Origin of the sequence: Vibrio rotiferianus CAIM 577 = LMG 21460, assembly GCF_002741985.1 — a bacterium.
In the GTDB taxonomy this organism is placed as follows: Bacteria; Pseudomonadota; Gammaproteobacteria; order Enterobacterales; family Vibrionaceae; genus Vibrio; species Vibrio rotiferianus.
Genome location: NZ_APHW01000109.1, coordinates 1 through 57671, shown reverse-complemented (window position 1 = coordinate 57671; position 57671 = coordinate 1). Strand labels below are relative to the sequence as shown.

50 protein-coding genes and 4 pseudogenes (1 of these 54 running past the window's edge) are annotated in these 57671 nt (G+C 44.0%); 45 read left to right on the top strand and 9 right to left on the bottom strand.

Going from position 1 to position 57671, the window contains the following annotated elements; genetic code table 11:
- The 26 genes and pseudogenes from tssH to B853_RS24165 all read left to right on the top strand — a co-directional run.
- On the top strand, positions 1–2002 hold the 3' portion of the coding sequence (gene tssH, locus B853_RS24280; protein WP_038887557.1) for a type VI secretion system ATPase TssH. 608 nt of this gene lie to the left of the window's left edge; the window shows 2002 of its 2610 coding nt (coding positions 609–2610); the start codon falls outside the window, past its left edge; it ends in the stop codon at positions 2000–2002.
- Positions 2003–2004: 2 nt separating this feature from the next.
- Positions 2005–3585: a sigma-54 interaction domain-containing protein gene (locus B853_RS24275; RefSeq protein ID WP_038887556.1), complete on the top strand. Its 1581-nt coding sequence runs from the start codon at positions 2005–2007 to the stop codon at positions 3583–3585.
- Positions 3582–4238 (top strand): type VI secretion system-associated protein VasI, encoded by a 657-nt coding sequence (vasI, locus tag B853_RS24270; protein ID WP_038887554.1) that lies wholly within the window; start codon positions 3582–3584, stop codon positions 4236–4238. The genes B853_RS24275 and vasI overlap by 4 nt, the downstream gene beginning before the upstream one ends.
- An 8-nt stretch (positions 4239–4246) precedes the next feature.
- The gene (tssA, locus tag B853_RS24265; RefSeq protein ID WP_038887552.1) at positions 4247–5668 is read left to right on the top strand and encodes a type VI secretion system protein TssA; all 1422 of its coding nucleotides are present in this window, start codon (positions 4247–4249) and stop codon (positions 5666–5668) included.
- A gap of 15 nt (positions 5669–5683) precedes the next feature.
- Positions 5684–9229 carry a type VI secretion system membrane subunit TssM gene (tssM, locus tag B853_RS24260; protein ID WP_010452433.1) on the top strand — a complete coding sequence of 1182 codons (3546 nt, stop codon included), beginning with the start codon at positions 5684–5686 and terminating at the stop codon, positions 9227–9229.
- A 54-nt stretch (positions 9230–9283) separates the two neighbouring features.
- Complete coding sequence (locus tag B853_RS24255; protein WP_038887550.1) at positions 9284–10549, top strand: type VI secretion system ImpA family N-terminal domain-containing protein; 1266 nt, start codon at positions 9284–9286, stop codon at positions 10547–10549.
- 134 nt (positions 10550–10683) lie between these two features.
- A pseudogene (locus B853_RS24250) lies at positions 10684–11354 on the top strand (GAD-like domain-containing protein).
- Positions 11355–11477: 123 nt separating this feature from the next.
- The gene (locus B853_RS24245; RefSeq protein WP_249027446.1) at positions 11478–12809 is read left to right on the top strand and encodes a hypothetical protein; all 1332 of its coding nucleotides are present in this window, start codon (positions 11478–11480) and stop codon (positions 12807–12809) included.
- Positions 12810–12986: 177 nt separating this feature from the next.
- Positions 12987–13493 carry a hypothetical protein gene (locus B853_RS26635; RefSeq protein WP_249027445.1) on the top strand — a complete coding sequence of 169 codons (507 nt, stop codon included), beginning with the start codon at positions 12987–12989 and terminating at the stop codon, positions 13491–13493.
- Positions 13481–14299, top strand: coding sequence for a hypothetical protein (locus tag B853_RS26630; RefSeq protein WP_249027444.1), 819 nt, complete (start codon positions 13481–13483; stop codon positions 14297–14299). Before B853_RS26635 ends, B853_RS26630 begins: the two co-directional genes overlap by 13 nt.
- Positions 14300–14352: 53 nt before the next feature.
- A pseudogene (locus tag B853_RS24235) lies at positions 14353–15038 on the top strand (GAD-like domain-containing protein).
- Positions 15039–15404: 366 nt separating this feature from the next.
- Positions 15405–15923: a type VI secretion system effector Hcp-2 gene (gene hcp-2, locus B853_RS24230; RefSeq protein ID WP_038887549.1), complete on the top strand. Its 519-nt coding sequence runs from the start codon at positions 15405–15407 to the stop codon at positions 15921–15923.
- A 101-nt stretch (positions 15924–16024) separates the two neighbouring features.
- The gene (gene tssI / locus B853_RS24225; RefSeq protein ID WP_038887547.1) at positions 16025–18088 is read left to right on the top strand and encodes a type VI secretion system tip protein TssI/VgrG; all 2064 of its coding nucleotides are present in this window, start codon (positions 16025–16027) and stop codon (positions 18086–18088) included.
- A 2-nt stretch (positions 18089–18090) separates the two neighbouring features.
- Positions 18091–18390 (top strand): annotated as a pseudogene (locus B853_RS26855) (PAAR domain-containing protein); the annotation flags it as partial.
- A gap of 78 nt (positions 18391–18468) precedes the next feature.
- Positions 18469–19608 carry a Tle-like phospholipase domain-containing protein gene (locus B853_RS26970; protein ID WP_487247908.1) on the top strand — a complete coding sequence of 380 codons (1140 nt, stop codon included), beginning with the start codon at positions 18469–18471 and terminating at the stop codon, positions 19606–19608.
- A gap of 78 nt (positions 19609–19686) precedes the next feature.
- Positions 19687–20535 (top strand): ankyrin repeat domain-containing protein, encoded by an 849-nt coding sequence (locus B853_RS24215; protein WP_128827036.1) that lies wholly within the window; start codon positions 19687–19689, stop codon positions 20533–20535.
- 19 nt (positions 20536–20554) lie between these two features.
- Positions 20555–21481 (top strand): ankyrin repeat domain-containing protein, encoded by a 927-nt coding sequence (locus B853_RS24210; RefSeq protein WP_249027442.1) that lies wholly within the window; start codon positions 20555–20557, stop codon positions 21479–21481.
- A 91-nt stretch (positions 21482–21572) separates the two neighbouring features.
- The gene (locus B853_RS24205; protein WP_249027441.1) at positions 21573–22427 is read left to right on the top strand and encodes an ankyrin repeat domain-containing protein; all 855 of its coding nucleotides are present in this window, start codon (positions 21573–21575) and stop codon (positions 22425–22427) included.
- A 24-nt stretch (positions 22428–22451) separates the two neighbouring features.
- Positions 22452–23414, top strand: coding sequence for a DUF4123 domain-containing protein (locus B853_RS24200; protein ID WP_038888014.1), 963 nt, complete (start codon positions 22452–22454; stop codon positions 23412–23414).
- Positions 23411–24322, top strand: a complete 912-nt coding sequence (locus B853_RS24195; RefSeq protein ID WP_038888015.1) for a DUF4123 domain-containing protein — start codon at positions 23411–23413, stop codon at positions 24320–24322. Before B853_RS24200 ends, B853_RS24195 begins: the two co-directional genes overlap by 4 nt.
- Positions 24319–29145 carry an RHS repeat-associated core domain-containing protein gene (locus tag B853_RS24190; RefSeq protein ID WP_249027440.1) on the top strand — a complete coding sequence of 1609 codons (4827 nt, stop codon included), beginning with the start codon at positions 24319–24321 and terminating at the stop codon, positions 29143–29145. Before B853_RS24195 ends, B853_RS24190 begins: the two co-directional genes overlap by 4 nt.
- A gap of 15 nt (positions 29146–29160) precedes the next feature.
- Positions 29161–29574, top strand: a complete 414-nt coding sequence (locus tag B853_RS24185; RefSeq protein ID WP_010450549.1) for a hypothetical protein — start codon at positions 29161–29163, stop codon at positions 29572–29574.
- A gap of 317 nt (positions 29575–29891) precedes the next feature.
- The gene (locus B853_RS26950) at positions 29892–30113 is read left to right on the top strand and encodes an AHH domain-containing protein (protein WP_081641244.1); all 222 of its coding nucleotides are present in this window, start codon (positions 29892–29894) and stop codon (positions 30111–30113) included.
- A 141-nt stretch (positions 30114–30254) separates the two neighbouring features.
- Complete coding sequence (locus tag B853_RS24175; protein ID WP_050541127.1) at positions 30255–30797, top strand: imm11 family protein; 543 nt, start codon at positions 30255–30257, stop codon at positions 30795–30797.
- Between the two features lie 1007 nt (positions 30798–31804).
- Entirely contained in the window at positions 31805–32212 is a 408-nt protein-coding gene (locus B853_RS24170) for a hypothetical protein (RefSeq protein WP_038887989.1), read from the top strand.
- A 114-nt stretch (positions 32213–32326) separates the two neighbouring features.
- Positions 32327–32686: a hypothetical protein gene (locus tag B853_RS24165; protein WP_050569033.1), complete on the top strand. Its 360-nt coding sequence runs from the start codon at positions 32327–32329 to the stop codon at positions 32684–32686.
- Positions 32687–32768: 82 nt separating this feature from the next.
- On the opposite strand, the gene B853_RS24160 is transcribed toward B853_RS24165, so the two are convergent.
- Together B853_RS24160 and B853_RS24155 are read right to left on the bottom strand one after the other, a co-directional pair.
- Positions 32769–33386: a hypothetical protein gene (locus B853_RS24160; RefSeq protein WP_038887988.1), complete on the bottom strand. Its 618-nt coding sequence runs from the start codon at positions 33384–33386 to the stop codon at positions 32769–32771.
- 70 nt (positions 33387–33456) lie between these two features.
- Positions 33457–33747, bottom strand: coding sequence for a helix-turn-helix domain-containing protein (locus tag B853_RS24155; RefSeq protein WP_050569034.1), 291 nt, complete (start codon positions 33745–33747; stop codon positions 33457–33459).
- A gap of 181 nt (positions 33748–33928) precedes the next feature.
- Between B853_RS24155 and B853_RS24150 the strand changes: the two genes are divergently transcribed.
- Genes B853_RS24150 through B853_RS24140 form a run of 3 tightly spaced genes read left to right on the top strand, consistent with a single transcriptional unit; the run spans position 33929 to position 37299 of the window.
- Positions 33929–36877, top strand: a complete 2949-nt coding sequence (locus B853_RS24150) for an RHS repeat-associated core domain-containing protein (protein WP_160167646.1) — start codon at positions 33929–33931, stop codon at positions 36875–36877.
- On the top strand, positions 36850–37032 hold the full coding sequence (locus B853_RS24145) for a hypothetical protein (RefSeq protein ID WP_038887985.1): 183 nt from the start codon (positions 36850–36852) through the stop codon (positions 37030–37032). Before B853_RS24150 ends, B853_RS24145 begins: the two co-directional genes overlap by 28 nt.
- A gap of 9 nt (positions 37033–37041) precedes the next feature.
- Positions 37042–37299 carry a hypothetical protein gene (locus B853_RS24140; RefSeq protein ID WP_038887983.1) on the top strand — a complete coding sequence of 86 codons (258 nt, stop codon included), beginning with the start codon at positions 37042–37044 and terminating at the stop codon, positions 37297–37299.
- A gap of 537 nt (positions 37300–37836) precedes the next feature.
- On the opposite strand, the gene B853_RS24135 is transcribed toward B853_RS24140, so the two are convergent.
- Positions 37837–38799, bottom strand: coding sequence for a transposase (locus B853_RS24135; protein WP_211285391.1), 963 nt, complete (start codon positions 38797–38799; stop codon positions 37837–37839).
- A gap of 378 nt (positions 38800–39177) precedes the next feature.
- On the opposite strand from B853_RS24135, the gene B853_RS24130 reads away from it, so the two are divergent.
- Together B853_RS24130 and B853_RS24125 are read left to right on the top strand one after the other, a co-directional pair.
- Positions 39178–39693 (top strand): hypothetical protein, encoded by a 516-nt coding sequence (locus tag B853_RS24130; RefSeq protein WP_128827034.1) that lies wholly within the window; start codon positions 39178–39180, stop codon positions 39691–39693.
- A gap of 228 nt (positions 39694–39921) precedes the next feature.
- Positions 39922–40326: an SMI1/KNR4 family protein gene (locus tag B853_RS24125; protein WP_050568996.1), complete on the top strand. Its 405-nt coding sequence runs from the start codon at positions 39922–39924 to the stop codon at positions 40324–40326.
- A 232-nt stretch (positions 40327–40558) separates the two neighbouring features.
- On the opposite strand, the pseudogene B853_RS24120 reads toward B853_RS24125, so the two are convergent.
- Positions 40559–41056: pseudogene (locus B853_RS24120) on the bottom strand (transposase); the annotation flags it as partial.
- Positions 41057–41139: 83 nt separating this feature from the next.
- On the opposite strand from B853_RS24120, the gene B853_RS24115 reads away from it, so the two are divergent.
- The 4 genes from B853_RS24115 (at position 41140) to B853_RS24100 (ending at position 43879) form a co-directional block, all read left to right on the top strand.
- Entirely contained in the window at positions 41140–41592 is a 453-nt protein-coding gene (locus tag B853_RS24115) for an SMI1/KNR4 family protein (protein ID WP_038886702.1), read from the top strand.
- 509 nt (positions 41593–42101) lie between these two features.
- A complete protein-coding gene (locus tag B853_RS24110; RefSeq protein WP_128827033.1) occupies positions 42102–42623 on the top strand; it encodes a DUF4136 domain-containing protein in 522 nt (173 codons plus the stop codon).
- Between the two features lie 113 nt (positions 42624–42736).
- Positions 42737–43153, top strand: a complete 417-nt coding sequence (locus B853_RS24105) for a hypothetical protein (RefSeq protein WP_071235889.1) — start codon at positions 42737–42739, stop codon at positions 43151–43153.
- Positions 43154–43198: 45 nt separating this feature from the next.
- Entirely contained in the window at positions 43199–43879 is a 681-nt protein-coding gene (locus B853_RS24100; protein ID WP_010452407.1) for a DedA family protein, read from the top strand.
- 78 nt (positions 43880–43957) lie between these two features.
- On the opposite strand, the gene B853_RS24095 is transcribed toward B853_RS24100, so the two are convergent.
- The 3 genes from B853_RS24095 to B853_RS24085 form a co-directional block, all read right to left on the bottom strand.
- The gene (locus B853_RS24095) at positions 43958–44275 is read right to left on the bottom strand and encodes a hypothetical protein (protein ID WP_038886706.1); all 318 of its coding nucleotides are present in this window, start codon (positions 44273–44275) and stop codon (positions 43958–43960) included.
- A 204-nt stretch (positions 44276–44479) separates the two neighbouring features.
- Positions 44480–44818 (bottom strand): hypothetical protein, encoded by a 339-nt coding sequence (locus B853_RS24090; RefSeq protein ID WP_249027439.1) that lies wholly within the window; start codon positions 44816–44818, stop codon positions 44480–44482.
- 152 nt (positions 44819–44970) lie between these two features.
- Complete coding sequence (locus B853_RS24085) at positions 44971–45612, bottom strand: murein L,D-transpeptidase catalytic domain family protein (RefSeq protein WP_038886708.1); 642 nt, start codon at positions 45610–45612, stop codon at positions 44971–44973.
- Positions 45613–46186: 574 nt separating this feature from the next.
- On the opposite strand from B853_RS24085, the gene B853_RS24080 reads away from it, so the two are divergent.
- The 4 genes from B853_RS24080 (at position 46187) to B853_RS24070 (ending at position 48471) form a co-directional block, all read left to right on the top strand.
- Positions 46187–46597, top strand: coding sequence for an NUDIX hydrolase (locus tag B853_RS24080; RefSeq protein ID WP_010452399.1), 411 nt, complete (start codon positions 46187–46189; stop codon positions 46595–46597).
- A 181-nt stretch (positions 46598–46778) separates the two neighbouring features.
- A complete protein-coding gene (locus B853_RS24075) occupies positions 46779–47396 on the top strand; it encodes an NUDIX hydrolase (protein WP_038886709.1) in 618 nt (205 codons plus the stop codon).
- Between the two features lie 9 nt (positions 47397–47405).
- Positions 47406–47579 (top strand): hypothetical protein, encoded by a 174-nt coding sequence (locus B853_RS26135; RefSeq protein ID WP_170001043.1) that lies wholly within the window; start codon positions 47406–47408, stop codon positions 47577–47579.
- 136 nt (positions 47580–47715) lie between these two features.
- Complete coding sequence (locus B853_RS24070; RefSeq protein WP_038886710.1) at positions 47716–48471, top strand: 5'-methylthioadenosine/adenosylhomocysteine nucleosidase; 756 nt, start codon at positions 47716–47718, stop codon at positions 48469–48471.
- 50 nt (positions 48472–48521) lie between these two features.
- On the opposite strand, the gene B853_RS24065 is transcribed toward B853_RS24070, so the two are convergent.
- Positions 48522–50855 (bottom strand): EAL domain-containing protein, encoded by a 2334-nt coding sequence (locus B853_RS24065; protein ID WP_038886711.1) that lies wholly within the window; start codon positions 50853–50855, stop codon positions 48522–48524.
- A gap of 454 nt (positions 50856–51309) precedes the next feature.
- Here B853_RS24065 and rbsD point away from each other — a divergent pair, with 454 nt between their 5' ends.
- The 6 genes from rbsD to B853_RS24035 all read left to right on the top strand — a co-directional run bounded on the left by rbsD (position 51310) and on the right by B853_RS24035 (position 57412).
- On the top strand, positions 51310–51729 hold the full coding sequence (gene rbsD, locus B853_RS24060) for a D-ribose pyranase (RefSeq protein WP_038886712.1): 420 nt from the start codon (positions 51310–51312) through the stop codon (positions 51727–51729).
- Positions 51730–51753: 24 nt separating this feature from the next.
- Positions 51754–53259 (top strand): ribose ABC transporter ATP-binding protein RbsA, encoded by a 1506-nt coding sequence (rbsA, locus tag B853_RS24055; protein ID WP_038886714.1) that lies wholly within the window; start codon positions 51754–51756, stop codon positions 53257–53259.
- Complete coding sequence (gene rbsC / locus B853_RS24050) at positions 53256–54239, top strand: ribose ABC transporter permease (RefSeq protein ID WP_005452248.1); 984 nt, start codon at positions 53256–53258, stop codon at positions 54237–54239. Before rbsA ends, rbsC begins: the two co-directional genes overlap by 4 nt.
- Positions 54240–54330: 91 nt before the next feature.
- Complete coding sequence (gene rbsB, locus B853_RS24045; RefSeq protein ID WP_038886715.1) at positions 54331–55209, top strand: ribose ABC transporter substrate-binding protein RbsB; 879 nt, start codon at positions 54331–54333, stop codon at positions 55207–55209.
- A gap of 263 nt (positions 55210–55472) precedes the next feature.
- Entirely contained in the window at positions 55473–56390 is a 918-nt protein-coding gene (rbsK, locus tag B853_RS24040; protein ID WP_038886717.1) for a ribokinase, read from the top strand.
- A 17-nt stretch (positions 56391–56407) separates the two neighbouring features.
- Positions 56408–57412, top strand: a complete 1005-nt coding sequence (locus B853_RS24035) for a substrate-binding domain-containing protein (protein ID WP_010452383.1) — start codon at positions 56408–56410, stop codon at positions 57410–57412.
- Between the two features lie 20 nt (positions 57413–57432).
- Here B853_RS24035 and B853_RS24030 read toward each other — a convergent pair.
- On the bottom strand, positions 57433–57671 hold a 239-nt coding region (locus tag B853_RS24030; RefSeq protein WP_143700824.1), incomplete at its 5' end, for a transposase.

Below are 57671 nucleotides of genomic sequence, written 5' to 3'. Positions count from 1 at the left end.
CGAACTAAATCTGATGATTGATATCCTCTGCCGCCGTCGCAAAAATAACCCTATTGTTGTCGGCGACGCGGGTGTTGGTAAAAGTGCCATGATTGAAGGTCTAGCCTTGCGCGTGGTTGCTGGTAATGTGCCGACTCAACTACAAAACGTAGAGTTATATTCATTAGATTTGGGCCGATTGCAAGCGGGTGCTTCGGTTAAAGGTGAATTTGAAAAACGCCTTAAAGGTGTTATCGATGCCATTAAGGACTCGCCAAAGCCAATCATTCTATTTATCGATGAAGCGCATACACTTATCGGTTCAGGTAACCAAGAAGGTGGTAGCGATGCCGCTAACCTTCTCAAGCCTGCGCTAGCACGTGGTGAGCTAAGCACTGTTGCCGCCACAACTTGGAAAGAATACAAAAAATACTTTGAAAAAGATCCTGCGCTAACTCGCCGATTCCAGCTCGTAAAACTCGATGAGCCTAGTATCGAACAGGCCGTTGATATTTTACGTGGTCTAAATGGTGTGTATGAGAAAGCGCACAATGTATTAATCACTGATGACGCTTTGAAAGCAGCGGCGGAACTGTCTGCTCGCTACATTTCAGGGCGTCAACTTCCGGATAAAGCGATTGATGTACTCGATACTGCCTGTGCACGTATTGCGATCAACATGACAACACCGCCTAAACGTTTAGCGATGCTAGAAACACTTTGTCACCAGCGCCAGCTTGAAATTGATATGTTGGAGCGTGCCCAGTACCTTGGGCAGACTGTAGATGCAGAGCGCCTTGATGTTCTTCGCACGCAAGAAATGGTAGATGAAGCAGAAAAAGCTGAACTCACAGAAAGCTGGCAGCACCAAAAAGAACTGGTGGAATCGATCATCGAGTTACGTGCTGAACTCATGTCCTTGAGCAAAGCAGAGGAACAAGACGCGGAAAAAAGCGAGCAGGTTTACACTGAGCTGCAAGAGAAATACGGTGAACTGGACGCGATTGCACATGAGCAACGTTTGATGTATCCCCAAGTTGATTCAGACCAAATCGCAGAGGTCATCGCCGATTGGACTGGTGTGCCGGTTGATCAGATGAATACCAATGAGCTGAACAAGATCACTCACCTTACAGCGACACTAGGAGAGGCGATCAAAGGGCAAGATATCGCAATTGAGCGCATTCATCGCCACTTGCTAACCGCTCGTGCTGATTTACGTCGCCCTGGCAGACCAAAAGGCGCTTTCTTACTTGTTGGTCCAAGTGGTGTTGGTAAAACAGAAACTGTTGTTCAGCTAGCCGAGCAGTTATATGGTGGTAAGCAGTTCTTAACAACGATCAATATGTCGGAGTATCAAGAGAAACACACAGTATCTCGCCTAATTGGTTCACCTCCAGGTTACGTTGGTTACGGTGAAGGTGGTGTATTAACCGAAGCCATCCGTAAAATGCCTTACTCAGTTGTCCTTTTGGATGAAGTAGAAAAAGCACACCCAGAAGTATTGAACATCTTCTATCAAGGCTTTGATAAAGGTGAACTTGCCGATGGTGAAGGCCGCTTGATCGACTGTCAAAATATCGTGTTTTTCCTAACCTCTAACCTTGGTTACCAAACCATAGTGGATTACGCAGAAGACAAAGAAAAACTCGATGATGCGCTATATCCAGAACTGGCAGCATTCTTCAAGCCTGCACTATTAGCTCGTATGGAAGTGATTCCTTACCTTCCGTTAGGTAAAGAAGTACTTGATCAAATTGTTCGCGGCAAGCTAACACGCCTAGAGAAGCTATTTAAGTCTCGCTACAACGCAGAGATGGAAATAGGTGAAGGTCTAATTGACGAAATTCTAAGCCGAGCAACTCGTAGCGAAAATGGTGCTCGTATGCTTGAGGCCATCATCGAAGGTCAGCTATTACCACCAGTATCGCTTGCTCTCCTTAACAAGTTAGCCGAAAGAGAGCCGATTCATCGCATTCGCCTTGCCGCATCGGATGGCGAGTTTATTGGGGAGGTAGAGTAACCATGAGTCAATGGTTGGCGTTTGCTACCGAATTGGTGGGGATAAGAAAACCCCACCTGCTCGCGTTGCGTTTTGTCGATTTGCTTAATAAAGGCATGAAACTAAGGGACAGTTTTTTATTGTTACCGTCGTCAGATGGTCGCAATTTGGTTCCGCATGACTCTCAGCGCCAATACGCATGGTCAGTAACTGATTTCGATGCCCCATTTGCACATGTTCTGCAATCACTTAAAACGATGCACCTTACCGCAGAAGACTTGATTTTCTGGCGTTCAAACCGTGCGTTCTCTGAACTGGTCGAGAACGTTGGAATGTTTGATTCAGTTTGTGTGCAGCCTTTACCAATGGGTGATAGACAAGTCCATTCGATACTGCTGATGATTGGAGAAAACCACACGGTCTCAAACGTACTTAAAGACACGGGCTTCATAAAGTTTGTTGATGTGTTTGCGCAGCAATGGAAATTGCTCACGGAAATGGAACGTGAAGAGCAAACTCGTATGGAAATGAAAGAGTCGCTTTATGATATACAACGCGACTCAGCGCAACGAATGATGGCAAATAGCTTGGCAACCACGTTAATCGGGGAAAGTGCGGCAATGCAAAAGTTGAGAGAGCAGATAGTATCTGCAGCAAACTCTCAGCTTTCCATTATGGTTCAAGGTGAAACAGGGACAGGGAAAGAACTTGTTGCTGCCGCTGTTCATGAGCTTTCATCTCGTCAGTCTGCACCAATGGTCGCTGTTAACTGTGCCGCCATCCCTGAACATCTCCTAGAGAGTGAGTTGTTTGGTTACTGTAAAGGTGCATTCTCCGGTGCAGATACCGATAAGCAAGGTCTCATCGCACAAGCAGACGGAGGCACATTATTTCTTGATGAAATTGGTGACATGCCCCTGACGCTTCAAGCAAAGTTACTTCGCGTGCTCGAAACTCGAACATTTCGCCCTCTTGGGGGAAAGCAAGAGCAGAGCTCCGATTTTCGATTGGTTTCAGCAACACATGTCAATTTGATTGAACAGGTAAGAAAGAAAACCTTCCGACAAGACTTGTATTATCGACTGTTTCAATATCCGATTTCATTGCCTAACTTGTCAGTTCGATTAGACGATTTGGCTTTGCTATGTAGTCACTTTGTACGCATGTTTAACCAGCAACACGGCACAAGTATTCGTGGGCTCAACTATCGAGCACTGGACTGTTTAAAACAGTATGATTTTCCGGGCAATGTCCGTGAGCTAAAGCATCTGGTGGAGTTTGGTTGTGCACAAACACTAGATGGAACAGAAATCGAAGCGGGTTGCTTTGTTCACCGTTTAAACTTAATGCGTAATCTTGACCCCGTTGCTGAATCGGACTCTGCCTCCGTTTCGGAGCAAGTACTTTCTAGTGAAGAACAAAGTTATACGCCTAACTTTGCGGTTATTGATGACTTGAAGCAAGCCATCAACGACTTTGAAGCCACCGTTATTACCGAAAGGTTAACGCGTTTCTCTGGTGATCGTGCCAAGGCAGCAAAAAGCCTAGGCATTCCAAAACGGACGCTGGCGTACAAGTGTCAAAAACTGGAGATCAAAGCATGAAACAGTGCCTTGTAGCAGTGATTGTTGCATCCAGTTGCCTTAGCGTTAGCTCGGACAGTTTCGCTAATCAAACCGAGACATTGGTAGAGCAGGCAAATCAGTGCCGAGAAATACCAGCGCGCCTAGACCGCCTTGCATGTTTTGACGGTGTCTTCGCGACGCCATTAGAAGAGCATGCTACCCCCGTTGCTGATAACCCTTACCCTTCTGAGTGGAATCGGGCGATCGAGGCTCGTGATGGTCTAGAGCCCGGAGAGGGGTGGGCCTTAGTTGTTGAAGGTGAAGGCAAAGATGGGAGTGCTTGGGTCGCTTTACCTGCTCAAAATACCACGTTTGAAGAGCAAGACGCGCCAGTGCTTCTGCTCAGTTGCATCAACAACTTGAGCCGTGTTGAATTAGCGTTGCCTCAAGAAGCAGCCGATGCTCGTATCCAAGTTTCTGTTCGTGGATCGATGCAATATTGGCGTAGTGATGATTATGGCGTGTTGTTTTCGTCAGCGCGGGGGTTACCTGCAATCGACATGATGAAGCGCATTGGGAATGACTCATATCTGACGCTGCGCTCCAATTCAGATCTCGCTGATGGCCTTCAGTTTAACACTCGCGACTTAAAACATGGCCTTCGAGCTTTACGCGAACGTTGTGGTTGGTAGGAGGACAAATGGAAATTACTGAATACCGCCAATGTATCGCTAAACCGATCAGTAATGATAGCCCGGTAGGCGAACGACTTGTCGATCATCCCCTTTTTGACTTTGTCGAAGATCAGATGATGAAAGTTGGCTCGCTTGCACATGCATCGGTCCAGTGGGATGAAGTGGAGCACAGCACGCTGAAGCTTCTTGGAGAGCAGAGCAAAGATATTAAACTGCTCGTTTATTTACTCCAGTGTTTACACAATCAAGTCACGCCAATGCGCCTTATTACATCGTTTGAAGTAATGGGGGAGTTTATAAGTCACTATTGGAACGAGAGCTTTCCAGCACCGGGACCAAGGGGGAACTTGCCAAGGAGAAAGTTCTTCAGCCAAATGGCCCAACGCTTTACTTTAGTGATTGATAAGTTTGACTTCTCCACGTTAGACGAAACAGATCGCCAAGCGTTACAAAAAGCCGTAGCAGAATGGCAAGAGGCGATTGAGAAACTGGAACTTACCTCAGAGCTAGTCGACTCTGTCGTGGTTCGAGTGAAAGGCGAGCTTTCTCGTGCTGAAGAAAGCCAACGAGTAACGGAACAAAGTGCGCAGAGTGAGGCGAAAACCGAGCAAGTTGCACCGGCATCTGTCACTCCATCATCTTCTAGTGTTGTGGTGGATCACTCAAGCGATAAAGCGGCTAAACAAACACTGTTGAAAGTGGCTGATTTCCTTTCCGAACAGGATTACGGAATTGCGCTGGCGATTCGACTTAGGCGTTTCGCCGTATGGGGCAGTATTTCTTCATTACCAGATCATAAACAAGATGGCGAAACCATGCTTCGTGGGATGCAGGTTGATCGAGTAAAAGACTATCAAGATCAGCTTCGTCACCCAGACCTTGCTCTATGGCGAAAAGTAGAACAAAGCCTGACGCTTGCTCCCTATTGGTTTGAGGGTCAACTCATGAGCCATACCATTGCCAAACAGCTAGGTAAAGAAGACTGGTGCAAAGCCATAGTGGAAGAAACGCAAAACTTTCTCAATCGCATGCCTTCTTTATTCGAACTGAAGTTTAAAGGTGGTGAACCATTCGTTTCAGAAAGTGTGAAAGAGTGGTTAATCAACGTTGGTCAAGCTGACGGTTCATCAGGTCAGTCTGTTGGGGGAGATTGGCAGGAAAAACGTAAAGAAGCGTTTCAATTGGCAAAAGAAGGTGGCATCGCCGTCGCGCTTTCCATGTTGAATGATGGCCTAGTCAGCGCTGTCGAGCCAAGAGACCAGTTTTATTGGCGACTTTTGGCGGCTGATCTAATGCGCACCAACCATCTCGATGCAATGGCAAAAGAACAATACCAAACACTCAATAGTCAGATCGAAAATCTCACCGTTCCTGACTGGGAGCCGAGTTTGGTTGAACAAATACAAAGATATACAACGTCAGAGTAAACAAGGACACAATTCATGTGGAAATTTATTGTCGGAATAGTAAAACGGCTTAAACCTGGGCTTGCTGCGGCAATGCCTATTTTGCTATTCACAACGTTCATATTGTTGAACGTTGCCATTTGGTGGGCAGGACCATGGTTAGTTATTGCGGAGCAAAGGCCGCTGGAGTCCATTACGGCTCGTGCTGTTGCTAGTAGCTTGTTTACTCTGGGCGCATTAGCGATTTGGGGCGTCTGGCAGTGGCGTAAATTACAAGGATTTAAAGCGGAGCAAGTACGCGAAGAGAAACTGCGTCAAGATCCAATCAAAGTCTATGAAGAACGCCAAGAAGTTGAGCTGAATCAGGTCATGGTGAACATGAAACAAAGCCTGAACAAGCACAACTACTTGTATGCATTACCTTGGTACCTTGTCCTCGGGTTAGAGAATGCTGGCAAAACAAGCTTGATCAACCGTTCGGGTCAAAATTTCGTATTCTCATCAGTAATGCGTGCTTCGGGCCAGAAAAGCGAAAACCCTTACTCATTTGATTGGTGGGTAGGGGATGAATCGGTTTTGATCGACCCTGACGGAGAGTTGCTAACACAAGGTAACCGAAGCGAAGAAAACAACGGTGAGATGGAGCGTCGACTGTGGTTACACTTTGTTAATTGGTTAGAGCGTACGCGTAGTCGTCGACCGCTTAATGGTATTGTATTGGCATTAGATGTTTCGCATTTGGCGACCGCAACCGCATCAGAGCGTAAAGCATATGCAAATTTGTTGCGTGCCCGCTTACGTGAATTGATGGAGACATTATCGACTCGTTTACCAGTGTACATCTCACTAACAAAACTCGATTTACTATACGGCTTTGAACCTTTCTTCAAGCATTACACAAAAGCGCAGCGAGAAGAGGTGCTCGGTTTTACTTTTTCAATGGATTCCGTTGATAACCTAGACTCTTGGTTGGAAGAATTTGTCTCTGAATACACGCAATTCGTTGAACGTATTAACGACATGTTGCCTCATACCGTATCTGCGCCAATGACATTGGAAGAGCGTAATGCTATTTACAGCTTTACCCGCCAGATCGCAGGCTTAAAAGACATACTAGAGCTCTTCTTCCAAGAAGCATTGGCAAGTGACCAGTTCTCTACCTCTGCTCTGGTTCGTGGTGCTTACTTTACGTCCGTGTATCAGCAAGGTGTCCCAAGCAATGCATTTGATGATGCAGCCTCGCGTCGTTACGGTTTATCCCATGCGATCAACACCGCGCAGAGAGCAAAAAACTCCACGGTATACTTCACTGAGAAACTGTTCACCCACATAATTTATCCAGAAGCTGGCTTGGCATCCGACAACTTCCGTGTGGCGAGAAACAAACGTCGTCTGCTTATGCTTTCTTTCGTTGCGTGTTCTATTGCGACGGTACTGCTAGTCGGTAACTGGCACCGTAACTACATGAGTAACGTTCAGCATGCGGATAAAGTGCTAGCCAAAGTTAACCAATATAAAGAGCAGTTTAGTGGTAACAAGAGTCTGAAATCGCAACAAAATGTTCTAGATCCTCTTAATCAGATCCGTGAAGCCACACTTGAATTTGGTTTCTTCCGAGAAAAGCCTAAGTACATATCAGACTTTGGATTGTACCAAGGCCATACCATCGGTCCGAAAGTTGAGGAAACGTACCTAAATTTACTAGAGACTCGTTTACTGCCACTGTTGATGGCCGATGTTGTTGTAGATCTAAACCAAGCTCAAACCGACGAAGAGAAGTTGGCAGTACTTAGAGTCTATCGAATGCTAGTTGACAAGAGTGGTCGCTACCAAGATTACGTTCTGGACTACTTTGCCAAGTACTGGCAACAAGAGTTTTCAGGTCAGCGTAAAATTCAAGAAGATTTGCTAGGGCACCTAGAATACGCAATGCGCCATACTGACTTAGAGGCAGATCGCCTAAATGGTGACAAAGATGCTGAGTCGGTGATGAAGCCTTACGATAGAGTGATCGCACGAGCACAAACCGAGCTAAGCACAATGCCAAACGACCAGCGTGTTTACCGAAACTTGAAACTAAGTGCTCAGACGCTACTAGGCCCAGCAGTCAACTTAAGAAGTCTTGTTGGCCCAGTGTTTGACGTGGTTTTTGAAGAACGCGTGATGAACAGTGAGAGCCTTTACATTCCGCAAATGCTGACGAAACGAGGCTTTGAAGATTTCTTCATGCCACAGTCTGAGTCGGTCTCAGAGTTGGCGCTGATTGACAGTTGGGTATTGGGGCAAACCAAAACCGCGCAATTTAGTGAAGCCGACAAACAAGCGCTTAGAGATAAGATTCGCAGCTTGTACGTAGCCGATTACACAAACACATGGCGTGCAGCGCTGAATGAAATTGATGTGAAGTATTTCAATGACATCAACGACGCAGTTATGGTGTTAGAAAATCTCACCAGCAACCTTGAACCGATGCAGCGTCTATTGCGTACGCTGGACAATAACACCCAACTCTTTACCACGTTACCAGCAGATGACGCAGCACAGAATGAGTTGTTGAAGAGTCCAAAATACAAAGTCGCATCCATGATCGAGACACCGTTTGCGGATCTTAACGGGATGCTCACTCAAGTGGATGGTCAGCCAGCATACATCAACGAAGTTCTGGCTTCCGTTGATGAGCTTAAGAGCTACTTAACGGCTATTAAAGATGCGCCAGATGTCGGAATGGCAGCCCTTGATGCTACCAAAGCACGAGTTAAGTTAATTAACGCAGACCCAATCTATACGTTGAAGCGAATCTCATCTGGTTTGCCTAAACCGATGGACAGCATGTTTGCGAAATTGGCAGATGAAAGTTGGTACGTTGTGAAGCAAGAGGCGATTAAGCACTTGGAAGTTCGCTGGACAGAAGATGTGTATGCGCCATTCCAGAGCAAACTGGCAGGGCGCTATCCATTTACGCAAGGTTCTAAGAAAGACGCGTCGCTACAAGATTTCGAATCTTTCTTTGCTCCTAACGGCACGCTGGATAGCTTTTACAACAACCAACTGAAAATGTTTATTGAAGAAAACATTACAGTGACAGCCGATGATTCTGCTCAATCGATCATTCGTAAAGAAGTGCTGGATCAAATCCAACAAGCCCAGAAAATTCGTGAAGCATTCTTCAACAGAAAAGGCATATTGGATGTGAACTTCTCGGTAGAACCGATGAGCCTAACCAACAATAAGCGTCGCAGTTTACTTAATGTTGACGGGCAATTCCTTGCTTACAGTCACGGCCCGCGTGAAAGCGTAGAGCTGATCTGGCCTAACACACTGAGAGACTCTGCTGTATCGAAAGTGACTTTGATTCCAACCAAATCAAACATGTCACCTCGCAGTGTTCAGCTTCAAGGTCCGTGGGCGTTCTTCCGTCTGCTAGACAAAGCGTCGGTTGTTTCAGCAAGCCCAACCTCAGTCGACTTTAAGTTCGATGTTGATGGTGGTGAGATGATCTACCGCGTTAACTCAGAGGCAGATGCTAACCCATTCACTGAGCGTTTATTCAAATCGTTCAAGTTGTCTAAAACACTTTACTAACCCAAAGAGCCAAAGCGAGTGATTCGCTCTGGCCTTTTCAGGACGATATCTACAATGTCCAATGTGATTTATATTGATAATGCGTTTTTTCGACTAACTCAGGATTCGGACTCAATTCGAGTCTTAGAGCCTTACATCCGAGTAAGAGAAGAAATCAACCGTCGCTTTAACCCAATTGCTGGTGGCAGTGATTGGGAGGCAGTTAAAGAAAACTGTGAAGTGCTAGCACGTGGCCCTGGGATTGATTTTATGATGTGCGGCTACTACACAGTGGCATGTCTAAAGACTCAAGGCTTGACTGGCTTCGCTACGGGTTTAGAGCTATTAAGCAGTAGTCTAGCGAATCAGAGTAGCGGTGATACCAAAACAGCCAAAATGCGTAAAGAGCTTCTCGATTGGGTCAACGGGCGTGTTGTACAAGAGCTGAAAGCGTTGAAACCGGATCACGGTACTCTCCGTGAACTGTATCGAGCAGAGCGATTTTGCGATCGTTTACACCAGTTAGTTGAGAAGCAAAGTACCGATTATAAAGTCGATTTTGAAGGAGTGGGGTTCGCGCTTTTTGAACATATTGACCGCATAGAAACCCAATACCACAATTTGCTGAAGAAACAGGAGCGAAGTGAACCACCGAAGCTAAAGTTCTGGCAAAAAGGACTCGGCATGTCGACGATAGCGGTTTGTGCTGTCGTTGTGGGTGTATTGGCCGGGTGGAAAGGTTGGCCATGGTACCACTCTACACCTTATGGGCAGCCTCAGCTTATTAGCAAAATAAATGATACGCAGCAGGCTAAGTTGTTTGTTGAGCAGTCTTCCGACAAGCAACGAGCACGTTGGCAAAAAGATCTTGTTCCATTATATGGCGAAGCACTAGAGCACGACATGTTGGAATCATTCTCCGATTCCAAACGACAAGCGATGGCTCATGTTCAACTGCTTAAAACGCTATATCCTCAAGATGACAAAACAACACAGCTCGACGCAATGTTTTCAGAGCAGCAGAAAGTAGCACTAGAACAAACCGAGTTATTTGTTGCTAAGTTCAGTGACATTCGAACCAAGATGGCTAACATCTCCTTACTAGCGAAGCGTGGAAAATGGCGAGACTTACAAAAGCAAACCAAATCCTTGGAGGCCTTTGCCATTAGCTTATCTCCAATCTACGGGCGTGTGGATTATGTTCAAGAACTCATAAAAAACGGTGAGCTAGAAACCGCTGAAAAAGAGTTTGATATTCTTAAAGATCGGCTAAACAACCTTAGCTGGAAGATCGCTGTATTAGAACAGGAAATTGATAGTTCCGGCAGTATCACTCAATAGGACGAATTGATTATATTTTTATAGCGAACCAATTAGGTTCGCTATTTATTATATTAAAAGCACGTGAATGCTGATTATGGGAAAGGAAAATTCCTCTACAGAAAAGCAGGGTGCTCAAATATATGGAAAAAGTAATGAACTTTAAATTTCAATGGTCTGAAACAATGGACACTAGGTTTGAGCGGTTTCAACGACGTATGGGGGCAGCTTTTGTATCCCAAGAAGTGCCATTACAAGCCTTAGAGCATTACGAAGGTATCTTACCAACTAATTTATTGGCCTATTGGGAGCGCCATGGCTGGTGTGGGTATAACAACGGTTTGTATTGGACGGTAAATCCCAACGACTACCGAGACATTATTGAACGCCTATGTGCGCTTAGTCAGTTAGATGACCCGTCGGAAACCTATGTGATAGCCAGAGGGGCGTTTGGGAATCTGGAAATCTGGAACAGTAAGCGCGGTAATGTAATGTCTTATTATCCGGTGATAGGGCTACTGCATCAGTGGCACGCCGAAGAAATGCCAGAGCAAAGTGAAGAAGAGTTGGAATTAGATATGGCTCTTTTTTTTGAAAGCGCTTCAAGTTACAGACATGAACAAGTAGATGAATATGAAGAACCTCTGTTTGAACGTGCTTTAGACAAACTCGGCCCTTTGGCGGAAAACGAAATGTATGCGTTTGTTCCAGCGACTTGTTTAGGTGGAAAGTGGCTGCTGGAAAATCTGCAAAAAGTGGATATCACCCCCCCCACCTAGAAATGTTAATGGATCTGGAAGAGCCGAGTATTAATATCATGCGCTAGTTTCATTACTTGGATAAATAGACGACAAGTTAAATCCGTTCATCGGTTAAAGGGCTGGCAACAATTCATTCAACGTGCTTTGAAAAGAGAATGCAACGCCTTAGCTAAATAGAGAACAACACTATGCCAAGAGCGAGCTTAGAATTCGCCGCAACATTATACCAAGAGCAGAACGAACTATTAGAAAGCATGCGGGATGATAATGATAGTGTGCTTGATGCCATTTATGATGCGCAAAAGCGCTATGATGATTATGTTCGAAAATTATCAACTCAGCCAGAAGTCGTAGCGGCGGTGCCTAGTTTTGTAAACGACCGTTACAATACTTATTTTCAAGCGGCTGCGTGGCATGTGGTGTATTTGTCTCAAAATACCGACGTACTTGATCAGATGTTTATGCTCGAATATGCCCCCAGAGATGCGCCTAGGTGGACAGACCATAGAAGCTTTCATTTTTTGGAAGACAAAGAAGCCGATTTTATTATTAATTACTTGAAAACCAAGGGTGAAAAACTTTGGCTGCATAGTGTGAGTAACTATATTTCACGCAACCGCCGAGCCGAACATTTAGAGCTGTTTGTGCGTGAAGGGCAGTTTCGTTTCCCAGGGAGCTTTTGGACCGTTGTTGGCTATTTCAACACCCCTCAATCGGTGCAACTAATTAAAGAACTGGAGCGAATGAGTGGGAAAGAGACTTTTACTCGTCAGTTACTGTTACTGCAACAGCCTGAAGTTTGGGAGCGAGTCAGGACGCGAGAGGAGATCGAAAGTGACTTTGGCGATACCCTAGCGCGATATGGTACGCCTGATGATTTGGACTTGTTTACACAGTTTATTGATGCCACTCCCGTAGGCCTTAGGTTCCCTTATTTAGATACCATAGTGTCTTTTGGTAATTTACGTGCCTTAACTTGGTTGTTCAATCAGCTCAAGCACTCGGATGCGGTCTATCGTGCAATTTGCTTTCAAAAAATGTGTGAGTTTTTTCCTGAAGAGTTGGATGATGATCCTGACTTTGAAGACATTTTAGAAGTGTATGAGGACACCCTGTCGCTTGAGGGTGAAGAGGAAGAAGAGTGGGAAGATCGAGTCCCAGAGCCAGCGTATCTTCAATCGTTATGGGTTGACGTTCAAAGTAACGTGTTAGCCATCAGAGACATCAATAAGCGCTATGATGGAGCAGGGGAGCGCGATCATGAATTTGACTTACTCTATATTCTTCGCACTAACCGCTACAATGGGATACGAAGTCGATTAAATAGTTTGTTTAACCAGCTAATTATTTACACGGGACAATATTTTCCATTCGATTGTGATGCCTATATGGAAAAGCAGGATGCTCAAATAGATGTATGGGAAAAGTACCTCGTAGAAAACAGAGAAAAATACTTGCCAGGGCGTTGGGTTCGTTGGGGGGGGAATACATTGACTAGCGTATTAAAAATAAGCGGATGAATTCGTTACCTGTGAATATATGGAAAAAATAATGGGCAGTCAGTTTGAGCGCTTTCAACGACGTATGGGGACAGCTTTTGTTTTCCAGAAGTACCATTAATCGCTTTAGAGCATTAATTCCTTCAACGTGCTTTGAAAAGAGAATGCCACGCCTTAGCTAAATAGAGAGCTAACACTATGCCAAGAGCGAGCTTAGAATTCGCCGCAACTTTATACCAAGAGCAGAACGAACTATTAGAAAGCATGCACGATGACGATGATAGTGTGCTTGATGCCATTTATGATGCGCAAAAGCGTTATGATGATTATGTACGAAAATTATCCACTCAGCCAGAAATCGTGGCGGCGGTGCCTAGTTTTGTAAACGACCGATACAACAGATATTTTCAAGCGGCAGCATGGCATGTGGTTTATTTGTCTCAAAATACAGACGTTCTTGATAAGATGTTTATGCTCGAATACGCCCCCGGAGATGCGCCTAGGTGGACAGACCATAGAAGCTTTCATTTTTTGGAAGACAAAGAAGCGGACTTTATTATTAATTATCTGAAAACGAAGGTGGAAAAAAAAGATTGGCAAACGACTGTGAGTAACTACATCTCACGTAATCGCCGAGCCGAACATTTAGATCTGTTTGTACGTGAAGGGCAATATCGTTTCCCACGTAGTTTTTGGGGGGGGTAGGTAGCTATTTTCATACCGCTCAATCGGTACAACTCATCAAAGAGTTGGATCAAGAGTCTGAGACAGGTACATACATTCGTGACCTACTGTTATTGCAACAACCTGAAGTTTGGGAGCGAGTCAGGACGCGAGAGGAGATAGAAAGTGACTTTGGCGATACCCTCGCGCGATATGGTACGCCCGATGATTTGGACTTGTTTACACAGTTTATTGATGCCACTCCCGTAGGCCTTAGGTTCCCTTATTTAGATACAATTGTTTCTTTTGGTAATTTACGTGCCCTAACTTGGTTATTCAGTCAACTCAGACACTCGGATGCGGTCTATCGTGCAATTTGCTTCCAAAAAATGTGTGAGTTTTTTCCTGAAGAGCTGGATGATGACCCTGACTTTGAAGACATTTTAGAAGTGTATGAGGACACTCTGTCGCTTGAGGGTGAAGAGGAAGAAGAGTGGGAAGATCGAGTCCCAGAGCCAGCGTATCGTCAGTCGTTATGGGTTGATGTTCAAAGTAACGTGTTAGCCATCAGAGACATCAATAAGCGCTATGATGGAGCAGGAGAGCGTGATCATGAGTTTGACTTGCTCTATATTCTTCGTACCAATCGCTACGAAGGAATACGAAGTCGATTAGATACATTGTTTGATGATCTCATCATATACACGGGTCAATATTTTCCATTCGATTGTGATGCCTATATGGAAAAACAGGATGCTCAAATCGATGTGTGGGAAAAGTACCTCGTAGAAAACAGAGAAAAATACTTGCCAGGGCGTTGGGTTCGTTGGGGGGAATACATTGACTAGTTTATTAAAAATAAGCGGATGAATTCGTTACCTGTGAATATATGGAATAGATAATGAGCTTTAAATTTCATTGGTCTGCAAAAATGCAGCAAGCTTTCGAGGAGTTTGAGCATACAATGGGCGTGCATCGTGGTTTCCCCATCGTTTGCAGTACACCAGTCCCCCCCCTGAGGTTCTTGAACAATACGACGGAGTATTGCCTAAAAATCTGCTGACCTATTGGGAGCGTCATGGCTGGTGTGGGTATAACAACGGTTTGTATTGGACTGTAAACCCCAACGACTACCGAGACATTATTGAGCGCCTATCAGCAATCAGTCAGCTAGATGACCCGTCTGAGAATTTTGTGATAGCCAGAGGGGCGTTTGGGAATCTGGAAATCTGGAACAGTAAGCGCGGTAATGTGATGTCTTATTATCCGGTGATAGGGCTACTGCATCAGTGGCACGCCGAAGAAATGCCAGAGCAAAGTGAAGAAGAGTTGGAATTAGATATGGCTCTTTTTTTTGAAAGCGCTTCAAGTTACAGACATGACCAAGTAGACGAATATGAAGAACCTCTGTTTGAACGGGCTTTAGAAAAACTCGGCCCTTTGGCGGAAAATGAAATGTATGCGTTTGTTCCAGCGACTTGTTTAGATGGAAAGTGGCTTTTGGAAAATCTGCAAAAAGTGGATATCACCACCCACCTAGAAATGTTAATGGATCTGGAAGAGCCGAGTATTGATATTCTGCGCTAGTCTCATTACTTAGGAAACAAGGGCAGCATTTGGCAGGTCGTGTTGCTCCTATTTTTCTCAATCACTTATCTCTCCTTTTTATTGTGGCTCCTAAGTGTGGTGGATTCTTTCCAATTCAGATGCATACCCATAAGGAGCGGAATTTTGTTTGCTGATGCCGACATAGAAGCAACGAGTTTAGAGGCAAGCAAATTTCTACTTGCCTTTGAGCAATAATTTACTCGCTCTGGGTAATTTATTACCTGTGATGAGTGTAATATCACTTTAAGTGACTGTATTTAAAGACTATAAATTTGGCATAACTCTTGATTAGTACTGACTGCATTCATATATGTTTTTGTTTTCAAACTAATTAAGGATTAAGTAATGCCAACTCCATGTTATATCTCAATTGAAGGTCAAACTCAGGGTCTAATCACTGCTGGTGCATGTACAGCAGATTCAATCGGTGACTCATTTGTTGAAGGTCATGAAGATGAGATGCTAGTACAACAGTTCGACCACAACGTTACTGTTCCAACTGACCCACAATCTGGCCAACCTTCAGGTCAACGTGTTCACAAACCATTTAAGTTCACGGTATGTCTAAACAAAGCGGTACCGCTGCTATACAACGCATTGGCATCAGGCGAGAAAATGACAACCGTAGAACTAAAATGGTACCGCACCTCTATTGAAGGTAAGCAAGAAAACTTCTTCACAACCAAGCTAGAGAACGCGTCTATCGTCGATATCCACTGTGAAATGCCTCACTGTCAAGATCCGGCGAAATACGACTTCACTCAAAACGTAACAGTATCGCTTTCTTACCGCAAAATTACGTGGGATCACGTAAACGCGGGTACGTCTGGCTCTGACGACTGGCGTAAACCAATCGAGGCGTAATCCTCGTCTGTTCATCAATATTAATTTGATGTTCAGTCAGACCGGTGTGGGTGGCAACACCCACACTGGTCTTTGTTTCTCATATTAAGAAGGCACAGTTGATGGCAAAGTTAACATTCACCCTAACCGTTGAAGGATTACCAGAAGAGACATTTGTGGTTACTGGTTATCAAGGTAAAGAATCGCTATCGGATTCGAGCTTTGGCGTATCTCAGGCTTGTTATGGTTTTCGCTATAACATTGAATTGGCAAGCCGACAATCCGGTATAACCGCTCAACAGGTCGTGGATAAAACCGCCCAACTGACCATGAAACGTAATGGCGAACCCGTTCAATTTGTGAATGGTATTATTCGTCAGTTTTCTCAAGGTGACATTGGTCATCATCATACCGTTTATTCTCTAGTTTTAGTGCCCGCCCTTGAGCGTCTATCCTTACGTCAAAACAGTCGAATTTTCCAGTTAAAGACGGTTCAAGACATCATTAGCCAAATACTGGGAGAGATGGGCGTAGCGGATTTTAGTTTTGCACTAAAAAGATCCCTTTCTCAACGTGAATTCTGCGTTCAATATCGTGAAACAGACTTAGAGTTTGTACATCGCCTAGCAGCAGAAGAGGGGATTACCTATTACATTGAACAAGCCGATGGCAAACATACGGTTGTGTTCTTTGACGACAGCGCTTTGATCAGCAAGTATGGCGCGCCTGTATTACACAATGGCTTGGCAGGCGGACAATCGGGTGACCCCTTTGTTTCCCAATTTAAAATTGAACATCAAAGCGAGCCAAGTCACCTCACTTTCAAAGATTACAGCTTCAAAAAGCCAAGCTATGGTTTTTTGCAAGAGCAGCAAGGTGCAGACCTTAGCTTTCAACAAAGCAGCTACGAACATTACGACTTTCCGGGACGATACAAAGATGATGGCTCTGGTATCGCCTTTAGCCAACTTCGTCTCGAATACTTACGCCGAGAATCAAACCTAGGGCATGGTAAAAGTAACCACCATGCACTCCAAGCTGGGGTTAAATTTGATTTAAGTGAAAACCTAGAAGCGAGCGCAAACCGCGATTGGATTGTGGTTGCGGTGACGCATCAAGGTACCCAACCTCAAGCGCTAGAAGAAGATGGTGGCCACGGAGCAACCACGTATTCGAATCAATTTACCGTTATCCCCGCAAACAAGACGTGGCGAGCGAAGCCTCAACCGAAACCGCAAGTTGATGGCCCAATGATAGCGAAAGTAGTCGGCCCCGCAGGTGAAGAGATCTACTGTGACGAACATGGTCGGGTAAAAGTGCATTTCCCATGGGATAGAGAAAGCGAACAAAACGAGCATAGTTCATGCTGGGTGCGCGTATCTCAGGGTTGGGCAGGGGCTCAATATGGTTTCATGGCTGTGCCACGTATTGGTCATGAAGTTATCGTCTCATTCTTACATGGCGATCCAGATCAGCCGATCATCACAGGCCGCACTTATCATGCGACAAATGTGACGCCGTATATGTTACCAAACCATAAAACTCGGACCGTAATAAAAACCCAAACCCATCAGGGAGAAGGTTCTAATGAAATCCGATTTGAAGATCAGGCCAGCATTGAGCAGATTTTCATTCACGCGCAAAAAGACCAAGACATCATTACCGAGAACAATCATCGAGAGCTTGTGGGTGTAGACCGACACTTGAGAGTAGGTCGAAACTGGTTGCAAATGATCACTGAAAACGTCAATCGAATGGTTGGCAAAAATGTGATTGAAGAATTTGGTCAAGATCATCAGATCAAAATTGGCAGAGATGTCATTAAGCAGATTCTAGGCAAGATAAGTCAGCACGTTGTAGGCGGAATTATCTCTAAGATTGATGGAAGTACAGTCACTCAAATTGGCGCATCTGAAGAAAAAGAGATTGGTGCCAACCAACGTGTGAGTGTTGCAAACGAAAGTTACTTAAAAGCAACCAAAGTTGTACTAGAAGCTGGAGACTCCCTCACAATTAAGGGACCAGGTGGGTTCGTTAAAATTGATGGCGGTGGGGTAACTATTTCAGGAACCAAGGTCAAAATTAACGAAGGTGGTTCACCCGATACTGGTACAGCTCCTGCTATGATCAAGCCGCAAGACCCTGATAAACCTCAAGAACCTGATGGTCCGGATGAGAGGGGGTAATCATGCCGAGTGCAGCAAGGTTAGGTGACAGCGGTGGTGGTCACGGATGTTTCCCTGCCACGCCGATTATAGCGGGCAGTGGTGATGTATCTATTAATGGTAAACCAGCAGCTCGAAAAGGAGATGCGGTTCTACTCCACGCTTGTCCGTGTCCTTATAAGCCACATGGTGTCCATGGGCGTAGTATATCTGCTGGTTCGTCAAACGTTTCAATAAACGGAAAGCCAGCAGCTCGTGTCGGGGATGCTATTGATTGTGGTGGCTCTGTTGCATCAGGCTCGGGAAATGTATTCATTGGGGACACGCCATATCAGTCTCCAACACATGAATGTGGTGAAGGCGCAAGCGGGGAAAAAATTCCATTCTTGCGTATCCTACCGATGGCGACGCCAAAGCCCGCTTTTTGGGCGAAAGCGCCTTTCATACCCGAGCAATTTGCTGAGCTAGCAAAGCAGCAGGTGAAAACGCAACTGACAGAAGTTCAACCCGGCGCCTTGCCTCCTCTGGCTGAAGAGATTGTTAACTCGGTAAAAAACGGTGCGTCGAAAAAAGAAATGTTGGCGCTGCTAGAAGGTGAAACCACCAAGGCGATGCGACGTAAAGCACGAGAAGCCATTACAGAACAAGCGAGTGCTAAGGCCCCTGAGAAGGCAGAACGCTTTAGTAAAGATATGGATGCCGCTGAAAAAGCCATGCTTAGTGATCACATCTACACACTAGATAAACCAGTTGATGAACTAGATGATAGGCGCAAGCAACTAGCAGATGATTTTGATAACGACTCTGGTTGGTCGTTGGCGAGTGATGAAGATTTGGAAGAGCTCGGCATTAAGTCTTCAGATTTAGTCATTCCAGACAGTAATTTCCGTGCGCAGGTGTATGTACCGGAGCCTGAAGTATTTGGAGAGCAGGCGAATCCTGTATTGGTTTTTAGAGGCACTGAAGGGGGAAGCGATTGGACTCAAGCTAACCTACCTCAAGGCTTAAATAGAGACTCTGTATATTATAAACGAGCTGTCACTATTGGGAGCAAATTACAGCAATCAGCAGCTCCTATAGAGATAGCAGGGCATTCTCTTGGTGGAGGTTTATCTTCCGCTGCATCGAAAGCCAGTGGTTTCAAAACAACGACGTTCAACAGTGCTGGTTTGCATAGAAAAACAGTGGAGCGGTATGGTGTTCCGGAAGCGATGCAGGGGAGTGATGACAATATAACTCGTTACCGAATAGAGGGAGAGCTGCTTACTTTTCTTCAAGAAGATATACCTTTGGTTAGCCGTTTGGCGCCAGATGCAATCGGCAACACTACGCACACTATGCCAAAGCCTAAATCATTGACTGCGGCAGCAGTGGGAACCGGTGCCGCACTGGGGCTTGGGCTTGGGCCTGGCGGAGCGCTAGCTGGCTTTGCCGGTGTAAAAGGTAAAGAGAAGTTGGACCTACATGGTATGGATATGATGCGAGAAGCGATAGAAGAGCGTAAAGTCAGTGATTTACATTCCCTAGCGCAACAGGCCTAAGCAATGACACGCTATATTATTTTTTCACTTTTGGTAGTGCTATTACTACCTTTGACCACAAAAGCAGGAGTGCTCAAAATGTTTCGTAGTAAACCGTATCCAGAAGTGTTTTTTTCAGGTGATTTACTAACAGTTGCCGAAGCCATTAAGAAAAAGGATATTGAAAAAGCTAAGCAGTTGGCAGAAAAGCTACCGGACATTGATGCTCCGGGTACGGAAAACTACACGTTACTTGCTTTTGCGGTTGCAGATACCAATATTCCGGCTATCAAAATGTTGATGGCATTGGGGGCCGATCCTTCAACCGAACTAGGGTCGCAAGGGCAGAACGGCTCTGTCGCTTATTTGGCTATGTGGCGCAAAACTACAGAGGCACTTAAAGCTATGTTGGAAGCTGGAATGGATACAGAGATCCAAAGGGGTAGCAGTACCTTGATTTACGACGTACCTACTCTAGAAGAAAACGATTCTTTGAGGCTCTTGGTTGAGTTTGGCGCTGATGTAAACGCTCGGGATCGTCTTGGCCAAACTCCCATATTTAACTTTGTATTAACAAGTTTTGATGAAGCTATTTACCTTTTGGACAATGGTGCTGACCCCTTTGTAATGGATAAGTCTGGTGTGACCTTAGCTTATGCAGTACAGAATCGCTTAAATTACATAGATAGTAAGTCGGAAGCCCACCAAAAACTCCTTACCATCCAGCAGAAGATGATAGATCTTGGTGTGAAGTTTCCGGCACTAACCCCTTACGGCGAGCGTTTTCGTAATGACATCGTCTATTGCAAAGAGCCCAAGGGTTATCGACCGCGTTCAGAGTGTAAGGTTGAAGGGGTGAGTCGATTTGATAAACCTCAGTCCGAAGAATCCAAGTTGGCTGATGAAAAGATTCTACGCGAGCGCTATGGAATTAACGCAAAGCTGTAGCCCTCGAAGGTTCAGTAAAGTGCTAAAAGTTGCCTTATGGTTATTAGTTTTTGCACTGTGCTCTGTTCTTACCAGCAAGGTTGTGGATGCAATGTCGATAGTTGATAGTAAACCTTATCCTTCTGCCTTTTTCTCAGGTGAACTGTTACTTGTGGCACAGGCAATAAAAGAAAAAGAGCTCAAAAAAGCCAAGAAGTTAGCAGAAGCATTACCTGATATTGATGCGCCGGGCAAAGAGAATTTTACCCTGTTAGCTTTTGCCGTGGCTGATAACAATGTTCCAGCCATTAAAATGTTGATGACGTTAGGAGCTGATCCTTCTCACCAAATAGGTAAACACAAAGATAGAGGAACAATTGGTTCCTTTTCGATGTGGAATCGAAGCACGAAAGCGCTAAGAGCTCTGCTTGAGTCAGGGATGGACCCTGATCAAAGAGAAACTGATAGAACATTGATATATAAAGTTCCTGAACTTAGAGACAATGACTCGCTCAAGCTTCTCGTTGAGTTTGGTGCTGATGTAAATGCCAGAGATCGCTTAGGCCAAACGCCTTTATTTGATTTTATTAATGTTAGTTTCGATGAGGCGTTATATCTGTTGGACCATGGCGCGGATCCTTTTGTAATGGATAGATCAGGAATGACAACTGCTTATTCTGTTCAGGATGAGCTTAACAATATGGATAAGTCTACAGAAGCTTATCAAAAAGTGCTTACCATCCAACAGAAAATGACAGAGCTTGGTGTGACGTTTCCTGCACTCACTCCTTATGGCGAGCGTTTTCGTAATGACATCGTCTATTGCAAAGAGCCTAGGGGATATCGACCACGTTCAGAGTGTAAGGTTGAAGGAGTGAATCGATTTTTAACGCCTCAGTCCGAAGAATCCAAGTTGGCTGATGAAAAGATTTTACGCGAGCGCTATGGAATTAACGCAAAGCTGTAGCCCTCGAAGGTTCAGCAAAGTGCTAAAAGTTGCCTTATGGTTACTAGTTTTTGCACTGTGCTCTGTTTTTACCAGCAAGGTTGTGGATGCAATGTCGATAGTTGATAGTAAACCTTATCCTTCTGCCTTTTTCTCAGGTGAACTGTTACTTGTGGCACAGGCAATAAAAGAAAAAGAGATTAAAAAAGCCAAGAAGCTAGCAGAAGCATTACCTGATATTGATGCGCCGGGCAAAGAGAATTTTACCCTGTTAGCTTTTGCCGTGGCTGATAACAATGTTCCAGCCATTAAAATGTTGATGACGTTAGGGGCTGATCCTGCTCACCAAATAGGTAAACACAAAGATAGAGGGACAGTTGGTTCCTTTTCGATGTGGAATCGAAGCACGAAAGCGCTAAGAGCTCTGCTTGAGTCAGGGATGGACCCTGATCAAAGAGAAACTGATAGAACATTGATATATAAAGTTCCTGAACTTAGAGACAATGACTCGCTCAAGCTTCTCGTTGAGTTTGGTGCTGATGTAAATGCCAGAGATCGCTTAGGTCAAACTCCCCTCTTCAACTTTGTATTAGCGAGTTTTGATGAAGCTATTTACCTTTTGGACAATGGTGCTGACCCATTTGTAATGGACAAGGCTGGTGTGACATTGGCTTACTCAGTACAAAATCGCATAGAAAACATGTCTAGTGAGTTGGAAGTGTACCAAAAACTTCTTACCATCCAACAGAAAATGACAGAGTTTGGTGTGACGTTTCCTGCACTCACTCCTTATGGCGAGCGTTTTCGTAATGACATCGTCTATTGCAAAGAGCCTAGGGGATATCGATCTCGTGCAGAGTGTAAGGTTGAAGGAGTGAATCGATTTCTAAAGCCTCAATCTGAAGAATCTAAGTTGGCTGATGAAAAAATCTTAAGAGAGCGTTATGGCATTGACGTGCATCTGTAAACGTTGCTTAAAGGGTGTTGGTAAGTGGATAACTTAAAGTCGATTTTTGAAGTTCTCTCCGAAACGGAAGAGGGCACGCTGTATGTCATTTTCGATCAAGTGCAGCACCCTGAAGCGAATGAGTTTTGGCAAACGATGAGGCTGCGCTCTGATGTCGAGTGGTGTTACTTATGGCAAGACAGTCAGTATATGCAGTATCAAGATGCATCTCCGGTATTGATTACCATTGCTGATGGTAACCCTGGTGAAAGCTTATTGTATTGGTTGAACGACTATACCGAACATTATGAACGACTCGGAGTCGTTGGTCGCTATAACGGCTGCTTAAAACAAATTTATCAGCATTGGCGAAATTGGTTGTCTGTGCTTTATCCAGACGGGCAAGAAGCGTTATTACGTTTCTATGATCCGATGGTTATTGCCTCTTTTTACTCAGTCTTAACAGATATCCAAAAACAAGCTTTTAAAGGTGAACATTACCAGCTTTACACACCTTGTCTTAACGAGGATAAGCCACACCTCTGCGCAGTTATTAGTGGAGAAGTAGCGGGTGAGTCGACGGAAGAGCTAAACCAACAATCGATGACCTACCCAGTCAAGTTGACTCCTAGCCAGTACAGTCTGTTTTTCTATCCAGAGAGGTTGGACTCGCTGATTGATTCTCTGCATAACAAACTCGCACCGAATTATGCATGGTTGCTACCAAGAGAAAATGTCGCCATCCGATTCAACGAAGGGCTAGAGCTTGCAGCACAAAAGTACCCAGATACTGATGCTCTCGGAAGGGAAACTTTTGCCTTGTATCGGTTTTATTTGGGTGACAAGTTCGATGAACACCCAGATTTTTATGATTTGTTAGCCCATCACTCATTGAGAAATGCAATTGGCAAGTTTGACGAAAAATACCAAGGTCGCAGCGAAGAACTCATGAATTATCGAACAGAAGGTTGGCTAGGCATGGAAGGAAAAGCAGGTTTCGAGTCATGATGAATCAATGGCCAAATATTGCAGAAGTTTCGCGCCAAGAGTGGCAAGAGAGCGCAAAACAAAAAGGCTGGTGGCTTTTAGTCGATTCAGCCATAAATTCGGACGTGTTGAACTTTATCCCTGCACCTCAACCTCAAAGTCGATTGTACTGGGATGAAATGGGCGAAGTTCACGCCTCAATTTCACCTTACTTGATACCAATGCATTCCATTGACTGGCTAGATGAAAACATTACCCATAAGTCAAACTGGGGAATGGCAATTCAGATTAATGAAGCTTTTCATGATGAGACGTTAGACAGACAACAAGAGATATTGCTCAGTCATTTACGAACTTGGTCATTGGCGCAAGCTCCCGAGCAGGAAGTGGCGATACTGCGGATCAATGACTGGAGCATTTTCCATGTCTTGTGGAATGCGACAGCTGCGGAGAAACAGACCGAGTTAAAAGGACCAATCCAATCGCTCTGCTATTGGGAGGCCAAAGATGAATCAGCATTCATGAGTAACCTTACCGGAGACATGAATCCAGAGGTGCTTGTAAAAACGCCCATTCAACTTACGGATGAGCAATACCTTGGTTTGTCTAACTGGGCTGACCGACATCAACACCAAAAATATCGTGAGCACTTGCAGCAACATCATCAGGATACTCACAACTGGAGTGAGGATGAGTGGAAAGCATTTTTGTCGCAGCAAACCAAACAAGCAAGAGATTACGGGTTTGAGCAACCTAACGATGTGGTGCGTTATTTAAGTCTCTCTGTCGTAATGGGGAAAGATTTTATTGATACCTCTTGGGCAAAAGAAGTGCTGAGTAAGCCAAGCCACCAAGGTAAAAAAAGTCACATGGACCAGCTATTTGCTCAAGCATTGAAACAATTAAACGAGGAGTCGTCGACATCATGAGCCAGAATAAGCACACGGAGCTAATGAGTAGTGCGCAAGCCGCTGAGCTTAATTTCTCTACGGACAATGTCAAAGAAGGCAACTGCAAAGAGTGCAATTGTGAAGTATTTGTACGTTGTCATTATGACGACGATAGCCCGATAAAAGAAGCGCCTTATACCCTAGTTGACAGCAAGAAAGGCGAAACGACCGGGCAAACAGATGAAAACGGCTTACTAAAAGTTATCAATATGCCTTGTGGTGGCTATGAGTTGTTTTTGGGAGAAGGCACCGATGCTTATGAGCCAAAGGACGTACTGACAAATAACCCTGCTCTGCAAACTAACCCAGAATATGCCGCCATCACAGGTGAGTACTTTGCGCTTTATACTATTTTAAATAGAAAAGGTTACCTCACTTACGATGCAGACGACAGCGACGAAGATGAAGTTGACGTTGATGGTGTGGGTATCATGTCGATGTTTGGCGTTGCTCCAGACGGATATGAAGAAGCGTATAAGCGATTCTGGGAACTCCATGAAGAGATTAACGACGGGCCAACCTCGCTAAAAGAAGCCGTAAACCGTGCACATTGTGGCTTAGCGGGTGAAGTTGCAGGACAAGCGAAAGACAACGAAGCATTGATCTTATTCTGCGAAGTTGCGCTTGGCTTTGTGCCGGTAGTCGGGCAGGCGATGGATCTCTACGACCTTGGCGGCTGGGGCTGGAAAACTTATGAAGGTAAAAATCTTGATGAGTGGCACTGGGCGGAAGGTGCGCTTATTTCGTTGGGTTTTGTCCCAGGTTTGGGCGATGCCGGTAAAAAAATTGGTTTAACGATCCTGGATACGCTCAAAAAAGCCGATCCGGGTGTTATACAGCTAGCGATAAAAAAAATTCGCAGCCTGTCAAACGGTAACATTGTTAAGTACTTAATGAGTTTTGGCGACAAGCTCGATGAGGTGGCTGCTGAAGCGGATGTCCTGCTTAACAACATCATTAACGGTTTGACCAAAGTTCTTAAGGATTCAGCGAATAGCAACTGGATTGTTTTAATGATGAAAAGCGAGTTTGCGTTCTTCATTAAAGCGATGAAGGATTTAAAGAAAAAGATCAAAAAGTCCATCGATTGGATGCGTGGCAAAATTGATGAGTTCACAAAACTTGTATCAACGCGAATTCCAGGAACTGCAGCACCTAAAAACACCAAGCCAACACCAGACAGTGCTAACGCAAGTAAATCTGACCCAAGCAAAAGACAGTCAGAGAAAGGTGATGGCACGAAAGGCCCAGATGCAGAGGAAGGAGCTAAGTCAAAAGAAAGCTGCCAGCCTACGAATAAACAATGTGCAGGCAGTGACCCAGTTGACTTGTTGACCGGTAAAACTTACGAGATCCGAGAAGACTTTGTTGTTCCAGCAAGGTTACCCCTTCAGCAAGAAAGATACTATCAATCAGCAGGAGAGAGGGAAACAGGTCTACTAGGTAAACTCTGGCGCAGCAATTGGGATATAAGCCTAACGGTTGAAGGCTCAATCGTTAAATTTATAGATAAAGACTATTCAATAGCCTTTTTTGACGCACCTTATCAAGGTTCACCGACTCGTTCAGATCTAATGCCGCAATGGCGATTACATCGCGGTGAACATGGTGATTTATTCTTAAAAAACAAGAACGGCCTTGAGTATCATTTTGAATATGCAGTCGGCACGACACTACGCCTTACTAAACAGCAAGATGCGTATGGAAATGCTACACAGTTTGTATACGATCGTGGTTGTTTAAAGTGGGTGGTACTTTGCGATGGGCGGCTAATCCAAGTTGAAACGCAAAGAAATCGAATTCAAACACTCACGCTATGTGAAGCAGATAAAACGCCAACGGTTGTGCTTGCGCGATACAGCTATGACAAAAATGGATTTTTACTGTCTGTCCGTGCGGATGCAGGACGCAGTTTTGACTATCAATACAGTAAAGAAGGTTACTTAACGCGCTGGAATGATCTTTCTCAAACCTGGGTAGAGCACGATTATGACGATAAGGGTCGCTCCATTGCGACACGATGCTCTGGCGGCTACTGGGATGATGGGATCACCTACGATGATGAAAACCGAGTCCATTACTATCACACTGCATTCGGTGGCACCCAAGCCCTTCACCTTGATGATCAAAACAGACCTCTGCAAATTGTTGATGAATATGGCAATCCAACCAAAAGTGTTTGGCAAGACGATCTTCTGATTAGCCAAGAGAACGCACTTGGCGAAACCGTTCAATACACCTACGACGATTGGGGTAACGTAACCAGTGCCATCGAGCCAAATGGTGCAGAACACGCCTATGAGTACAACGAACAAGGTTGGTTGCTGTGCTACACAAACCCAATGGGTGCGCTTTGGTCTTATGAATACAACACGTTTGGTGACGTAACTGCTATTACGGATCCAGAAGCGCGCCAAACCCAAATTAGCTATACCGAGTTTGGTCAGCGTGCGACCGTAACAGGGCCTGACGGTTCAATAACCAATTACTCTTACTATAGCAATGGCTTGTTGGCACGGGTTGAGCCGCCTGTCGGTTACGGTATGGACTTGTTCTACGACAAACAAGGCCGTCTTATCAAGCGCGTGACAGACAATAAGCAAGTGCGTGAATGGGTTTACGAGAAGAACAGCAAGCACCCCTGCCGAATTCAGTATGAAGATGGTACTTACGCCCACTTTGAGTACGATATTGAAGGCAACCTTACCAAAGCGACAGACGCGCTTGGCAATAGCCAACATTTCAATTATGGGCCTTTCGACAAGCTATCTAAGGTGGTTGACCCACTTGGCGCTGTGACACAATATCACTATAACGCGGAAGCCGAGTTTGCCGGCGTCACCAACAGCCATGGTCAAAAGTGGTACTACGACTTCGATAAAGGTGGACGAGTGGCTGCTGAACACCACTATGATGCCCGTGTCGACCACTATCAGTATGATGCAGCAGGTCGATTGAATCGCCATATCAAGCCAGATGGTGTGCAGCACAGTCACAGCTACGATCCTTCAGGAAAACTACTCGAGACGGTGACGCTCGATCACAACGAGCAACAATTGGCTAAAGCTTGGTATGAGTATGATGCCGCCTCTCGCTTAACCTACACCGAAAATGGTGATGCATGGGTGTCTTTTGCATACAGCCAATCCGGGCTGTTATTGGAAGAAAACCTCAATGGCACCCCAATCGTTCATGAATACGACGAACATGGCCGTCGTATTGGTTCATCAGGCAGCAAAACCGCGCGACAATATCAATGGACTAAGCACCAATTACAGCAACTGTCTGTAGGCGAGCATACCCCGCTGCAATTTGCGTATCACCCCAGTGGGCAAGAGCAAACCCGCGCTACAGAGCAGGGGTTCAGCCTTCACCATCAATGGAGTGAAACAGGGTTACTGCTAGAGCAACAGCTCGGCACAAATGGTGATAGCTTACGCCAGTATCAATACGATGCCCTCGATAGGCTGGTGGGCATTGACGATGCCAAACGCGGTCAATCTAGGTTCAGTTTAAACGCTAATGGACAAGTTCAAGCCGAACGCCAGCAAAAGACGTGGGAAAGCCAGCAACGCTTTGTACACTTGTTTGGTTACGACAGTGAGCTCAACCTAAACCAACAAGGCTTTGCGACTGAATACGGTGATAGCGAAAGCAATGTAGTCTCGCTCGATGACGCACGAGTAAAACGCCAATCTCGCCAATACGATAAGGCGGGTCGTGTATTGGATACAGGGCGATTCCGTTATCACTACGACATGTGTGGTCGCGTGGTCGAGAAAACCGAATACAAAGACGGCTTCCGACCAAAAACCACCCGATTTGTTTGGAATGGGGATGACAGACTCACACATATCGAACTGCCCGATGGTGGGCGGTACCGCTACCGTTATGACCCGTTGGGCAGGCGAGTCGCAAAAGAGTGTTTAAGCACCCAACGAATCACTGAGTATTTGTGGGATGGGGCAAACATTGTCCAGCACAGCCAAAAGACCGCCGATGGCAGCGTCATTCAGGAAACTGAATACCTGTACGAGCCAGAAACCTTCCGCCCAATCGCACAGGTGACTCACAAGGCAGACCAAGCGTCTCAGTTGCACTATATTGTGACAGACCACGCAGGCACGCCACAGGAGCTGTGCAGCGAAAATGGCGAGGTCGTTTGGCAAGGTGAGCAAGCTTTGTGGGGACATTACCAACAGAAAAATGTGCTTCCTAATTATGGTTTTAGAGAAAACGCCCAGAATGATGAGCTATACTGTGACCTGCGTTACCAAGGGCAAATAGAAGACCGCGAATCCGGCCTGTACTACAACGTTAATCGCTATTACGATGCAGACAGTGGCCAGTACCTAAGCCCGGACCCGATAGGATTTGCGGGCGGGTTAAGGCCACAGGCGTATGTGTTTAACCCGCTGGATTGGGTTGATCCGTTGGGGTTGGCGGGGTGTCCGGAGAGGGATGAAAGAGTTCGACATATCGCAGAAAAACATGGTGGTAAAAAGCTCGATGATGGTGGTTATAAAATGCCAAACAAAAGGGCTGCTAAAAATGCGGCATCTGAAATAGCAGGTGATTTAGGATCTGATGCATCTAAAGTGCGGCGTAAAGACTATACAGATATATCTAATACACATAAACAAAATCGATCGGAGCGAGTTATTGGTAAGATTTCGGCGGATAAAAGCTCTGGCTATTATGATCATAGCATTGGACACCATTTTGATAGAAGACCACATCTTAATGTTTGGAGCAAGCGATTTGGAGCAACTGCGAAAAACAATTTTCATTTATATTACTAACTTTAAGAGACAATTATGAAAGAGTGGCTCGAATATTTTTCAGATGAAGATGGACATTGGGACATCTTGTCTGAATCTAGACTGGGTGAACTAACGGAACATAAAATTTCTAAAAATGGAAACGAAGCAACAATATGTAGTAGAAGAAAACCCGGAAATGTAGTCTCCGTTTCTATTATTTCAGCATCAAGAGAGATAGATTCAGTGACTGGTCGCATAGGACTAGAAAAGCGTTACCTAATAAAAGTAGAATCTTTAAAAGATGGCTGGTATCTAATTACTCCTGAAACCTACCGTTCCGAAGAGGCTCTTAAAATTGCTTCTTTATTCATGGACAAAAACGGAGATCTAGCAAAAAAAATATGGAAGATGAAAAAACTCGGAGCAGATTGTCGTAAGGACAAAAACTACATTAGGGTTGATAGGTAATATGAATAACAAGGACATGCACCACTCTAAAGCGCACATGCTAATACAGCGCGCCACCTAGGTTGGTCCTTGTTGCGATAGCAAAGTGGTTAAATCTAGGCAGTAGCCAGTGACGTTTGAGCGGATTTACGCCCTGACAATGAACAGCAGGAATTGCCAAGCCCCAACCACCTAAAGCATGTGAGTAAGGAGTTTGGTGATAATGGTTATTAGGAAAAAAGATTTATTCGTTGATTCAGTCTTCTCCATTCAAGTACCTGAGAAATTAACAAGGACAGGCACCACTAAAAAGGTCACATGCTTATACAGCATTCTTTGTGGTGCCTGTCCCTTCAATTACCGACCAAAATCATCATGTGATACCAAGGTCGCTTAAAAATCATTCAGCATTAAAGTCTGCCGATTTTGATATTGATAGTACAAGTAATTTAATTTACTTGCCAAAAGACCGAACTGTACACGCGACTAGAAGCATCCACAATGGCTGGAATAAGGATCACGCTCAGTACAATCAAGATATTAGGGCTGAGCTTGATTAAATATCAGCTATCGGAAAAGAAGAAGGATGGAATCAACAACAATATAATGATGCAGTTAATGACTTACGACGCGATACGCGTCAAAATCTCAGACAGAATAAAACTAAATGTGGTTAAGTCATAAAAATTTTCAGAAGATAAATGATGTATTATATTTTGACAGAATTTTATTATAAAGATATCTACTTTAGCTACTCAGATAGAAACGAAGTTGATTATGTAGACGCGCAGCAAGGTAAGGTGGCAGAAAATAAAGAGCTACTTTATGAAATTGAAGAAATTGATGGGAAAATTGGTTGCTATGACATTCTTCCGACGCTTGGTTTACAATTGGTAAGCAAGAACTTTGTTGAAAAATTTAGGTGCCTTTTAGGAAAGGAAATTGTAACCTTTCCAGCTTGTATCATAGATAATAAAGGCAATGTGAATAGGAACTTCTTAGCAATACATGTCGTAAATTGTTATGAATGTATTGACTTAAATAAATCAAATATAAAGTACAAAACATATAGAAGTGGAACTAAATCCATGAGAATAGTTGACCTGTATCTTGATTCAGAAAAGGTAGGGGCATCATCAATTTTTAGACTTAAAGAGAAAAATGGTTACACGATAGTTACGAAAGAGTTTAAAGATAAATGTGGATCTTTTAATGGTTTACACTTCCAAGAAATAAATTTTTAGGTTAATCATTGGTCAAAGAAAAATTAACAAGATAACAAGGACAGGCACTATTAAAAGGCCAAATGCAAATACAGTGCGAGGCCGTGGTTGGCTCTGTCGTGATAGACAAGAGGCTAAGTTTAGGTAGTAGTCAGTGACGTTTGAACGGATTTACGCTCTGACAATGAACCACCGAAATTGCTAAGCGCTAACAAGTTGCTTCTTTGTTTAGGTTAGGGAAACTAGCAAGGACAGGCACCACTAAAAAGACCACATACTTATACAGCGCGAGGCTTTGCTTTGTCCTTATCGCTATAAGGTAAGGGACTAAATCTAGGCAGTAACGAGTGATATTTGAACGGATTTACCCTCTAACAATGAACATCAGGAATTGCCAAGCGCTAACAAGTTGATTCTTTGTTTAGCTTAGGGCGTGATGATAAAGGTGGGGGATGGTAAGTTAGTTGTCTTCGAGTTTGTATCGCCCTCTAACAGGCAAATTTAGAAAAATTACAAGGACAGGCACCACTAAAAAGGCCACATGCTTATACAGCGCGATGCCTTGGTTGGCTCTTGTCACGATAGGTAAATGGCCAAATCTAGGGAGTAGCCAGTGATATTGGAACGGAACTAAGCTCTGACAATGAACAGTCGGAATTACAGAAAATAACAAGGACAGGCACTATTATAAAGGCCACATGCTAAAACAGCACGTCGTCTTGGTTGGTCCTTGTTGCGATAGGTAAGTGGCCAAATCTAGGCAGTAACGAGTGATATTTGAACGGATTTACGCTCTGACAATGAATAGTCGGAATTGCCAAGCGCTAACAAGTTGACTCTTTGTTTAGCTTAGGGCGTGATGATAAAGGTGGGGAAGGGAAGCTAGCTATCCAATCGAAGTAAATGGATACGACGTTTGTTCAAGTTGAGCTTCGCATGTTTGGCACTAATATCTGCCTCTAACTTATCCGTTAGGGTGCTTTTTTTATGATACTTCAGTAGTTGAGAACCCCAAAGAGGTGTTAAAAATGTTATTTCCAGAGCTAAATGCGTTCGCTCTTTATTCAAAGTGTGATGTTATCAGTTTCATGAATAATGAGCTTGGTGATAATAATATTCTCGATTATTTAACTAAAGATGATGGTGGAGAGCTAGTTGAAAAGAGAGTGTTGTTACCCATTTTTAATGTTGATGATGGTTTGTACAACATCGATGTGATCGTTAACGATGGGAATGGCAGCCAAGATCTTGGAGTTTTTTGTTCCTCCGGTGAGGTATCAGTCATTGGCCTTGGCTATTTAGCTGAATTTGATCATGAACTCCTTTGTATGGCGGGCAAGAATCAATCTTTTATAGTCCCTAACGGTACTTTTGGTGTGTCGTATTGTTTAAATGATATTGAAGAAAATCTAACTATATACTTAAACTCAAAATAGAAATTAACAAGGACATGCACTACTATAAAGACCACATGCTCATCATTTGTAGTGTCTGTCCTTTCAATTCTAACAGAGGAAATAAAATAAATTCTTTTGATAAAACAAGAACTGATGATCGATGAAAAGCATTTAATAAATAATATGAAAATTCTCACATCCTTTGTGGTGTCTGTCCCTTCAACTCCTCAAGGCTTTGATATTTTAGGTGATGTTGTCGTTGTAACGTCTACATATATTGTTAATGACAGACCACCTATTCTCTATGTATCGCATGAGTTTGATGAGGTCGAAGGAGTTATTTGGCAGTTTCATGCTGGTAATAATGATTACGACATGAATAAAATGCTTTTAGTTAGCCTTAATAGTATTTTAGAAATGGATGCTTCTATTAATGAGCTTTCAAGTCTTCCACTGAATTCTGTAGCCCGAAGAAAGTCTATTGGAGATAGTTGGACTTTTTCTGAAGAGTGATAAAAAGGATGCCTGTTTAGGCATCCTTTTTTATTTATACAATTCAATCAAGTGTAAATAATGATGGAATTGATGTTCATATTTAAATAAGTTGTACTTTTGATTCTTTTCCTAACAACGAATCTTGTGCAATCTCAACTAGTCCTGCAAAACTTGATTTTTGACAGGACTCTAAAAAATCATATACTTCGTTTTTTGGCCATAGATATGCCACTGCTGCTATATAGCAGCGTGGTGTTATTATGATTCCTTCATCTTCTGTATACGGAGAAATACCTGCTATTATTTTCTTTATATCTTTTTGTTTAGGGATTATTTTCTTATACAAGATGGCTGAACACGCACCACTTATCTGTAGGTCGTTACCTTTTTTAATTGATTCAAAAAGAAAGTCTAAATTCAACGTGGATGTGTTTTCTAACATGAATATGGAGAATGCTAGCTCTCGATATAAGACCGTATGTTTATGGTCTTTATCTACAAGCTCTTTAAGAAAAGGTAATGCCATTTCACAATTAGTAACCCCAATAGCTTTTATTAGTTGGCATTGAGTTTGCCATGCTTTTGGTTTTTCAATTTCTTTAGTTAAGGCATTAAGCAAATAAGTACAGTATCCACTTAAGTTATTTTTTATAATACTCTGCGCTGCTTTTCGTATTTTTGGCGTAGAACCTGACTCTAGATCTTTGACATAGTCCATGGTGAAATCTCATCTTTGTTAATGTTTTTAGTTGTTATAGCTCTTTCGCTAAAAATATTATGTGCCTTATTTAGCTGCCAGCCTTCCTTCCTGAGTCCCAGCGCCTTGACTGATACTTGATAATCAAACTCTCCAACACTTCTAGTATCACCATCTGCTCACCTTCAGGCATCTGACTGATCGCTTCTAGTTGTAAAGCAAGATCGTCACTAGGGCCTCGTTCATGTTCTTCAAATAGCAAGAAGTCGGTACTGACATGTAGTGCGATAGCAATCTTCTTTATGGCATCCAGAGATGGTTGGGCTTGACCAGCTTCATACTTCTTCAAACTGTTCACATGCACACCCAGTACATCAGCCATCTGCTGCTGCAAGAATAACAAGGACAAGAATAACAAGGACAGGCACTATTATAAAGCCCGTTCAGAGCTGATGCCGCAATGGCGATTACATCGCGGTGAGCGTGGAGAGTTGATACTAAAAAACAAGAGCGGGCTTGAGTATCATTTTGAACACGCAGTAGGTACGACTTTACGTTTAACAATGCAGCAGGACGCGTATGGAAATGCTACGCAGTTTGTATACGATCGTGGTTGTTTAAAGTGGGTTGTACTTTGCGATGGTCGGTTAATCCAAGTCGAAACACAAAGAAACCGCATTAAAGAACTTACTTTATGCAAAGCAGATAAAACCCCAATCTGTAAGCTTGCCGAATACAGTTATAGTAGGCAAGGCTTCTTAAGTTCAGTGCGTGCCGAGGCTGGACGCAACTTTGATTACCAATACAGTAAAGAAGGCTTTCTAACTTATTGGCGAGACCTCTCTCATACCTGGGTAGAGCATGACTTTGACGACAAAGGCCGTGCTATTGCAACTCGCTGTGCGGGTGGGTATTGGGATGATGGGATCACCTACGATGATGAAAACCGAGTCCATTACTATCACACGGCATTCGGTGGCACCCAAGCCCTTCACCTTGATGATCAAAACAGACCTCTGCAAATTGTTGATGAATTTGGCAATCCAACCAAAAGTGTTTGGCAAGATGATCTGCTGATTAGCCAAGAGAATGCACTCGGTGAAACCGTTCAATACACCTACGACGATTGGGGTAACGTAACCAGTGCCATTGAGCCAAATGGTGCAGAACACGCCTACGAGTACAACGAACAAGGTTGGTTGCTGTGCTACACAAACCCAATGGGTGCGGTTTGGTCTTATGAATACAACAAGTATGGTGACGTAACTGCCATTACGGATCCAGAGGCGCACCAAACCCAAATTACCTATACCGAGTTTGGCCAACGTTCAAGCGTGACAGGGGCTGACGGCGCAACAACTCATTATTCGTACTATAGCAACGGTTTGTTGGCAAGGGTTGAGCCACCTATCGGCTACGGTATGGACTTGTTTTACGACGAGCAGGGTCGCTTGATAAAGCGTGTGACAGACAATAAGCAAGTGCGAGAGTGGTTTTACGAAAAGAACAACAAACAACCTTGTCGCATTCAATATGAAGATGGTACAGAAGCGCATTTTGAATACGATGTAGAAGGTAACTTAATTAAAGTGACGGATGCTCTGGGGCATAGTCAGCACTTTACTTATGGACCATTTGATAGGCTTGTGGAAGCGACGGATCCTTTAGGTGCCAAAACACATTATCACTACAATGCGGAAGCCGAGTTTGCGGGTGTTACAAACACTCATGGTCAAAAGTGGTACTACGATTTTGATAAAGGCGGACGAGTGGCTGCCGAGCACCACTATGATGCCCGTGTCGATCACTATCAGTATGATGCGGCAGGCCGACTGAATCGCCATATCAAGCCAGATGGTGTACAGCACAGTCACAGCTACGATCCTTCAGGAAAACTGCTCGAGACGGTGACGCTCGATCACAACGAGCAACAATTGGGTAAAGCTTGGTATGAGTACGACGCTGCATCCCGCTTAACCTACACCGAAAATGGTGATGCATGGGTATCCTTTGCTTACAGCCAATCTGGGCTGTTATTGGAAGAAAACCTCAATGGCACCCCTATCGTTCATGAATACGATGAACATGGCCGCCGCATTGGCTCTTCAGGCAGTAAAACTGCGCGACAATATCAATGGTCTAAGCACCAATTACAGCAACTCTCGGTAGGCGAGCATACCCCGCTGCAATTTGCGTATCATCCCAGTGGGCAAGAGCAAACTCGCGCCACAGAGCAGGGGTTCAGCCTCCACCACCAGTGGAGTGAAACAGGGTTACTGTTGCAACAACAGCTCGGTAGCAATGGTGATAGCTTACGCCAATATCAATATGATGCCCTCGATAGGCTGGTGGGCATCGACGATGCCAAACGTGGTAAGGCGAGGTTCAGCCTAAACGCTAATGGACAAGTTCAAGCCGAACGCCAGCAAAAGACTTGGGAAAGCCAGCAACGCTTTGTACACCTGTTTGGTTACGACAGCGAACTCAACCTGAACCAACAAGGCTTTGCGACTGAATATGGTGATAGTGACAGCAATGTAGTGTCGCTCGATGACGCACGAGTAAAACGCCAATCTCGCCAATACGATAAGGCTGGCCGTGTATTGGATACGGGACGATTCCGTTATCACTACGACATGTGTGGTCGCGTGGTCGAGAAAACCGAATACAAAGACGGCTTCCGACCAAAAACCACCCGTTTTGTTTGGAATGGGGATGACAGGCTCACACATATCGAACTGCCCGATGGTGGGCGGTACCGCTACCGGTATGACCCGTTAGGCAGGCGAGTCGCAAAAGAGTGTTTAAGCACCCAGCGAATCACTGAGTATTTATGGGATGGGGCAAATATTGTCCAGCACAGTCAAAAGACCGCCGATGGCAGTGTTATTCAGGAAATCGAATATCTCTACGAGCCAGAGAGCTTCCGCCCACTCGCGCAGGTGACGCACAAGGCCAACCAAGCGTCTCAGTTACACTATATCGTGACAGACCATGCAGGTACGCCACAGGAGCTGTGCAGCGAACATGGCGAGGTCGTTTGGCAAGGTGAACAAACCTTGTGGGGACATTACCAACAGAAAAATGCGCTTCCTAATCATGGTTTTAGAGAAAACGCCCAGAATGATGAGCTATACTGTGACCTGCGTTACCAAGGGCAAATAGAAGACCGCGAATCCGGCCTTTACTATAACGTTAATCGCTATTACGATGCAGACAGTGGCCAGTACCTAAGCCCAGACCCTATCGGGTTTGCGGGCGGATTAAGACCACAGGCGTATGTATTTAACCCGCTGGATTGGGTTGACCCGCTGGGGTTGGCGGGCGAAAGCCATGACCTTGATTGGGATGCTGTCGTTCCCAAAAAAGGTAAATATAAAGGGCAGAAACGTGAAGATCATGTCCGATTACACAATGTAGATAACGCAGATAAACTTCAGCATGGAGTTTTTTATGGTGATGGTGTAGATGTCACAAATGAAGCATGGAAAAAGCACATAAAGAAGGCATAAAACCTGATGCCGAAGGTAATTTATTTGTCCCTATGGGTAAATTAACAGGTAGAGCAGGTGGACAATCTGTGGATACTGGAGAGTTATTTACAGGTGTTCATATAAAACTTGTCCCTAATTCAAATAAAATTATTACTGCTTTCCCGGGAAATTAGAGGTTAAAAATGGAAACTTATTATTGGTACGATGAATGTACAAAGTGTCATCAAGGTCGACTGATTATTACTAAAGATGTTACAAATGATAGATTGTATTTACACTGTGAAGAATGTGAATATGGGTGGCTTGCTCCTTCAGAAGTAAAAGAACCTTCAAAAAGTTTTTTAACATTGATTGAAGACTTTGAAACTGAAAACCCAGATATGGATACGATTAAAGCTTATAGCTGGGAAAATTATGCATGTCACGAATTTTCGGAATAAGATGCTCATTGAAGCACCAAAAATCAATAGCCGGGATCAACACCTCGTATCTACGATTGCGGAAGAAAATAACAAGGACAGACACTATTATAAAGGTCGCATGCTTATACAGCGCGAGCCTTGGTTGGCTCTTGTCACGATAGGTAAATGGCCAAATCTAGGGAGTAGCCAGTGATATTGGAACGGAACTAAGCTCTGACAATGAACAGTCGGAATTGCCAAGCGCCAACAAGCAGATAGTTTGTTGATATTAGGGCGTATAGATAAAGATGGGTGACGGTAAGTTAGTTGTCTTCGAGTTTGTATCGCCCTCTAAGAAAATAACAAGGACAGGCACTATTATAAAGGCCACATGCTAAAACAGCACGTCGTCTTGGTTGGTCCTTGTTGCGATAGGTAAGTGGCCAAATCTAGGCAGTAACGAGTGATATTTGAACGGGTTTACGCTCTGACAATGAATAGTCGGAATTGCCAAGCGCTAACAAGTTGACTCTTTGTTTAGCTTAGGGCGTGATGATAAAGGTGGGGGATGGGAAACTAGCTATCCAATAGAAGTAAGTGGATGCGACGTTTGTTCAAGTTGAGCTTCGCTTGTTCTGCACTTTCTTGGCAGCCGACAGCTGTACTGCGGCGGCGCTCTAACTGAGTGCATGCCTCCAGCCAGTTTCGCTGGCTGATATTTAGACGTTGTAATATCGGTGGAATATGTATTTCCATACTGGCTTTGTTGTCTCGGTATTGACGCGCTGTCCAATCAACGAGTTCTATATAGTCCATCAGACGGAATGGAATACCGTCGATGGCTTCATTGGAGGGATTGCCGATAAATGGATGAAGACAAGGTGCCGTCGGCTGCTGGTGGTTCAGAGCCTCTAACCTTGCCTGAATCGAGGTAAAGTCGGAGGCTTCTGGTGTGTCTGCAATACCTGCTCTAAGTGGATTTAAATCGACGTACGCCATCGCTGCCGCAAGGGCCTGTTCGTCAAGCAGGGCCTGGCTTTTAAAGCGACTTTCCCAGAAATGGCCTTTGCAGTCGTCTTCTTTGTTTGCCTGACAAGCGATGTCAAAGTTGAGCTCTTTCATAAACCAGCTTAGGCTCCATAGCCGCTCTCGCCAAGACTCTATAATCGTTATACACGCATCGATTTCTGCTTGGCTAGTGAGTTGCCCTGACAGCCACCGAGTGACCAACGTAGGTAATTTATGCTCTTGCTTCCAACGTGCAATGACATCGGAGTTTGATAGATTCAGGGCTTTCTCTCGATTGATATGTACCACAAGATGATAGTGGTTACTCATGATGGCATAAGCGCAAACATCGATGCAGTAGACTTGCGAAAGGGCGTACATTTTTTGCTTTATCCACTCACGGCGATGTTCATAGTTTCGTTGCGTGGTTGGATCTTCACCGCATAGGAAGCTTCGCCTCACACAACGAGAAACACAGTGATAATAAGGCGTTGTCTCTACACAAATCTGTTGGCTTCTCGCGGTGGTCATCTCATACCCTTATGTTGAATTACCGATTCAGGTTAAGAAACAGTCTAAGACGTCGCAATCTGTTATGAGCCAACCTCTGACTGAGGTATCAACAACCCACACTTATTTCATTCTTTGTGGTGTCTGTCCCTTCAACTTCGAGGAGGTACGGCAACTGCGCACAAAGGCCAAGGAGTACATGGTAAGGCATATAAACAACATGTTTATGACAAGCTTAGTAACGCGAATAATCGAGATAGCTTCTTATCTGGATTAGCTGAACTCAAAAATGAGTTAGCAACAGGAAAAACATTCCCATTAGCAAGGTAGATTTATGAATTTTCAAGAAAGCATTGAGCTTCTAATTAGTGATATGGATGAAAAAAAATCAGAGATACTATGAATAAGGTGGAGAGAGCGAAAGCTACGACTATTAAGTGGTCTAAGCTTCCTTCGGACGGGTTTCTTCCTTTCAAGGCTATATTGTCTGGGTTAAAGCCAGATTGTCTTGTAGATAAGATATCAAGTAAAATTAATGCCTTTGAATATCATTATGACGATGAAAGTAATTTGTTTTTAATTAAAAGTTATGATCGAAAAGGAAATGTTGAAAGCCAAGAGTATATAGACAGAAATGACAATGTTTCGGTTGTTATCGACAATTATGGCAGTGTTCGTTCTAAATGTAAGATAGCTTTCGATGATAAGAAAAGGTTAGCGGAAGGGATATACATTGATGATTGTGTTAGAATTCATTATTCATATAATTATGAAGGTGATTTAATTAGTTCTATTGTTGTACGTTCAAGTCAGAATGGATATATTGAAACTACTCTTTTTGTTGAAAGGAGTGGTTTGGAGGTGGTTAATCTTTACTACTTTTTTAATGAAAAGAAAATGTATCTTATTAATTGAGATAAATTAACAAGGACAGGCTCCACTATCAAGGGCACATGCTAATACAGCGCGAGAATTTTTTTGACCTTTGTCGCGATAGATAAGAGGTCACATCTATTATGGTACCTGTCCCTTCAATTCGCTCGCTGGCGAGACAAATGAGAGCAGCAGGAGTTCCTGAAGAAAGTGTTAGAAAAACAATAAAAAAACTACAAATATTTTAAGTGAATAAAGAGCGACCTAAAGATGGATAGAGCTAGCCTTGAAAAAATATATCATCTGAATAGGGCAATAAGTGACCGTGAGCTTGACCAGAAAGCGTCCGAAATGAAGTTGGACATACCACTGCCTTACCTCCAGTTTTTGAGATTATCAAATGGATTATATAGTGGTGAAGAGTTGGTCCTATTGGAGATTGAGGAAATCGAAGTAAGAAATAATGATTATGAAGTACAGGAATACTTGCCAGGTTATGTAATGGTTGGTGATAATAGCGGCGGTATTGCACTTGTTATGAATAGCGATGAAGACTTTGTTTATGAAGTTGATATGGGGTCAATGGACGTGGAGTCAATGAAGAAATCTGCTGACAGTTTGCAACAACTCTTAATTGATTTTAAGGGAAAGACTCTCGACTATAGAGAAAATTAACAAGTAATAAAGAAAATAACAAGGACAGACACTATTATAAAGGTCGCATGCTTATACTGCGCGATGCCTTGGTTGGTTCTTGTCACAACAGGTAAGTGGCCAAATCTAGGCAGTAACGAGTGATATTTGAACGGGTTTACGCTCTGACAATGAATAGTCGGAATTGCCAAGCGCTAACAAGTTGACTCTTTGTTTAGCTTAGGGCGTGATGATAAAGATGGAGGACGGGAAGCTAGCTATCCAATCGAAGTAAATGTATACGACGTTTGTTCAAGTTGAGCTTCGCCTGTTCTGCACTTTCTTGGCAGCCTACAGCTGTACTGCGGCGACGCTCTAACTGAATGCATGCCTCCAGCCAGTTTCGCTGGCTGATATTCAGACGTTGTAATATCGGTGGAATATGTATTCCCATACTGGCTTTGTTGTCTCGGTATTGACGCGCTGTCCAATCAACGAGTTCGATATAGTCCATCAGACGGAATGGAATACCGTCGATGGCTTCATTGGGGGGATTGCCGATAAATGGATGAAGACAAGGTGCCGTCGGTTGCTGATGATTCAGTGCCTCTAATCTTGCCTGAATCGAGGTATAGTCAGAGGCTTCTGGTGTGTCTGCAATACGTGCTCTAAGTGGATTTAAATCGACGTACGCCATCGCTGCCGCAAGAGCCTGTTCGTCTAGCAGGGCTTGGCTTTTAAAGCGGTTTTCCCAAAAGTGGCCTTTGCCATCCTTTGTGATGACTGTCCCTTCAACTATGCACCATGTAATTGGTAAAGAGCCTGGACCGATGTTAGATTTTTTGTGAGGTAATAATGAAAACAATAGCTGAGTTAATAGATAATTTAAATGACAATGCTGATGATGAGATTTTTTGGCTAGGAGAGGCTAGTGATGAGCAAATTGAAATCTTAGAGTTGGAGTTGGGAGCGATATTTCCTGAATCATTGAAGAACTTTTTCCGCTTAGTCGGTGGGGGAGGCTCTGTAGAAGAAGAGATATCAGGAATCATCGCTGATAATGCACTAGCAGAATCTCATGGTAGCATACTGTTTGATACATTTTATTGTAGACGCGATTTTGGATTGCCTGATTATTTAGCTGTTATATATTTAAAGGAAGATGAAGTTTGCTGGTGTATTAACTTATTGCCCGATGGATTTGGTAAGATCGTTAGTTATAACCTGTTCAAGCAGAAAGTTGATAGAGTAATATATGATTCTTTTGAAAAGTTCTTAGAAGAGTATGTTGAACTTAGAACAGAATAAAAATAGCAATGGAATTAACAAGGACAGGCGCTGCTAAAAAGGCCACATGCTTATACAACACGACAAGTAGCAAAGACAGGCACTACTATAAATGCCAAATGCTAATACATTGCGAGGCCTTAGTTGGCTCTTGTCGCGATAGACAAGTGGTAAAATCTAGGTAATAGCCATTGAGATCTGAAGGGATTTACGCTCTGACAATGAACATCAAGAATGCCAAGCGCACAAAAGCAGATAGTTTGTTGATATTAGGGTGTGTTGATAAAGATGGGTGGCGGGAAGCTAGCCATCAGTTAGCTAACCAACGACCTCGCATTACACAGAATATCTTTGCTCCCCTCAAAATCGATGTGAACTCATGTCGACAATTTGAATTGTTAAGCTTTGTGGTCAACACTCGAATAAGTACCTATTAAACAATCTAATACCAACTCGTACTGAGAGAATTCTGTTTTCGATAGCTCAAAGCCGTGTGTTGGTGTATCAATAATTGTGAGAGGACTGATGTTATGTTGAAAAGAGCAATTGGCGCATCGTTACTGGCTTTGATGCTAGGCGCTTGTACTACGGTTAGTACCGATGTCGACAAGCAAGCCGACTTCACGCTGTATAAGACTTTTGATTTTGGTGAGAAAGGTTCATCGCCTATGAGTCTTGACGCTCGTCGAATCGAAGATGCTATTGAAGGGCAACTGCAGAGCAAAGGTCTTTCTATGGTGGAGGCAGGAGGGGATTTGTATATCCATCATGATATTCAGCAGGAATCTGAGCTTGTATCATCTGGTACTTCGTTTGGTGTGGGGTATGGCTGGAATAGTTTTGGAGTCGCTGTCTCTAGCCCAGAAAGGTATCGTGAAAGAAAGTATGGCAACTTAGTCGTAGAGCTGGTCGATACCAAAGCGAATCAAGTTGTTTGGAAAGCCATATCGAAACGTAAGTTGACGGAATCCATGAGTACTGAAAAGCGTGAAGAGTTTATCTCAGAAGAAGTGCAAAAAATGTTTGAGTTGTACCCACCAAAAGAGCAATAAAACGGCACTTTGATATCAAACTATGACCAAATTATTGTGATGTGAGAATTTCATTTGCATTGCGCTTCAAGTGGGGCTAAAACGTCTTATCGTTACGTTTGAGGCTCCCCTTGGTGCGTACCTTCCTGTTTGGTTTGCTCACTCTTGTTTTTTCTGGTTTGGTGTTTGCATCAGGGCAGAGTAATGCTTTCCGACAATCCCATTTCGCCACGCCAGCAGGGCTAGAGCATATCGAAGAAGAAAAGCTCAGAACGACTTTCTTTTTCCGGGAGTTAAATGCATCTCTCCAAGGTCGCCAGCAACTCCGCTTAAATTCTACTCGTCCAATAACCACTCAAGATCGTCCGCCCCTTTACAATGAGACTGTTCGTACAACGAGCGTTTGGGTGTCGCAATCAGAGCAATCTCTATCAAATGCTTTACGCTGTGCTTATGCAATGCTGCATCGCGCAATGGATACGAACCACAATACTCGAGCTCGGGGTCTAGAAGAGGCAAACTTGCTATACCGATTTATTCATTATCAATAGTCAAATCTTAACGTTTTGATTTATTGGAATAATTTGGAGAAGTATATGTTTGATTCTATTTTAGATGTCTTGTTAGCTCTATGGCACCAAGATTTTTCTGCTTTGATGGCGCCCGGTAGTGCGGGTTTGATCTACTTTGTAGTAGGCATGTTGATATTTTTAGAGAGTGGCTTTATACCAGCGGCTCCTTTCCCTTGTGACAGTGTGGTTGTTTTGTCTGGTACCCTTGCTGCAGTCGGGATTCTGGACCCGGTATTCATATTGCTATTGCTAACGGTATCCGCAGCGTTTGGTAGTTGGGCTGCGTATTTTCAAGGGAAATGGCTAAACCGCCTGCCTAAAGTGCAAGGCTGGGTAAATGCAGTGCCTGAAAGACGCCTTCACCAAGTGGACGTGCTTTTAGGTAAACACGGATTGATTGCGCTGTTTTGTGCTCGTTTCGTTCCTGTCGTACGGTCATTGCTACCGTTAATGATGGGAATTAGAGGCAAGAAGGTGAACAAGTTTCACTATTTCTCGTGGTTAAGCGCATTGTTATGGACGTTGTTGCTTTGTGGCTTTGGTATGTTGTTACCTTTGTTACCAGAAAACATCAGCAAATTAGTCACCATGGGGTTGATGGCAGCACCAGTAATCACGCTAACCATTGCCATTATGAGCTTCATTATTGTTAAAGTGCGTAAAACATGGAGCAAGTCAAAGGCAACTCCGCAACTTCCTCAGTAGCTTCATTTGTGTGTTTAAATGTGCATCAAAAATTAAAAAGGCGCTGTGGTAGCGCCTTTTTAATTCAAGTCAGTTTAATTAGTATCCGGCATTGTAGAGCAGTTCACCGGCTTCTTTACATTCATTCTGGTAAAACTGTGTGAGTTCTCCTTCATCTATACCTTTTGCTTTGAACTCGGTCTCAGCAGAGGACAATTGGCTAAAGGTATAGCCGCGCTTGGTTATTAAGTAATGGCGGAACATAGCACGATGTTCAGGTACCGCGGTTCTAATGTTGGATGCATTCGCACACTCTAGCAATGTCATATCACTCATATCTTCAGTTTTAGCGGCCATAGCCGTAGCAGTGAATAAAGAAACAAAAGCCAGAGCGGTAACAGTCACGATTTTTTTCATAATCAGGATCTCGAGTTAATTTTAGAAGAGATCATCCATGGCTAATACTGACGGTTTCCATTTTGATGTCAGTACAGTCGATGCGCGAGCTATAAGTCGCGACTGTTTTTGAATACGTAAAGTAAGTTAGCTTGCTTCCAGCCTGGTAGGTGATGACCTCCATTGCTAGCGAACAAGTCTGCATTATTAGGTAAAGGGACTGCTTTAAGGGCAATCTCCAAAAGGGCTGGGGGGGGAGAAGGCAACAAGTAAATGGTAGTTCGGAGAAATACTCGATACGGGCTTACCATCGTTGTTAGATGAACGTCTGTATGGCAGTAGGCCAAGCAGATCACGCTTTAAGTGGCCAAAGTAACCTTCTTGGCTCCAAGAGTCATGAGCCTTCCACGCGCAACAGGGCGTTTTTATTACGTGAGTTAGCTTAGAGAGCTTCTCTGAATATGTGTGTTGGGCTGCTGAGTATTGGTAGTTTTGCGCTGCAAGCATTTGCCCTGAGAACAGGGAGAGTGACAACAAAAGCAAAAGGCGAAATACGTGAACCAAAACTAACCCTAAAACACAATGGAATCGATATTCGTTTGCTACCTGAAGGTGGCGCTTGCGTATACTAACGACTTGCTAAAAGGATGAACAGTTTTTTGTCATATTAAAAAGGGAGCTGATATGCTCCCTTTTCAAAGTTAGTTCAAGAACCCTTATGCGCTGGCGTAGATAACACTGCCACCTTTAATCGTATCGATGATTTCACGTGAAAGGTTTTGTGGTAAAGCTGGGCAGCCCCAACTGCGACCAAGATAACCATTTTTTTGTATAAATGAAGGGTTAGCGTAGTCGGCACCATGAACCACAATGTATCGCTCACGTGCTTTGTCGTTAACACCAGACGTCAGGCCATCCAAGCGAAGCGAATAACCATTAGAGCCATAGTAAGTGGTGTCGGTTAAGAACGTCCCCAAAGAGGTCTTACGAGAGTTCACGACATTAGAGAATTTCGTCGCGGTCTTCTTACCGCTGTTCACACCGTGAGCGACATAGGTGTTGAAAATAAGCTTCTTCTTGTCTAAATCGACCACATAAAATCGTTTTTCAGTAGATGGTTTACTGTAATCGATGATAGTTAAAAGAGGCTTTTTACGGTCTGAGGTCTTCTTGTAAGCTAAAAACGCATCATTGAATAAATGAAAATCAATGACACCTCCCAACTTGGCTTCTTTATATGTCTTTTCAACAAGTTGCTTTGTAGCTTTTGTTTCTGTCGTTTTTTCTGATTGGTGAGCAAAGGCAAACGGTGAGACTGCCAGTGATGTCCATATCAATAATAAAAATAGCTTTTTCATTTGTACTAAATAAAACTCTTGGTGTAGCAAATTTAGCGAACGCTTCTTGCAGTCGTTAATACAGCATGTACATCAATTTAATTCTATTCTCAATGTTGCCTATTATGCGTAGTGACACCTATTACTCAAATATGATTAGTATTTGGTGGATATTGTTCAACTAACTGATTGAAATTAATCAACATTAAGAGGTTAATCGATGACTTTAAAAATCTTCAGAACAAATACTATCCGATTTGAGTAATTAATAAAACTGTGTTTACTGAGATTTACCAAGCAGGATATTAAATAAAACAACGTTTAATTATCGTTTTAATAAAAATCTCTTTTTAATTCAATTAGATTATTTCAGCGACAGCATTACGTAAAAAATTATTAGACTGTGATCCTAGTCGTAACAAACCATTACTTGCAAAATCTGAATGTAATGGTTGCCACTATGGATTATTAAGCATATTCAACCAAGTGTTTAGCTAGGCTGTTGTATATTGTCAACTTATTCACTTACGTAGCTCACATCATTTACCTGTTTTGTGTTAGCTTGCTAGAAAACTGTTACCAATAGGCGAAGAAGATGGAAGTTCATGAGTGTGTCTCGTTTATCCTAGTCAAGGATGATCAAGTTTTGTTGGAAACCAGAGCAAAGGATAAAGACTCAGATCCAGGTGCAATTGCGATACCTGGTGGCCACATGGAGCAGGGGGAGTGTCAGCAAACAACCTTATTCAGGGAGATGGAGGAAGAGCTGAAAATCAATCCCTCTCAGTTTGGTTACTTGTGCTCTTTATATCACCCAACGATCGAGCTGCAGTTAATTCACTATTATGTCGTTACAAGCTGGCAAGGTGATATTCAGAGTCTAGAAGCGGAATCGGTTGATTGGTATTCGATAATAAAAGCGCCAGTTTCAACAAAAGTCGACAGCATAGCATTAAGTGAATATCAGCGACTAAAAGTGTCGTTGAAGCCTGTGTTTAATACGTAGAGTTCGAACAAATAACAAATGTAGTGTGGGCGATAGTTTTTATAAGTTGGACCCACTCTAAAATATATTGAAATGCCCTTCTTTTAAATAGCGATACCTCGCGAAAACTTGATCAAAAATAAACTTCACTTTCAGTCGGTTATGCTATTTTTTGAAAAGGAAAGCGAATAGAGGGAAGTGTATGTCGAAATGGTTAGATTGGGCAAAGCAACTTCAAGCAATTGCTCAAGCTGGGGAGGCGTATAGTAAAGACGTCTTTGATTTGGAACGATTTAAAATGGTCGAGTCCATTGCACATCAAATGTTTGCTGACATCAGCCAAAAACCAGTGGCTGATGTTCAAAACCTGTTTATTGCTGAAAAAGGTTACCCGACACCGAAAGTCGATCTTCGAGCTGGCGTTATTAAAGATGGCAAGATTTTACTGGTGAGAGAACGTGAAGATGGTGGTTGGACATTGCCTGGCGGTTGGGCTGACGTATGTGAAACACCGAGTGCTGGAGTAATTCGAGAAGTATTAGAAGAATCTGGCTTAGTTGTTGCCAATCCAAAGCTGATCGCTATACGTGATAGGGCAATTCACGATTATCAACCACCTTATCCGTTCCATATCTACAAAATGTTTTTTTTATGTGAGTATGTTTCTGGTGAGCCAAAAGAAAACATAGAAGTCTCCGAGATTGAGTTTTTTGACCAACACAAGATCCCTCAACTCTCTCAAAGCCGAACGCTACCGAGAGACATTGATATGGTGTTCGATGCTTTTTACAGTGAAGATTTTCAAGTGCATGTGGATTGAGGAGAGATTATGAGTCAACGATGTGGTCAGTGCAGGCAGTTTACTCGCCAAAAAGGTAGCGTTGATCTTTGTGATGCTTGGGGTCAGCCGACTAATGCAAAAAGAAACGCTTGTGAGTACTTTATGCCGACAATTCGAGCAAAAGACCGAGTGATTAGCCCTCGAAATGCCAACATGCCCTAAAGAATTATCATTAGTTGGGAATTGTTTAAACAATCAGTATTAACAAGTCACTGCAAACGATTACTTATCGGGTGGACTACTGTATAATATGCGTCGCGTCACACTTTGGTGGCGCGTGGTACATTTCAGGATCCCCATGTTGAAGAAATCTCTTGCTCTAATGCTTGCTGCGTACTCACTTCCTTCCGTTGCAGGTTCGACCATCGGTATTGTCGGTGCGATGGATGTAGAAGTTGAAGCGCTATTACCAAAAATCCAAAACCAACAAGTAAAAAAAATTGGTAGTCATCGCTTTTACACGGGTGAGTTAGAGGGTAAAACGGTTGTTGTGACTAAATCGGGCGTTGGTAAAGTGAATGCCGCAATGACAACTACACTCTTGATTCAATCTTTTGGTGTTGACCAACTTATTTTTACTGGTATTGCTGGTGCTAGTGATCCTAAGTTGGACCCACTCGATGTAGTGGTTTCAACACGGTTGGTTCAGCATGATGTTGATCTAACAGCATTTAATATGCCAAGGGGACTGCTACCTGACTATCGAGAACGTTACTTCTATGCAGACAAAACACTGCAAAAGTATGCGTTTGATGCGGCGGTTGAAACCTTAGGCAAAGAGAGCGTTTATCGTGGCATTATTGCATCTGGTGACCAGTTTATTGCAAGCAAAGTGAAAGTGACGGGCATCTATCAAGAATACAATGCGATGGCAGTAGAGATGGAAGGTGCGGCACTTGGTCAAGTGGCCGAAGCGTTTAAAGTGCCGTATGTGGTCATTCGAACAATTTCTGATAAAGCAGATGGTTCTGCGGATATTGTTTATTCCGATTTAAAAAAGGCAACCGCAGATAACTCCGCCAACATTACGCTTAATATGCTTAAGCAAATGTAAGTGTCTTAAAAAGCAGCGATAAAACGCTGCTTTTTTGTGCCTAAGTCACCCTATGCACTGACTGACTCTTCAAATCGAACATCGTTTGCAGAGCGCCACCAATGATCGAGCTGCTCTCTGTTCATCGGTTTGCCGAACAAGTAACCTTGCATGAAGTCACAGCGGTAAGCAGAAAGCCATTCATGCATTACGTTGTGTTCAATGCCTTCAGCGGTCACAGTTTTGTTTTGCGCATGGCAAAGCTCGATGATTGGCTTAATAACATGTTCATTATCGGTATGCATTAAGGTCAGCAGAAATTCTCGGTCGAACTTGATCTTTTGAACGGGGTATTGAACCAGTTGGGTCAATGATGTGTAGCCAGAACCAAAGTCATCGATCGCCAATCGATAGCCAAGTTTAGAAAGTTCATCGAGTAACACTGTTCCTTGTTGATCACTTGCGAACGTCTCCGTTATCTCAAGCTCAATGCACTGCGGAGGTACAGAATTTACCTGGGCATGCTTGTGTATATATTCCGCCATAGATAGCGAGTTTAGCTCAGCTGACGAAAGGTTGATGGATAAGGTAATGTCTTTGCCGAAAATCTCTTTTAGGTGATGGTATTCCAGCATCGCGTTGGAGAAGACCCAACGATCTATCTTGTTAAACTGACCGCTTTGTTCTGCAATTGGAATAAACTCGGCGGGCGGAACAACTCCTAGGTTTGGTGAATCCCAGCGAAGCAATACCTCAAGGCCCTCAATCTCATTTGCTTTGTTATTCATGTATGGCTGAAATACTAAGTGGAACTCTTTTTCTATATCTTCTTTTCGTAGTTCGCGTTCTATATCGCCTTTTCTCTGGGCGGCTTCATCCATTTCCATGGAATAGTAAGAGGCTTGGTTTTTACCAGCACGCTTTGCCTGATACATAGCGGCGTCAGCACAAGATAAGAGTTTCTCAATATCTTGCCCGTCTTGAGGAAATCCAGCGATACCGACACTTGCCGTCACAGGTAGCCCACCAAAATGGTGATGATTACAATTCTTAATCGGTTCAAGGAGTGCATTGGTCAACTCATCGGCTATAGAAGAGGATTGGTGCTTGCTGCTTAAAAGAATGGCAAACTCATCTCCTGACAGACGAGCACCAAAACAGGTACTATCGTGTTTGTGAGCGAATAAAGCACATACTTTTTGAATATGCCCAGCAAAGGCTTTCAGCAATTTATCGCCCCATTCATGGCCATACTTATCATTCACGAACTTAAAATTATCTAGATCGACATAAATAACCCATAGGTTGTCTGTGCAAGAGGCAAGTTCTCTACAGGCTAGGGCTTGAAAGCGAGAGCGGTTTGCTAGTTGCGTTAGCTGGTCTGTTTCAGCAAGGCGTTTAGTTTGTTCATAACTTTTTCTTAGCTCTTGGTACATGTCAAAAAAGCGCTGCGACAAGCGCCCAATCTCATCATTGCTGTTGAGTTTTTCGATGTTATCTCTCGTATTGCTCTCAATGTCTGTTAGCTGGTTATCCAGCTTGGCGATTGGCTGCATAACATAGAGGTATAAGACGATGACAATTAATGCGATGGTGATGAGGCCAGCGACACCAAATGATAGGGCAAGTTCTAGCCAAACCTTTTCGACTTTGTTCCACATCAGATATTCCGCAGGCGAGAGAATGGCATAAAAACTGGGTAGCAGCTCTATCGTTTGCGCCAATGGTATATCGAGATAAATGGGCTTGTCAGAAAAGGTGATGACGCTATGGGTATCGTATTCAATTTCGTGTTTTATATCATTAAATGACTCCAGTGATACGGATGCCACAATGAATAGGTTAAAGGCTGGGTCAAATGTTGTCGCTACTTCACCGGAACGGCGATCAAGGACTTGATACTTTAATAAGATGCTCTGACCGCTGGAATTGTAGATAAACCCAGTATGACTAAAGGCCTGTTGGCTATTAAAGGTTTTCGTTACGTACGCTGAAATCTTGGGGTCTAGTACGCCAGTGGGCTGGTAAGTACTTTCTTGGAAATACAGCACTTGGCTTTGGCCGTTAAGAATTGCCATGTTAGTGTCGCCTTTGTAGCCATGGCTTAATACTTCCACCGTTTCTGCTAACTGGCTTTCTAAACGAGTAGATTGTTCATTTGAGTCTCGGTTGGCTAAATAATCTAACACCGCATAACTTTTTGATAGGGTATGTGCGTAGCTGTTAAGAAACACATTCGCTTGACGAAGTTGACCTGCAAGCTGATCCATCTGAAGTTGGATATAGCTGTCTTCGCGTTTTATCAACGTGACTTTTTGAATGCTGTAGATGATGTAGCTAGACACCAATGCACTGAGCAATATGACTGGCGTGACAAGCAAAATGATTCTATTGCTAAGTTTCATGTGGTGATAATTTTAATTTTCCATTGCTTCTCTTCTAATTAAGAAGCCACTTATTGCATAGATTGATTTTTCAACGAATTGTATGTTGTATATGAAACAAAGTCTTACAAATGTCGTAAATTTGTGAAGGGGAGGGTGATTTATAAACAGGGGGCTTTGTATTCTTGAATTTGAGACAAAGCTGGACTTGGAAATGATCGTTAACCTCAGTTTCGTGGTTGGTTATTCACCATCGAAACGTTTCGATGGCAAAATGTGACCTCACTATCCTTTTCTTAATCAGTTAGTACTCAATTGCGGATCATTCTCACACCTTATCGATCTGTGACTGGTCAATTATTCCTATCGTTCTATTATTGCATCGAAACGTTTCGATGAGTGTTCTGTCAATATAGAAATTAATCCAAGAGAGACGCTCACAGTTGTATGAACGTGTAACCGAAAGGTCGATGAGATGAAAAAAAGTACCCTAATTAACTCAGAAATTTCTTACTTGGTGGCGACGTTGGGTCATACCGATGAAATCACCATTTGTGACGCGGGCTTGCCAATCCCTGACCATGTTCAACGTATCGATTTAGCGTTGACTCATGGCGTTCCTGGTTTCCTTGATACCGTTCGCGTGATTCTGTCTGAGTCCCAAATTGAAGGGGTCATCATTGCTGAAGAATTCGCAAAAGTTAGCCCTGTTCACCATGATGCGCTGATCACTGAGCTAGCAAAAGAAAGTGAGCTAGCAGGTAAGCAGATCGCGATTAACTATGTATCGCATGAAGCTTTTAAAGCTCGTACAGAACAAAGCCGTGCTGTTGTTAGAACAGGCGAGTGCACACCATACGCGAATGTGATTTTCCAAGCCGGCGTGGTGTTTTAAGCCACAACTAATTGAGGACAAATTATGACTCAAGCCATTCTACAACTCAGCGACATCGAGAAAGCGTTCCCGGGCGTTAAGGCGTTGGATAAAGCCAGCCTTAATGTTTACCCAGGTCGCGTGATGGCGTTAATGGGCGAGAACGGGGCAGGTAAGTCGACCTTGATGAAAGTGCTTACGGGCATCTACCACATGGATGCGGGAAGCATTAAATATCAAGGTCAGCCAGCGGCGTTTAAAGGTCCGCGTGACTCTCAAGAAGCGGGCATCAGTATCATTCACCAAGAACTGAACCTGATCCCCGAGCTGACGATCGCTGAAAACATCTATTTAGGTCGTGAATTTACTGGCTCGATGGGTCGTATTCAGTGGGGCAAGATGTACGAAGAAGCAGACAAGTTGCTTCAACGCCTTAATGTAAGGCACTCTTCAAAAACATTGCTTGGTGATTTAAGTCTTGGTGAGCAGCAAATGGTGGAGATTGCCAAAGCGCTGTCTTTCGAATCTAAAGTCATCATCATGGACGAGCCAACCGATGCTCTAACCGACAAAGAGACGGAATCGCTGTTTAAAGTGATCAACGAACTTCGCGACCAAGGTTGCGGCATCGTTTACATCTCACACCGCCTGAAAGAAATCTTCGAAATCTGTGATGACATTACTGTGTTACGTGACGGTAAATTCATCGGCGAATGCCAAGTGAAAGACACCAACGAAGATGGACTCATCGAAATGATGGTTGGTCGTAAGTTGGAAGAGCAATACCCGCGTATCGATGTGAAGCACGGCGATGTTTGCCTTGAAGTGATTGGCTTGACTGGTTCTGGTGTTCACGACATCAACTTCACCCTTCAACGCGGAGAAATTCTTGGTGTATCGGGTTTGATGGGGGCAGGTCGTACTGAGCTAATGAAAGTGATTTACGGCGCGCTACCAAGTGAGCGTGGCGTTATCAACTTAGACAACAAGACCATTAACCCGGTTAGCCCACAAGATGGCCTGGCGAATGGCATTGCTTACATCTCTGAAGACCGTAAAGGCGATGGCTTGGTGCTAGGGTTATCCGTGAAGGAGAACATGTCTTTGTGTGCGTTGGATAAGCTCACCAAAGGTTTCCAAATCCAACACGGTGAAGAAGTTGTGGCGGTTGAGGACTTTATCAAACTGTTCAACATCAAAACGCCAACGCGTGACCAAATTATCGGCAACCTTTCTGGCGGTAACCAACAGAAAGTGGCGATCGCGAAAGGGTTGATGACTAAACCTAAAGTTCTGATTCTGGATGAGCCTACTCGCGGTGTCGACGTGGGTGCGAAGAAAGAAATCTATCAGCTAATCAACAAATTTAAAGCCGACGGCATGAGCATCATCTTGGTTTCATCTGAGATGCCGGAAGTGCTAGGCATGAGTGACCGTATCATGGTGATGCATGAAGGTCGAATTACAGGCGAATTTGATGCGAAAGACGCCGACCAAGAAACACTACTCGCTTGTGCCGTAGGCAAGAGAATGAATGAGGAAGCAGCATGAGTACTAATACCATGAGCAAACCAAACGAAACTGGCAGCAAGAAGCTGTTCACCAAAGAGTGGCTGATTGAGCAAAAATCATTGATTGCACTGCTGTTTTTGATTGTTGTCGTGTCATTTTTAAACCCGAACTTTTTTACGGTAGACAACATTCTTAATATCTTGCGTCAAACCTCTGTCAACGCGATCATCGCAGTGGGTATGACACTGGTTATATTAACAGCCGGAATTGACTTAAGCGTAGGCTCTGTACTTGCGTTATGTGGTGCCTTCGCGGCAAGCATGATTGCGCTAGAAGTGCCAGTACTCATCGCGGTTCCAACAGCATTGTTTGCTGGTGCGGCACTGGGTGCGATAAGCGGAATCATTATTGCCAAAGGTAAGGTGCAAGCCTTTATCGCAACGCTGGTTACCATGACGTTACTGCGCGGTGTAACCATGGTTTACACAGACGGTCGACCTATCTCAACAGGCTTTACTGATACTGCAGACGCATTTGCATGGTTCGGTACAGGTTACGCTCTTGGTATCCCAGTTCCAGTTTGGTTGATGGTGATTGTCTTTGCTGCGGCATGGTATCTACTAAACCACACTCGCTTTGGTCGCTATGTGTACGCACTTGGTGGCAACGAATCAGCAACGCGCCTTTCTGGTATCAATGTTGATCGTGTGAAGATCGGTGTATACGCAATTTGCGGTATGTTGGCAGCGCTTGCGGGCATTATCGTGACTTCTCGTCTGTCTTCAGCACAGCCAACTGCGGGTATGGGCTACGAGCTAGACGCTATCGCAGCGGTTGTTCTTGGCGGTACTAGCTTGATGGGCGGTAAAGGTCGCATCATGGGTACCTTGATTGGTGCTTTAATCATCGGCTTCTTGAACAATGCGCTGAACCTACTCGATGTTTCTTCTTACTACCAAATGATTGCGAAAGCAGTGGTTATCTTGCTAGCGGTACTGGTAGACAACAAAAACAAGTAATCCATAACAACTAATACATTAAAGCTAAATCCTGAATACAAACCGAGCCAGAGGACGTGTGCTGGCTCACCCTACACAAAGGACTAGAACGATGAAAAAACTCGCAACTCTTATCTCTGCTGCACTTCTTTCTTCAACCGTATCGGTAGCGGCGCAAGCTCAAGATACCATGGCGATTGTAGTTTCTACGCTAAATAACCCGTTCTTCGTAACGATGAAAGACGGTGCAGAAGCGAAAGCGAAAGAACTGGGATACGACTTGATTGTACTGGACTCGCAAAACGACCCGAGTAAAGAACTGTCAAACATCGAAGACCTGACGATACGCGGTGTAAAAGCGATTCTGATCAACCCAACAGACTCAGACGCTGTGTCAAACGCGATTCGTATGGCGAACCGTTCTAAGATCCCAGTGTTGACACTAGACCGTGGTGCAAGCCGTGGTGAAGTGGTTAGCCACATCGCTTCTGACAACGTGGTTGGTGGTGAAATGGCAGGTCACTACATTATGGAAAAAGTGGGCGAGAAAGCGAAAGTCATCCAACTCGAAGGTATTGCTGGTACGTCTGCGGCGCGTGAGCGTGGTGAAGGCTTCATGACCGCAGTGAAGGGTAGCAACATGGATCTACTAGCAAGCCAACCTGCGGATTTTGACCGTACTAAAGGTCTAAACGTAATGGAAAACTTGCTTGCAGCAAACCCAGACGTACAAGCGGTATTTGCTCAAAACGATGAGATGGCACTGGGTGCGCTTCGCGCAGTACAAGCATCAGGTAAAGATGTGCTGATTGTTGGTTTCGACGGCACTGAAGATGGTATCGCAGCGGTTAACCGTGGCAAGCTAGCGGCAACTATTGCACAGCAACCAGATCTAATTGGTGCGCTTGGTGTCGAAACTGCAGATAAAGTATTGAAAGGTGAGAAGGTTGAGGAGTACATTCCTGTTCCGCTAAAAGTGCTGACTAAGTAAGTTTCGCGCTAGGCTCAGGTATTACTCTTGAGAACCATGGAGTGACCCAATGAACGTATTGGGTCATTCCAAACAATGTAAGTTGTACGTTGGCAAAGTAAATCTAGCTGAATCGTAATACGCTTACCTTTTTCAAAGAGCGTAAGCCATATACCCAAGTGACTTCAAACCAAGTCATTCTCGCTGAATCGAGCATATCGAGGTTACTTGGGTATATACTCCTGTTCAAACTAAAGGGTTCATTAAGAACCGAGGATAACCGTATGAATAAGTTAGTGGTGTTAGGTAGTGTAAACGCTGACCATGTTCTTCAAGTGCCTTCTTTCCCTCGCCCTGGCGAAACGCTACATGGTCGCAACTATCAAGTTATCCCAGGTGGCAAGGGTGCCAACCAAGCTGTTGCAGCAGCTCGATTAACTGCCGATATCGGTTTTATTGCGTGTGTGGGTGACGATTCGTTCGGCATCAACATTCGTGAGAACTTCAAAATGGATGGCATCGACATCACTGGTGTGAAGATGCAGCCTAACTGCCCAACTGGCATTGCCATGATTCAAGTGGCGGACAGCGGTGAAAACAGCATTTGTATCTCCGCCGAAGCGAACGCCAAACTTACCGCAGAAGCGATTGAACCCGATTTAGAGCGCATTCGTCAGGCAGAATACCTGTTGATGCAATTGGAAACGCCAATGTGTGGCATCGAGAAAGCAGCGAGAATCGCGAAGGATGCCAAAACCAACGTGGTTCTCAACCCTGCGCCAGCGCGTGAATTGTCAGATGAGCTGTTGTCTTGCATTGATGTTATCACACCCAATGAAACGGAAGCCGAAGTGCTAACTGGTGTGACCGTAACTGACGATGATAGCGCGCAAGAGGCGGCAAATATTCTGCACTCAAAGGGCATCGAAATTGTGATGATTACGCTCGGGGCAAAAGGTGTTTGGCTGAGTCAAAATGGCCGTGGTGAAATCATTCCTGGTTTCCGCGTAGAGGCAACGGACACGACCGCAGCTGGGGATACGTTTAATGGGGCATTCGTCACTGGTTTATTGGAAGACTTACCTTTAGAATCAGCGATTAAGTTTGCTCATGCAGCAGCAGCGATCTCTGTGACTCGCTTTGGCGCGCAAACTTCGATTCCAACCCGTCAAGAGGTTGAGGAGTTCCTTGAACAACAATAATCAAAAGGAGAAATAGCATGGCAACGATGAAAGACATCGCAAAACTGGCAGGGGTTTCCACTTCAACTGTGAGCCATGTTATTAACAAAACTCGCTTTGTCAGCGAAGAGATCTCAGAACGAGTCAACAACGCTGCCCAAGAGCTTAATTACTACGCGCCTTCAGCATTGGCGCGTAGCCTCAAAGTCAACCGCACCAAAACCATTGGTATGTTGGTGACTACCTCAACAAACCCATTCTTTGGTGAAGTCGTAAAAGGCGTTGAGCGCAGTTGCTACCACAAAGGCTATAGCCTGATCCTGTGTAACACTGAAGGCGATAATGAACGCATGCGTGACTCCATCAATACGTTGCTACAAAAGCGCGTTGATGGGCTTATTTTGATGTGTTCATCGTTAGAAGGGGAGCGCATTGATGTATTCGAGCGTTACTCTGACATTCCGGTTGTAGTGATGGATTGGGGGCCAATGTTGTTTACGAGCGATAAGATTCAAGATAACTCGCTTCGTGGTGGTTATCTGGCCGCTAAATACCTTATCGATTGTGGCCACAAAGAGATTGGTTGTATCACGGGGCCATTAATTAAGCACCAAGCGCAAATGCGTTATGAAGGCTATAAGCGTGCAATGATTGAAGCTGAGCTTGATTTCAATGCCAACTGGATTGTGGAGTCCGATTTTGAGTGTGAAGGTGGTTATCAAGCCCTCAAGAAAATGGTTCAACGCGGTCCGCTACCAAGCTCGATTTTTGTATCCAATGACATGATGGCGATGGGTGTAATTAACGCAGCAAATGAGCTTGGAATCAAAATTCCGGATGATCTTTCGATTATCGGATATGATGACATTCACATCGCAAAATTCATGTCTCCATCACTCACTACTATTCACCAGCCCAAATACCGCTTGGGTCAAGCCGCAGTCGAAACTTTACTGACTAAACTTGAAAATTATTCTAAAGAGCCGAACGTAGTGCAACTAGAGCCAACACTCGTGGAGCGAAACAGTGTCCTGCACAAATAGATTTAAGGCTTAAATTAGGTTCATAGCGGCTTTCCGGGGAAAGCCGCTTTTATCTTTAAGAAGAAGTAATCAGTATCTCGATAGCCATATCCCATCCGCTTAATTAACTTTATCTTGTTATTTATCCCTTCAAGCGTACAGGTATTCAGCGGGTAGCTTGCTGAAGCAGTGATCCCATGAAGGTATGGACGGAGCTTTCGAGCGAACTCTTTGAGCGGCTTAATTCCACTCTCATTCACTTGTCCCAACCATACCTGCC

What these genes read in the sequence shown, in the direction of transcription:
- B853_RS24275 (WP_038887556.1), top strand. Translation starts at nt 2,005, where the DNA reads ATGAGTCAATGGTTGGCGTTTGCTACCGAATTGGTGGGGATAAGAAAA.
- vasI (WP_038887554.1), top strand. Translation starts at nt 3,582, where the DNA reads ATGAAACAGTGCCTTGTAGCAGTGATTGTTGCATCCAGTTGCCTTAGC.
- tssA (WP_038887552.1), top strand. Translation starts at nt 4,247, where the DNA reads ATGGAAATTACTGAATACCGCCAATGTATCGCTAAACCGATCAGTAAT.
- tssM (WP_010452433.1), top strand. Translation starts at nt 5,684, where the DNA reads ATGTGGAAATTTATTGTCGGAATAGTAAAACGGCTTAAACCTGGGCTT.
- B853_RS24255 (WP_038887550.1), top strand. Translation starts at nt 9,284, where the DNA reads ATGTCCAATGTGATTTATATTGATAATGCGTTTTTTCGACTAACTCAG.
- B853_RS24245 (WP_249027446.1), top strand. Translation starts at nt 11,478, where the DNA reads ATGCCAAGAGCGAGCTTAGAATTCGCCGCAACATTATACCAAGAGCAG.
- B853_RS26635 (WP_249027445.1), top strand. Translation starts at nt 12,987, where the DNA reads ATGCCAAGAGCGAGCTTAGAATTCGCCGCAACTTTATACCAAGAGCAG.
- hcp-2 (WP_038887549.1), top strand. Translation starts at nt 15,405, where the DNA reads ATGCCAACTCCATGTTATATCTCAATTGAAGGTCAAACTCAGGGTCTA.
- tssI (WP_038887547.1), top strand. Translation starts at nt 16,025, where the DNA reads ATGGCAAAGTTAACATTCACCCTAACCGTTGAAGGATTACCAGAAGAG.
- B853_RS26970 (WP_487247908.1), top strand. Translation starts at nt 18,469, where the DNA reads ATGGCGACGCCAAAGCCCGCTTTTTGGGCGAAAGCGCCTTTCATACCC.
- B853_RS24215 (WP_128827036.1), top strand. Translation starts at nt 19,687, where the DNA reads ATGTTTCGTAGTAAACCGTATCCAGAAGTGTTTTTTTCAGGTGATTTA.
- B853_RS24205 (WP_249027441.1), top strand. Translation starts at nt 21,573, where the DNA reads ATGTCGATAGTTGATAGTAAACCTTATCCTTCTGCCTTTTTCTCAGGT.
- B853_RS24195 (WP_038888015.1), top strand. Translation starts at nt 23,411, where the DNA reads ATGATGAATCAATGGCCAAATATTGCAGAAGTTTCGCGCCAAGAGTGG.
- B853_RS24190 (WP_249027440.1), top strand. Translation starts at nt 24,319, where the DNA reads ATGAGCCAGAATAAGCACACGGAGCTAATGAGTAGTGCGCAAGCCGCT.
- B853_RS24185 (WP_010450549.1), top strand. Translation starts at nt 29,161, where the DNA reads ATGAAAGAGTGGCTCGAATATTTTTCAGATGAAGATGGACATTGGGAC.
- B853_RS24175 (WP_050541127.1), top strand. Translation starts at nt 30,255, where the DNA reads ATGATGTATTATATTTTGACAGAATTTTATTATAAAGATATCTACTTT.
- B853_RS24170 (WP_038887989.1), top strand. Translation starts at nt 31,805, where the DNA reads ATGTTATTTCCAGAGCTAAATGCGTTCGCTCTTTATTCAAAGTGTGAT.
- B853_RS24165 (WP_050569033.1), top strand. Translation starts at nt 32,327, where the DNA reads ATGATCGATGAAAAGCATTTAATAAATAATATGAAAATTCTCACATCC.
- B853_RS24160 (WP_038887988.1), bottom strand. Translation starts at nt 33,386, where the DNA reads ATGGACTATGTCAAAGATCTAGAGTCAGGTTCTACGCCAAAAATACGA.
- B853_RS24155 (WP_050569034.1), bottom strand. Translation starts at nt 33,747, where the DNA reads ATGGCTGATGTACTGGGTGTGCATGTGAACAGTTTGAAGAAGTATGAA.
- B853_RS24150 (WP_160167646.1), top strand. Translation starts at nt 33,929, where the DNA reads ATGCAGCAGGACGCGTATGGAAATGCTACGCAGTTTGTATACGATCGT.
- B853_RS24145 (WP_038887985.1), top strand. Translation starts at nt 36,850, where the DNA reads ATGGAAAAAGCACATAAAGAAGGCATAAAACCTGATGCCGAAGGTAAT.
- B853_RS24140 (WP_038887983.1), top strand. Translation starts at nt 37,042, where the DNA reads ATGGAAACTTATTATTGGTACGATGAATGTACAAAGTGTCATCAAGGT.
- B853_RS24135 (WP_211285391.1), bottom strand. Translation starts at nt 38,799, where the DNA reads ATGACCACCGCGAGAAGCCAACAGATTTGTGTAGAGACAACGCCTTAT.
- B853_RS24130 (WP_128827034.1), top strand. Translation starts at nt 39,178, where the DNA reads ATGAATAAGGTGGAGAGAGCGAAAGCTACGACTATTAAGTGGTCTAAG.
- B853_RS24125 (WP_050568996.1), top strand. Translation starts at nt 39,922, where the DNA reads ATGGATAGAGCTAGCCTTGAAAAAATATATCATCTGAATAGGGCAATA.
- B853_RS24115 (WP_038886702.1), top strand. Translation starts at nt 41,140, where the DNA reads ATGAAAACAATAGCTGAGTTAATAGATAATTTAAATGACAATGCTGAT.
- B853_RS24110 (WP_128827033.1), top strand. Translation starts at nt 42,102, where the DNA reads ATGTTGAAAAGAGCAATTGGCGCATCGTTACTGGCTTTGATGCTAGGC.
- B853_RS24100 (WP_010452407.1), top strand. Translation starts at nt 43,199, where the DNA reads ATGTTTGATTCTATTTTAGATGTCTTGTTAGCTCTATGGCACCAAGAT.
- B853_RS24095 (WP_038886706.1), bottom strand. Translation starts at nt 44,275, where the DNA reads ATGAAAAAAATCGTGACTGTTACCGCTCTGGCTTTTGTTTCTTTATTC.
- B853_RS24085 (WP_038886708.1), bottom strand. Translation starts at nt 45,612, where the DNA reads ATGAAAAAGCTATTTTTATTATTGATATGGACATCACTGGCAGTCTCA.
- B853_RS24080 (WP_010452399.1), top strand. Translation starts at nt 46,187, where the DNA reads ATGGAAGTTCATGAGTGTGTCTCGTTTATCCTAGTCAAGGATGATCAA.
- B853_RS24075 (WP_038886709.1), top strand. Translation starts at nt 46,779, where the DNA reads ATGTCGAAATGGTTAGATTGGGCAAAGCAACTTCAAGCAATTGCTCAA.
- B853_RS26135 (WP_170001043.1), top strand. Translation starts at nt 47,406, where the DNA reads ATGAGTCAACGATGTGGTCAGTGCAGGCAGTTTACTCGCCAAAAAGGT.
- B853_RS24070 (WP_038886710.1), top strand. Translation starts at nt 47,716, where the DNA reads ATGTTGAAGAAATCTCTTGCTCTAATGCTTGCTGCGTACTCACTTCCT.
- B853_RS24065 (WP_038886711.1), bottom strand. Translation starts at nt 50,855, where the DNA reads ATGAAACTTAGCAATAGAATCATTTTGCTTGTCACGCCAGTCATATTG.
- rbsD (WP_038886712.1), top strand. Translation starts at nt 51,310, where the DNA reads ATGAAAAAAAGTACCCTAATTAACTCAGAAATTTCTTACTTGGTGGCG.
- rbsA (WP_038886714.1), top strand. Translation starts at nt 51,754, where the DNA reads ATGACTCAAGCCATTCTACAACTCAGCGACATCGAGAAAGCGTTCCCG.
- rbsC (WP_005452248.1), top strand. Translation starts at nt 53,256, where the DNA reads ATGAGTACTAATACCATGAGCAAACCAAACGAAACTGGCAGCAAGAAG.
- rbsB (WP_038886715.1), top strand. Translation starts at nt 54,331, where the DNA reads ATGAAAAAACTCGCAACTCTTATCTCTGCTGCACTTCTTTCTTCAACC.
- rbsK (WP_038886717.1), top strand. Translation starts at nt 55,473, where the DNA reads ATGAATAAGTTAGTGGTGTTAGGTAGTGTAAACGCTGACCATGTTCTT.
- B853_RS24035 (WP_010452383.1), top strand. Translation starts at nt 56,408, where the DNA reads ATGGCAACGATGAAAGACATCGCAAAACTGGCAGGGGTTTCCACTTCA.